Origin of the sequence: Pseudomonas brassicacearum subsp. brassicacearum (assembly GCF_008801605.1) — a bacterium.
GTDB classification, from domain to species: Bacteria; Pseudomonadota; Gammaproteobacteria; order Pseudomonadales; family Pseudomonadaceae; genus Aquipseudomonas; species Aquipseudomonas brassicacearum.
This window is the reverse complement of sequence record NZ_VZPJ01000009.1, coordinates 227,306-276,692: the sequence shown is the minus strand read 5'-3', so window position 1 is coordinate 276,692 and position 49,387 is coordinate 227,306. Positions and strand designations below refer to the sequence as shown.

The window sequence follows — 49,387 nt, the reverse complement described above, 5'->3', positions numbered from 1 at the left end:
CCGAAGCCCAACGCGCCCTGCGCGATGAACTCAAGGCGGCCCTGCGCGAACACCTGCCGGACTACATGATCCCGGCGCACCTGCTGTTCCTCGAACAACTGCCCCTGACCCCCAACGGCAAGCTCGACCGCAAGGCCTTGCCGGCGGTGGAGACCGGGTTGTCGCAAAGCGGTTACGAGGCGCCCGTCAGCGAACTGGAGCAACAGATCGCTGGTATCTGGCAAGAGGTGCTGGAAGTGGAGCAGGTCGGTCGCAACGACCATTTCTTCGAACGCGGCGGCCACTCCTTGCTGGCAACCCAGGCGGTCTCGCGTTTGCGCAAGCTGACGGGCTATCCGCTGAGCCTGCGTGACTTGTTCAATCATCCACAGCTCAAGGCGCTGGCGGTCCTGATGGCTGGCACTGCCGATGAACCGGTCCGGGCGGGCGATTCCCATGAAGTCCGGCTCAAGGCCCATGGGCCGCGACGTTCGGCACCGCTGTCGTTGGTGCAGCGACGTTTGTGGATCGCCGAACAATTGTCCGGCGGTACGTCGGCCTATGGCATGCCCATGGCGCTACGCCTGTGCGGCGAATTGTCGATGGCGCACCTGATGAGCAGCTTTGCAGATGTGGCTCGCCGTCATGACGTACTGCGCACCGCGTATGTCCAGGACGAAGAAGGCGATCCGCTGGCGCTGATTGCCGATGAGGTGCAACTGGACTTCCCGGTGATCGACCTCGCTGGCCTGTCGCCCAGTGCCCAGCAGGAACAGGTGGCCCGAGCGACGCTGGAAAACGCGCGCATCCCCATCGACCTGGAACAGGCACCGCTGTTGCGCGGGCGGATCCTGCGCCTGGGGCCGACGGAGCACGTGTTGCTGTACGCCATGCACCACATCATCTCCGATGGTTGGTCGATGGGGCTGTTGATCAACGAACTGGTGCAGGTCTACGAGGCATCCCTCAAGGGTGAACCGATGCCGCTGCCACCCCTGGAGGTTCAGTACCATGACTTCGCGCTGTGGCAACAGGCGCTGGAGGAGCAGGGCGTGCTGGCGCGCCAGGCCGAGTACTGGAAACACCGGCTCGGCGGCTACGAAGGGCGCCTGGACTTGCCGCTGAGCAGCCCCCGGGGCCAGACGGCGTCCTACGACGGCGATGCCCTGCAGTTCCAGCTTTCCACCGCGCTGAGCGGGGCCTTGCGCCGGTTAGCCAGCGAGGCCGGTGTCACGCTGTACAGCACGCTGCTGGCGTCCTTCCAGGTGTTGTTGCATCGGCTCTGCGACGCGCAAGACCTGATGGTCGGGGCCGACGTGGCAGGTCGTGAACAGCCTGAGCTGGAGCGGCTGATCGGTTTCTTCGTCAACGTACTGCCCCTGCGTTCGCGCTTCGACGCCGCGGCCACGTTCTCGCGCTTCCTGGGGCAGACCCAGGACAACCTGCTCGGCGCCCTGGAGCATCAGGACTTGCCGTTCGACCAGATTGTCGAAGCCTCGGGCGTACCGCGACACAAGGGCATGAACCCGTTGCTCCAGGTGTTGTTCGTGATGAACAACGTGCCGGTGCGCACCCGCTCCATGACCGGGTTGAGCGTGGAATTGCTGCCGGCGCTCGAGACCCATTCTAAATTCGATATGGCGTTGTTCGTTGACGAAGAAGAAGGGCAATTGCGCGGTAATTGGCAATTCGCCACAACCTTGTTCGGACATGAGCGCATCCAGCACCTGATTCAGGCCTGGACAGCCCTGTTGGAACAGATCGTCGCTGATCAGGACATTCAATTGGGAGCTATCAGCATGCCAGTCGACAACATGGCGGCGGCCGTCACGCCTGCCACCGTCCCGGGGCCCAAGGCCGACAAACTGGGCAAGTTTCTCAAGCGTTCCGTGACACCCCTCGCCAAGCCTCGTGTGGCGCGGGTGCGTGAATCACTGGTGGCTGCACCGCAGCGCTTTCCCTTGATGCTGGAGCCGGGCGAGCCCCATCTGGATGTCATCGAGTGGATCCAGCAGAACCGGCCACTGATCGAGCAAAAGCTGGCCGAGCATGCGGGCATTCTGTTCCGCGGTTTCGAGCTGGACGGTATCCAGGGTTTTGAAGCCTTCGCCGAAGCGGTACAGCCAGGGCTTTATGGTCAGTACGGCGACCTGCCGAAGAAAGAAGGCGGCAAGAACACCTACCGTTCCACGCCGTACCCCGAGCGCAAGATGATCCTGTTCCACAACGAAAGCTCCCATCAGGACCGCTGGCCGCGCAAGCAGATGTTCTATTGCGAGCAAGCCGCACCGGTAGGCGGCGCGACCCCGGTGGTGGATTGCCGGTTGATGTATGAACGATTACCGGCGGACCTTCGCGAGAAGTTCGAAGACAAAGGGTTGCTGTACGTACGCACCTTCACCGACAAACTCGACGTGTCGTGGCAGCACTTCTTCAAGACCGAAGACCACCTTGAAGTGGAGGCCCGCTGTCGGGCGGGCGGCATCCAATGGCGCTGGCTCGATAACGACGAGTTGCAGACCCGCACACCGGGGCCCGCGATCATCACGCACCCGATCACCGGAGAGAAGTCGTTCTTCAACCAGGTGCAATTGCATCACATCTATTGGTTGGACCCGGATGTGCGGGAGGACCTGTTGTCGATGTTCGGCCTGGAGCGCATGCCTCGGCATGTGTATTACGGCGACGGCACACCGATTGAGGACGAGGTGATGGCGCGTATCGGTGAGTTGTATGAAGCCTGCGCGGTGCGTTTCGACTGGCAAAAAGGTGATGTGATCCTGCTGGACAACATGCTGGTGGCCCACGCCCGCGACCCGTTCGAGGGCCCGCGCAAGATCGTGGTAGCCATGGGCGATATGTACGACCGTAACGCGCTGGACAACCCGGCCAGTGCCGGGCCCGCGATTCAGGGCAGGCGCAATCTGGAGGAAACCGGAGCATGAACGAAGTAACGATGGATCAACAGGACCCGAGTTTCCCGCTGACGCCCGAGCAACAAATGCTGCTCGAACAACTGTCGCCCACGGCGACCTGTGGCGAGGTGTTGCGCTGGCTGAACGTGGTGATCGACGGTGATCTCGATCCGCAGCGCTTGCAGGTCGCGTTCGATACGCTGCTGGCGCAGCAGCCGATGCTCTTGGCGCGGCTGGGCAAAGTCGCCGGTTTCCACGGTTGGCGTCAGGCCGCCGCCAGCGCCGTTCGCTTCCCGCTGACGGTACAGGCCGGCGAGCAACGGGCCGAGGACATCCAGGCGCAGATCAAGGATTCGATGGGTCGCGCTTTTGTGCTCGGCGAATCGGAAAGCCTCCAGGCCGGGCTTTATCGTCTGGCGCCACGGCAATGGCAACTGGTGCTGGGCATCGCCCGCTATAGTGCCGATGGGCAATCCCTGAATCTGCTGCTTGAGCAGGTGCAGCAAGCCTGCGCCGGGATCCAGGGAGCGGAAGACGACGCACCGGGCGAGTTCACCCAATACCTGGAATGGCGCAGTGAGGTGGTGCTGGATGAAGATGCCGCCACCGGACGCACCTACTGGCAGCAGCACCTGCACGGCGTGCAGACGGACATCGCCACGCCGTGGCTGGCCGCACGCAGCGCCGGCAATGAGACCGGTGCAGGCGACAGGTGCGTGTCGCTGACACTGGAACCTGCCCAGCGTGACGCGTTGTACCGTCTGGCCAAGCAGCTCGGCCAGCCGCTTGCCACGCTGCTGCAAGGCGCGTGGTGGGTGTTGCTGGGACGTTTGAGCGGGCTTGAGCAGGCGCTGGTCGGTGTGCGCCATGACAGCCGTGGCGACTATGAATACTTCGCCAATGCCGTGGGCGTGTTCGAGAAAACCCTGCCGCTTTGCGTTTCGTTGCCCGCCAGCGTGGCGTTCAGCGAGTGGTTGAGCGAACTGGCGGCGGGCCTCGAAGCCCATCGCGCCTGGCAGGAATACTGGACCCCGGACCTGGCGCCTGACGCACGCCCGGTCTACGGCTTTACCCTGGGGCAGGCGAGCGGTGCCAGGAGCAGTGGCGACCTGAACTGGGCGCCGGAGCCAATGCTTGTGCAGGCCGATGCGTTCGAGTTGCTGTTACAGGTTCAATTGGACGATGCCCAGCGGCTTGCCGCGGTCAATCTGTCTTACGCCAGTTCGCGTTATTCGCTCGCCTCGGCCAGCGTCGTGCTGGAACAGTACGGCGTGCTGTTGGCGTCGATCCTTGCCGCCCCGCAAACCGCACTGGCGCAGCTCAATTTGCTCAGTCGCAGCGAGGAACAGCGCTTGCGGGCGATCAATCCGCCGATGCAGGCATTGGCGGATGGCCGTTATCTGCCGCAGCGCATCGCCGAGCTGGCGATTCGTACGCCGGACGCCATCGCCCTGACCGACGCCCATCAGCACTTGAGCTATGGCCAGTTGCAAGCCCGGGTCGACCGTGTGGCGCAGTGCCTCAAGGACCAAGGTCTGGGCCAGGGGTCGATTGTCGCGCTGGCGTTGCCGCGTTCGGTGGAGCTGGTGATTGCAATGCTGGCGAGCTGGCGCATAGGGGCGGCGTATCTGCCCCTGGATGTGCAGTGGCCCCAGGCGCGTCAGGCGTTGATGCTGGAACAGGCCGACGCGGCGATGTTGCTCACCGATGCGACGCATCTGCCGACCTGGCAGGGGCAGCCGTACAAGGCGCTGACATTGGCTGAACTCAGTCAGTCGGCAGCGCCCTTGCCGGTGCTCGCCACCAAAGGCAACGACATTGCCTATGTGTTGTTTACATCTGGCTCCACCGGCGTGCCCAAAGGCGTGGTGATCGAGCATCGGCAATTGCTCAACTACACCGCCCAGGCCAGTCAGGCCCTGGGGCTTGCGCAGTGCAAAAACGTCGGTTTCAGTTCCACCGTGGCGGCAGATTTGGGCAACACGACGTTGTTTGGTGCATTGTTCAATGGCGCCACCCTGCATGTGGCCAGCGATGAGCAGATGCAGGACGGCGCGTTGTTTGCCCAGTACGTGCAGCAGCAACGGATCGACTGCCTGAAAATCGTGCCGTCGCACCTTGCGGCGCTGCTCGACAGTGAGCAGGCGACACTGCCGCTTACGCTGATTCTGGGCGGCGAGCCGATCCCCGCGACGTTGATCGAGCGCATCGCCCGGTTGCGCAGCGATTGCCGCGTGTTCAACCACTATGGGCCGACCGAAGCCACGGTGGGGGTGATGATTCATCCGTTGTCACTGCACGGCGCCGCCGGCGATTGTGCGGCGCTGACTCAGGTGCTGGGCAACAACCAGGTTTACCTGCTGGACGCCGATCTGCGCTTGGCGCCGGTGGGCGTGCTGGGTGAGGTGTACCTGGGCGGCGCGCAGTTGTGCCGGGGCTATCTGCATGCCGAGGCCGATGAGCAGACGTTCATTCAGAGTCCATTTGATCCGGCGCAGCGGTTATATCGCACCGGCGACCTGGCGCGGTATCACCCGAATGGGGCGATCCAGCTGTACGGTCGGCGTGATCAGCAGGTCAAGGTGCGCGGGTTCCGTATTGAACTGGCGGAGATCGAGGCGGTGCTTCTGCGCATGCCGCAGGTGGCCGAAGCCCTGGTGCTGCCGGCGGCGTCGGTCGAGCAGGGACTGTTGGCCTTTATCGTGGCGCCGGCGGGTAGCGCGACGGGCGTGTTGGACGCCGCCCGTGCCGGGTTGAGCGCCCGCCTGCCCAGCGTGATGGTGCCCCAGCACATGCAGCTGATCGAAGCTTTCCCGCGATTGGTCAACGGCAAGATCGATCGCAAGGCATTGCAGCAGTTGGCGGGTGCGGCAACGGATGACAAAGACGCCGCGCCGCGCGATGCGCTGGAGCAATTGCTCGCCGCACGCATGGCGCAGTTGCTGGGGCTGGAGCGATTGGGCATCGATCGCGACTTCTTCGCCGCCGGAGGTCATTCGTTGCTGGTGATCAAGTTGGTGGCCGGTATTCGCAAGTTGTTGCAGTGCGAAATTCATCCGGGCCTGGTCTTCGATCATCCGACCGTGGCGTCGCTGGCGCTGGCCTTGCGGGCGCTAGAGAGCAGTCCGGGGCAACTGGAGAAAATGGCCCAGGTCCGCCTGCGCATGGAAGCGATGAGCCCCGAGGAAAAGCTCCGCCTGACCGAACAGGCTCGGCAGCTGCAAGCCGCCAGGGCTGCGCAAAGCAACTGACATCACACGAAACAAAAGGTCGCCGCCCAACAGCGATTCCCAGAAATGGAACGCGGAGCGTCCCAGGCGGCATTCCCACGCGGAGCGTGGGAACGATCGGATCACACGAAACAAAAGGCCGTCGCCCAACAGCGACGGCCTTTTTTTTAATCTTTTTCGCGAATGATAAATAAACTCATTCCGGTTTTTGCCAAGTGCTGCGTCTTACTTAGGTATGTGGGCAAATCGGGTCGGGCAGGACGTCCAGGCACCGGGTTTGTCCAGCAAAGATTTCGCCGTCGTCCAGCCAGATGACCGTGCCCGGGGAGGGGCCGGTCGGCCATGCACTGACATTGCCTTGGGGCAATCGACCGTGCGGGTTCACGTGTGCTGGCGAGCGGCGGGCCCTTCGGCCCCATGGACTTTTACTTCTACCAATAATAGAGAGCACGATGTCATCCATTCATGAGTTGAAACCTCTGTTCAAGGCACTCGTCATGTCCCGCGGCCTGCGTTCGCGGCGTGTGTTGGCCGGTCTGGGGTTGGTCTGCGTACTGCCCCTCAGCGCTCAGGTGATGGCTGAAGACGTCAGCATCAACATTCCTGCGCAACCGCTGCCGCAGGCACTGCAAGCGTTCGGTCAGCAGACCAACCAGCAAGTGATCTACAACGCTGCTGATATGGCCGGCCTGAGGAGCACCCGCGTCAGCGGCAAGATGAGCCCGCAGACGGCCATTGCCGAATTGCTCAAGGGCACTGGCGTGCGTTACAGCGTCGAGGGCAATACCTTGATGCTGGTGCGCGGTTCTGCCGGTGAAGGCCTCGAGCTGGGCGCGACCACCATCAGTGCAGAATCGGTGGGCGCTACCACCGAAGGCAGCAACTCATACACCAGTAACGCCGTGACCATCGGCAAGGGCACCCACACCCTCAAGGAAATTCCCCAGTCGATCACCGTGATGACGCGCAAGCAGATGGATGACCAGAACCTGGTCAGCCTCAAGGACGCCGTCAACCAGACCACCGGCATCGTCGGCCTGCAGGGCGTCGGCCAGGGCATGATCCTGTCGTCCCGCGGTTTCCAGATCGACGACTGGCAGTACGACGGTGTGCCGATCCCGCGTAACACCTATTCGCTGGGCAACTGGGCGACCCAGGACCTGATCTTCTTCGACCGCCTGGAAATCATGCGCGGCGCCTCCGGCCTGCTGCAAGGCACTGGCAGCCCCGGTGGTGCCGTCAACCTGGTGCGCAAGCGTGGCCAGAACGCACCCACCGTGACCTTGACCGGCAAGGCCGGCTCCTGGGATCACTACGGCCTGCAATTGGACGCCGGCGGCCCGCTGAACCAGGCCGGCAACATTCGCGGCCGCATCGTCGTCGACGAAGACCAGAGCAACTCGTTCGTCGACCATGCGTGGAGCAAGACCCATTCGCTGTACGGCGCGCTGGACGTCGACCTGAACGAAGACACCACCCTGGGCTTCGCGGTCAGCCAATCCAACGGCGAATCGCGCGGCAATATCCGTGGCTTGCCACGCTACGCTGACGGTTCGATGCCGGACGTGTCGCGTTCGACCTATACGGGCGCGCGCTGGAACCGGTCAGAGATCGATGTCACCACCTATTACACCGATCTGGAGCATCGCTTCAACGATGGCTGGGCCTTCAAGGTCGGTGCCGTGTACATGACCGAAGACAACCAGGCGAAAAACCAGCGAGTCCAAAGGGGTGGTGGTCTCTTGGCGGATGGCAGTGGCGTGCAATATGCCGACTTCGTGACCGATTTCCAGTCCACGAAGGCTGGTCTGGACATGAACCTGACTGGCAAGTTCGAAGCCTTGTCGATGGAGCAGGAAGTCATGCTGGGCGGCAACTTCTCTCAGTTGGAGACGGATGATCGCTATGCCCGTACCTTCAACAACACCAGCGACTCCATCTTCGATCTGAACAATGATCGTCCGGACATCAGCTATGAAAGTTTGATCAATAGCCCGGGCGGCCAGGGTACCCTCAGCAAATACGATATCCGCCAGAAAGGTGTGTACGGCACCTGGCGCGTCAAGCCGGTCGACGACTTGACGCTGGTGCTGGGTTCCCGGGTCAGTTGGTATGACTTCAGCTACAAGTCGAAAACCGAAACCGCGGCCAACGGCATTGTCACCAACACGCCAAGCACCGGAACTGAAACCGGAGTGGTCACGCCCTACGGCGGTATCATCTATGACCTGAGCCGTGAATGGGCCGTGTATGCCAGTTATACCGACGTGTTCCAGCCGCAGACCAATCGGGACGCCGGCGGTTCGGTGCTCAAGCCGATAGTCGGCAGCAACTATGAAGTCGGCCTCAAGGGCGAATTGATGGATGGTCGGGTCAATACCTCCCTGGCTGTCTTCCGCTACGACCATGAGAACCGTGCGATCAACGACGGCGGTTCGGGGTGTGGTGGCTCGGGTTGCTCGGTAGCCTCAGGCAAAGTGCGTAGCCAGGGGATCGACGCCGAAATCAGTGGTGAAGTGATGGACAATCTGCAGTTGTTTGCGGGTTACACCTACAACACCACCAAGTACCTGGAGGATCCGAGCAATGAAGGCAGCATCTACAGCACCTGGACGCCGAAACACATGCTGCGGGTGTGGGGCAACTACCAGCTCACTGGCGACTGGAGCCGTGTCAGCACCGGCTTGGGCTTCACCACCCAAAGCCACACGATGGTTTACGACTATGATCGTGAAATCCCGGGTTACACCGTATGGAACGCCCGTGTCGGCTATCAGCTGACGCCGGAAATCGCTTTGGCGGTCAATGCCAACAACCTGTTTGACAAGACGTACATAACGTCCGCTTACAACCAGCTCAATGGCAACAACAACTTTGGTGATCCGCGCAATCTGATGTTCAGCGTGACTTACAAACCGCAGTTCTGATTTGCGCGAGAACTAGAAAAACGTCTTGTGCGTAATGTTGTTCACTTGGAAAAACGGCGCTTCTTTCAGGAATTGGGAGGCGCCGTTTTTTTTGGGCGTGGGGAGGGGGCATATCCGTTTCTTCGGTAGTGGCTACTGGCGGTTCCGCTCTTACAGCGGGTCACTTTCGAAAAGCCGGAATGCCGGCCCAGGCGAAAGTAACCAAAGCGCTTTTGCCCCACCACTCGGCACCTCGCTTAGGCTCGGTGTGCCCTCACTCCGGCATTGCTCCGTGGGCCCGCCGCGAAGGGCCATCCATTGCCCAGCGCGGCTACCTCGGCATCCATGCCGAGGTGCCCACTACGCAATACCTGCGTTCGGCCAGCGTGGTTAACGGGGCGCCTGAGATCAACGTCCACCGCGAGGCGGCCTAACAGCCGGCCTGGTTCTTGGTGAGACCGCGTTTCTCCTGTGGGAGCGGGCTTGCTCGCGAAAGCGGTGGTTCAGTTTGCAGTGATGTTGGCTGTGCTGGCGTCATCGCGAGCAGGCTCGCTCCCACAGGTTTTTTGTGTCGTGTGCAGATGCTGTGAACACCCGCCAACCCCATGTGGGAGCGGGCTTGCTCGCGAAAGCGGAGGGTCAGTTTTCGGTGATGTTGGCTGTGCCGACGCCTTCGCGAGCAAGCCCGCTCCCACAGGTTTTTTGTGTCGTGTGCAGATGCTGTGAACACCCGCCAGCCCCATGTGGGAGCGAGCCTGCTCGCGAAAGCGGTGGATCAGTTTGCTGTGATGTTGGCTGAGCCGACGCCTTCGCGAGCAAGCCCGCTCCCACAGGTTTTTTGTGTCGTGTGCAGATGCTGTGAACACCCGCCAACCCCATGTGGGAGCGGGCTTGCTCGCGAAAGCGGAGGGTCAGTTTGCAGTGATGTTGGCTGTGCCGACGCCTTCGCGAGCAAGCCCGCTCCCACAGGTTTTTTGTGTCGTGTGCAGATGCTGTGAACACCCGCCAGCCCCATGTGGGAGCGAGCTTGCTCGCGAAAGCGGTGGATCAGTTTGCTGTGATGTTGGCTGTGCCGACGCCTTCGCGAGCAAGCTCGCTCCCACAATGGGATCGGAGTACGAGCGGGAGAGCCAGGCCGGCTGTAAGGCCGCCTCGCGCGCAAGCTTTGCTCCCACAGATTCTGCTCAAGCAGATTTGATGGGCGTACGACCGGGAGAGCCGCGCTGGGCCATGGATGGCCCTTCGCGGCGGCCCACGGAGCAATGCCGGAGTGAGGGCATGCCGAGCCTAGGCGAGGCACCAAGTGGTAGGGCATGTAGCGTTTTGCTTACTTTTGACTGGGCCGGCTTCCGGGCTTTTCAAAAGTGAGCCGCCGTAAGGGCGGAACCCTAAGCCGCCGTTACCGAAGAAACGGATATACACACCTACCCTAAGCGCTTTTCCCCTTCAATCGTACTGGCCAAAAAAACCTCGACCAGCGAATCAAGCAACGCATCATCAAAAATCATACTGCGATGACGCAACGGAGAATGCACCGAGCATTGCAGCTCCCCGGCCAGGCTGTAACCCTTTATCAAGGCTTCGCAAAACGCCAATTCTTCCGGAGTTTTTTCCGCCTGTGTCCACCAGCAACTGGGTCGTACCCGCACCGGTTTGAACGTGAACCCAGCAAAGGCCTCCAGCAACCGATCATGCACGGAGAACGCCTGAGCGTTCATGACTTCATCCTTGACGCTCTGCACGATTGACAGCAAATCGCCTCGCCCCGGCTCGATCTGGCGGGTGGCCCATTCATGGAATGCCTGGACCGTGCTGGCGGGGTGCTCTTGCCGGTAAGCCGCCGTGCGTTCGGTGAGGGTCGGAAACAGCAGGTCGAAATATTCGATGGCCTCCAGCAGATCCTGAGAGGCCGGGTCGGCCTGTTCAGCGCCTGGTAAATGCCGATGACGCGACAACGTCGCCGGGTACAGGTGTTCAGGAATCGTGCTGTCCACCAAACCGAGAAAACTCACGGTGTGGCCCTGGCTTTCCAGCGTCGCGGCGATGTCCAGCGCGATGGCGCCGCCCAACGACCAGCCCATCAGGTAATAGGGACCTTGCGGCTGGGCCGTGACGATTTCCTGGCCGTAATCGGCAATCATCTCGCGCCAGGCTTCAGGCCCTGCGTGGGGTTCGCTGAAGCCGCGGTGCATGACGCCAACGGTGCGCGCCCGAGGTTGGAGTTTGCGCGCCAGCGGCTGGTAACAGAACACGATGCCACCGCTGGGATGCAGGCAAAACAACTGCGGCGCGTCGGTGGGGGTGGTGTTCAAGGGGACAAGGCATGGGGTCTGTTCGCGGTGCTTTTGCGAAATGAACAGCGCCAGCTCGGCGACGCTCGGGTTGGCCAGCAACTCCTGCAGCCGCACGATGATATTCAGGCGGGCCTTGAGTTGGGCAATCAGCTCGATCGCCAGGATCGAATGCCCGCCCAGTTCAAAGAAACTGTGATTGATCCCCACGCGCTCAACCTTGAGGGACTGTTGCCAGAGCTGCGCCAGGGCTTCTTCCAACTGTGTGCGGGGCGCCAGGTAATTCGAATGCCACAGACAGGCGTCCGGTTCCGGCAAGGCCTTGCGGTCAAGCTTGCCGTTGGCATTGAGCGGCAAGTGCTCGATGAACAGCAGATGGCTGGGCACCATGTAGTCCGGCAACTGCGCTTTGAGCGCGGTCAACAGACCTTCGCGTAACTCGGCCGTGGCCGGTTGCGTGGCGATCACGTAGGCGACCAGTTGCAGGCCGCCGGGGCCTTCATGGGTCAGCACGACACCATCGCGCACCGCCGGCAGGGTTTGCAGGCGAGCCTGGATTTCGCCCAGTTCAATGCGGAATCCACGGATCTTGACCTGATGATCCAGGCGTCCGATGTACTCGATGCTGCCGTCGGTGCGGTAGCGTGCCAGGTCGCCGGTGCGATACAGGCGTCCACCCGGAATAGGGTCGAACGGATCGGGGATAAACCGTGTGGCGGTCAGGTCGGCGCGCCGGTGGTAGCCGCGGGCCAGGCCGGCCCGGCCAACGTGCAGCTCACCGATGCAGCCCTTGGGCACCGGGTTCAGGTGCGCGTCGAGCAGATACCAGGACAGGTCGACGATAGGCTCGCCGATAGGGCTCGCGGCCTCGCAGTGCAAGTCATTCATCGACAGTGGTCGCCAGGTGACGTGCACCGTCGTCTCGGTGATGCCATACATGTTGATCAACTGCGGCGCCTGGTCACCGAACCGTTCGAACCAGGGGCGCAGACTCTGCACATCAATTGCTTCGCCGCCAAAAATCACCTGACGCAACCGGTGGACGAGAGGCTGGCGAGGCGCGCAGGCGACCTGCAACAACGACTTGAATGCCGAGGGCGTCTGGTTGAGCACCGTGACGTTTTCCTGGCAAAGCAGGGCGTAGAAATCCTCCGGCGAACGGCTCACGGCGTGGGGCACGATGACCAGTCGACCGCCGTGCAGCAGGGCACCGAAAATCTCCCACACGGAAAAGTCGAAGGCATAGGAATGAAACAGGCACCAGACGTCCTGCTGATCGAAGCTGAACCAGTGGTCCGTGGCCTGGAACAATCGGTTGACGTTGTGGTGGGCGAGCAACGCGCCTTTGGGCTGGCCGGTCGAGCCTGAGGTGTAGATCACGTACGCCAGGTTATCCGGGTGCATCGGCACGTCAGGATTGTGCTCGGGATAGTCGCCATCGACAGCGACGGGGTCGAGCAACAAACAGTTGATGCCAGCGGGCAGCGCCAGCGATTCACGCAGATGGGCCTGGGTCAGGATCTGCGTGACGCCGCTGTCCTGGATCATGTAGGCCAGGCGGTCAGCCGGGTAGGCCGGGTCCAGTGGCACGTAGGCACCGCCGGCCTTGAGGATCGCCAGTAGGCCGATGATCATCTGCGGCGTGCGCTCGACGGCAATGCCGACCAATACGTCGGGCCCGACGCCTTGGGCGATCAGCCGATGGGCCAATTGGTTGGCTTGTCGGTTGAGCTTGGCATAACTCATGTGCTGCCCTTCAAAGGTCAGGGCGATGGCGTCGCCCGTGGCGGCGGCATGGGTTTCGATCAATTGGTGCAGGCACTGTCCGCGATGCAGTCGAGTCGGCTGGCGGTTCCAGTGGTCCAGGGTTTGCTGCTGTTCATCGGTGTTGAGCAATGGCAGTTCGCCGAGGGCGCGTTCGGGCGTCTCGATCAGGCCCCGCAACAGGTTCTGCCAGTGCTCGGCCATGCGCTCGATGGTGTCTGCGCGGTAGAGATCACGGCGGTATTCGAATGTCGCCACGATCTGCTGCTGTGAATAGTCGACATCCAGCGACAAGTCGAACTTGGCCTGGCTGTCACCGGTATCGAGAAATTCCAGCGTCAGTTGACCTCGGGTCGGCGCCGGCAGTGCGGGCGTGCCGGTGCGCCAGTTGAACAAGACCTGGAACAGCGGGTTGGCGCCCTGTACGCCGGGACGTTGCAACTGATCAAGGATCAGCTCCAACGGGTAGTCGGCATGTTCAAGCGCGGCGAGGGACTGCGCGCGTAGATCCCGGAGAAACTCCAACGTGCTGCGGGCCGAGTCGATCCGCGCCCGATACACCTGGCTGCTGACGAAAAAACCCACCAGGTCCTGGCTTTCATGGCTGTTGCGATTGGCGTTGGGGACGCCGACGGTAAAGTCGTTCTGGTTGCCGTAGCGGCCCAGCAACAATTGCCAGGCACCCAGCGCCACCACGAAAGGCGTCAGCCCCTGGCGTTGGCAGAATGCTTCCAGGGCCTGGGCCATTGCCGGGGCAAGCGCCACATGCACGCGTCCGGCCATCGGTTGCTGGCGAGTGGCGCGGGGGAAATCCTGGGGCAGTTCCAGCGTGGGCAGGTCGTGGCCCAGGTAATTGCTCCAGTATTCGCCGCTGCGCTGGCAGGCTGCGCTCTGCAAGTACTCGCCTCGCTGATGGATGGCGTAGTCGGCGTATTGCATGGGCAGCGGCGGCAGCGTTGACGGATCGCCGAGCAAGGCCTGGGCATAGGCCTGGGTCATGTCCTGCATGAGGATCGTGTTGGACCAGGCATCGGAGACGATGTGATGCATGTTGAGCAACAGCACATGTTCGTCGCTGCGCAGCCGCAGCAGCGTTGCCCGCATCAGCGGCGCCTGGGTGAGATCGAACGGTTGCCGGGCATGCTGCTCGATGCGCTGTGAGAGCGCCAAGGTGCGTGCCGGCTGGTCGAGCGTGCCAAGGTCATCCCGGTGCAGGGTCAGGCAAACGTTGCGCTCGACCACCTGGCTCGCGGCGCCGTCGATTTCAATGAACGCGGTGCGCAGGATGTCGTGGCGGTCGATGACGCGATTGAGTGCCTGCTCCAGGGCGTCGGCATTGAGTTCGCCCGTCAGGCGCAGGGCGCGTGGCAGGTTGTAGGCCGAACGGGTCGGGTCGCGCTGTTGCTCCAACCACAAGCGTTGCTGGGCAAAAGACAAGGGCGCGCGGTCCAGCCGGCGGGAGCTTTCGTGCCTGTCGCCAGCGACATCCTCCAGCAGCAGCGTCAGCAGATCATCATCTAGCAGTTCGTTCATGGTGTTCTCGCGGTAAACAGCATTGCGTCGGGCAGGCTCAGGCAAAGGCTGCCGGGACCTTTTCACTGACGACCCGACCGGCCTGCATCCGGATCAGTTGGTCGGCGATATCGAAGTAACGATCGTCGTGGGAAATGACGATGATGGTTTTGCCCAGCGCCTTCAGTTCCGGCAGCAGTTCGGTATAGAAAATGCGGCGGAACACCGGATCCTGGTCAGCGGCCCATTCATCGAACACCAGCACCGGGCGTTCTTCCAGCCAGGCGTTGAGCAGCGCCAGGCGTTTGCGTTGGCCGGTGGACAGGTCGGTGGTGCTGAAGGCACCGTCGCGGATGCTGACCTTATGGGCGATTTCCAGGCGTTCCAGGTAGCGGTTGGCATTTTCAGGCACTTGTTGATCGCCCTGGACCAGTTCATCGAACAGGTAGTAATCGGCAAAAATCGTCGTGAACAGTTGGCGATAATCGTCACGTTGAGCCGCCAGCACCGGCTCGCCATCGAGGAGGATGTCGCCGCCCTGGGGGGCATAGAGCCCCAGCAGCAGCTTGATCAGCGTGGTCTTGCCGCCACCGTTCTCGCCGACGATGAACACAATGTCGCCCTGGGCAATGGACAGGTTGACCGGTCCAAGGGCAAAGGCTTGGCTGCCGTCGACCGCCGGGAAGGCGTAATGCACGTCACGCAATTCCAGCTGCTGGATTGTCGGCTTGGCGACGCGCTTGTCATTGAGCAGCAGGTGCGGTTCGGGTGAGGAAAACTGTTCGGCCAGTTCGGCGATGCGCTTGAACGCAATGTTCGCCCGGCTGATCACCGGCAAGGTCATCACCAGGTATTCCAGCGGGCCCTTCATGTACAACAGCACCAGCACGAAACCGCTGAGCACGGCCTTATCGGTGCCCAGCCACAGCGATTGCAGGGCCAGCACCAGGCCGATAACCACAAAAAACAGCATCGAGCCGAAGGTCTTGGCCACCACGAAGGTGTTGACCGAGCGGATATTGGTGTCGCAGATGTAGTCGGCGGTGGCTTCGATGCGCTGGCTGAACATGCGCTGGCGGCGTGGGCGATGGATGCGCAGTTCCTTGGCTCCGGCGGCGATTGCGCTGTAGTGTTTCTGCAGCGCGTCTTCGGCCTCGCGGGCGTCTTCGAAGCCCCGGATGCCGCGGGCCCGGGCCACGTATTGCACGACCGTGCCGATCACCAGAGCCACCAGTAGCAACAAGAACATCGGCAGCGACAGGTAGGCCAGATAACCCAGGCAACCGAGGGTCACGGTGAAGGCGATGGCCAGTGGCGCGAACGAAAACGCGAAACTGCTGACCGTGTTGACGTCGTGGGTCAGCACCGGGATGAGCCGATGGCTGCGAAAGCGCTCGATCTGTTCGATGGGCGCCAGCAGCACTTTCTTGCCGAGGGATTTACGCAGCTCGGCGATGATGTTCTGGCCGACGTGGTTGGTGCCGATGTCGGAAAGAATCGAGGTCAGCAGGGCCGCCGCGCAGAGACCGGCAAACTTCATCAGCATCTGGAACGTGGGCGTGACGGCGGCGTTCAGGGCGTCGTTGATGGTGGCCAGCAGCGCGGTGATGCTCAGGCCGCCCAACATGCCCAAGAGGATGGAGCCTACGACAATCAGCCTGAAGGGTTTGAGCAGGGTGAACAGTTCATTGATCACTCCGCGTGTTGGTTGGCTCATGGAGGTTTCCCTGCTTGATGAAAGGGCGAAGGCCATCGCGGGTGTTCGCCGGGAGGGCTTTAGGGCGAAGGCACGCTGGATTGGGTTGTGCCCCTCTTTAGAACGATTTGAGAGGAGGGGAATTTATTCTGTGGGAGCAAGGCTTGCCCGCGATGAAGGCGACGCGGTTCCCTGTGAAATCGAGGTGTCTGCATCGCGAGCAAGCTTTGCTCCCACATGGGGCGCCTACATATCCCGCGCCACCCGAAATCCCAGCCAATCGCCCCGTGCATCGGGGTACACCGCGTTGCGATTGCCCGAACGGGAGAACACCGGTGCTTCGCCCCAGTCGTTGCCGCGGATGCGGCGTGCCTTGCAATCACCGCTGAGCCAGGCGCTGCCATCGCTCGGGGCGCCTACATAGTTTTCGTTGTAGCAATCGGCGGTCCACTCGTAGACGTTGCCGTGCATGTCGTACACGCCGAAGGCGTTGGGTGCGAAGCTGCCGGCCGGAGCGGTGAAGTTGTAGCCGTCGGCCGCGCCGTAGGTGTTGGCGTGCTGGGCGATGCTGTAGTCCTTGCCGTCATCGAACGGGAAGGGGAACGGGTCGGCGCTGCCGCCGCGTGCTGCGTATTCGCGCAGGGACTCGCTGACCAGTCGGTACTGTTTACCGGTCTTTTTCGACAACCACGCCACGTAGGCATTGGCCTCGGCGAAATCCATGCACACCGCCGGATGTCGGTCTGTGTACTGCTTGCGCGGGTCACTGCCCTGGTAGTCCGGGATGCCGGCCTTGCAGGCGCGACCGGGACGTTTGTCGCCGTCGGGCATCGTGTAGCCGGTGTCGCGCAGGTAGGCGAACCATTCACCCTTGAGCACCTGGAAACGACTGATCGCCAGCGGCTTGGCGAACGTCACCGGGTGCATCGGGCCTTCGTCGGGCTCGCGTCCCACTTCGTTTTCCAGGGTGCCCATCTGGAAGGTGCCGGTGGGCAGCACGACCATTTCCGGGCAGTCCTTGCAGTCGCGAAAGACCTGGCCCGGTTGCGAGGCCTGGGCGCCGGAGGGCAGCAGGGCGGCGAGGGCCAGTGCCGGGAATAGCTTCAGCGAAAAACTGTTCATCCATCTCTCTCGATAAGTCATGTTCAGAGTGTCTTGCCCAGCAACCCCATGAAGCGATCGATCTCGGCCTCCGTGTTGAGCAGCCCCGGCGCAGTACGGACCACCGGCCCCGCATCGCGATGCACGGCATCGGCGATCACGCGGTTCTTCATCAGGTAGGCGGCCACCTCGTCGCTCTCGCGGCCCTTGACCCGGAAGAAGGTGAAGCCGGCGGACAGGTCTGGGCTCAGCGGCGTGACCAGCTCGATCTGCGGTTGTGCCACCAACTGTTTTTTCAGATAGCTGTTGAGGGCATGGATCCGCGCCTGCACCTCGGCCTTGCCCAGTTGCAGGTGCAACTTGAACGCCTCGTCCGCCGCCCAGCGATGCTCGAAGGCGTGGTAGCCCCCCGGGGTCATGACCGTGGAAAACGCCGTGGCTTCGGAAAAGGTCGGGATGATCGGCGTGACGTACTTGAGCTCTTCGCTGCGGCTGCACACCAGGCCCGTGCCGCGCGGGCCGAACATCCACTTATGGGTGCCGGCGATGAAAAAGTCGCAATTCATCTCGGGGAAACTGAGGTCTTCGACGCCGAAACCGTGCACGCCGTCCACCACATAAATGATTCGCTGCTCATCGCTGCGGCCCTGGTTGTGCTTGTCCACCAGGGCGCCGATCTTGTCGATCGGCAGTTTCACGCCGCTGCCCGAATGCACCCAGGTCATGCCCAGCACCCGGGTTTCGGGGCGGATGTTGCGGTCGATGGCCGTGAGGATTTGTTCGTGGCTGGCGTCGTGGGCGTTCTCGAACAGCTTGATCTTGCGTACCCGTGTTCCGGTCCTTTGGCTGCGCAGGTCGAGAATGGTGTGGGTGGCGTAGTGTTCGTGGGCGGTGCTGAGGATTTCCTGGTCGGCTGCCACATGGACGCCGCCGTAGATCATCGACAGGCCTTCGGTGGTGCTGCCGGTGAGGGCGATCTGCTTGGGCGTCGCTTGCAGGTAGCGGCCGGCCCAGGTGCGGACGTTTTCCTCGCGTTCTTCGGTGACGCCCAGGTCCCAGTCCATCAGCAGCCCCGGGTTTTTATCCAGGGCGGCGCGGTGTGCTTCGATGGCCTCGCGCACCGGGCGCGGGTGGGTGGTGACCAGGAAATTGGAGAAGTGCAGGTAGTCCGGGTCCTGGTTGAACAGCGAGCGCAGTTGCGCCCATTTATTTTTCGGCAGCGGCGGCAGAGGAGCGGCGCTGGCCGTGGCGGGCAGGCTGGCGGCGAGGGGCAGGCCGGCGGCGAGGATCCCGGCCTGCTTCAGGAAAGTGCGACGTTCATTCATGGCTGGACGGTCTTCTGGGTCGAGGCGATGGCGGGGCGGGAGGCTTTCTGGACCTGGTCCCAGACCCGCAGGAAATTGCCGCCCCACAGTTTGGCGATGTCGGCTTCGGAGTAGCCGCGGGTCAGCAGTTCGGCGGTGACGTTGCGGATGTCGCCGACGTTCTCCCAGCCTTTCACACCGCCGCCTTCGTTGAAGTCCGAACTGATGCCGACGTGGTCGATGCCGATCTTGCGCACGGTGTAGTCGATGGCGTCCCCCAGGTCCTTGAGGCTGGCCTTGGGTTCGTCTTCGAGGATGCCGTAGAGCTGGCCGGCGTATTCGCCGAATTTCTGTTCCGGCCAGGCGGCGATGATCGGGTCGCCGGGCATCAGCGCCATCGCCAGGTTGGGCAGTGGCGGCAGGTCGAAACGCTCACGCAGGGCGTTGAGTTTGTCCTGGGTCTTTTGCGTCAGCGGGCGCAGGTACTGGGAGAAGCCGACGATCTGCACCAAGCCGCCGCTGGCCTTGATCAGTTGCATTTCCTTGTCGCTGAGGTTGCGTGGAATGTCCACCATCGCCCGTGGCGCCGAATGGGAGGCCACCAGCGGCGTGCGGCTCAGTTGCGCGACTTGCTCCAGGGCCTGGGTCGACATCTGCGACACGTCAATGATCACGCCCAGGTCGTTCAGGCGCGTCACCGCTTGCTTGCCGATATCCGACAGGCCGCCGAGGGCGTCGGGCGAATCGTTGAAGAACGGTAGTGGACGCGAGGAGTCGGCCCAGTCGTTGTTGCCGATGTAGCTGAAGCCGAACATGCGCATGCCCCGCGCTGTCCACAGGTCCAGCAGGTTCAGGTCGTGGCCCAGGGGATAGGCGTTGAGCATGCTGATGAAGATCGCGAACTTGCCTTCGCCGTGCAGGCGGCGGAAATCATCCGGGGTGTAGGCGATGGCGACCTGGTTGGGGAAGTCGCGGACCATGCCGGTGATGATCTTGTAGCGCACTTCCTGCTGGTTGCGCGCTTCCTCGACGAAGCCGGCGGTGGGCTTGTGCGGGGCGTTGGGTCCGTTCCACAACTCCGGCCAGCCGAACACCGTCAGGGCCGCGCCGGACAGGTGGCCGCGGTTGGCTTTGACCAGGTCGAACTGACCCTTGCCGTCCTTGTCGGCTTCGTTGCCAGCGGTGCCGAAATCCAGCGGCACGGTGATGTGGCTGTCGAAGGACAGCAGGCGTTCGTGCAGTTCCCTGGCTTCTTTCATCACCTTGACCGGGTAGCCGGGGTTGTCCCGCCACCAATGGTCCCAAGCCGCGACGCCAGCACCGACGGCCAACGCCAGGGCCAGGGGCAGGCCGATGAAAAGAGCCTTTTTCGAACGAGGTGTTGTCATTGCCGATCTCAGTCAGGTTCGCCTTGGAAGGACAGGCGCGGGGGCCTTTGCTATCTGGGGAGAACGAGTGATCGGCGGGGAAATTTAGGCGTCCTCGGGGCCGCCATCGCGAGCAAGCTTTGCTCCCACAGTGCAATTGCAATGGGTTTCACCTGTGGGAGCAAAGCTTGCTCGCGAGGCGACCTTACAGCTGACCAGCCTCTGCCGAATGTACTCAGCTCCCCTGTGGGAGCGAGCCTGCTCGCGATGAGGCCGTAACAGCCCCTATAAATTTGTCAGCCCCCCCATCGTTCTAGCTTGGATAAAGCCCGCTCCAGGGCCGAACACAGGTAAGGCAATGACGATTTCTCGACGATGGTTCATGGCAGGCCTGGCGCTGACCGGTGCCGCCGTGCCTGCGGTGTATTACGGGCATCGCGAACTGACCCGACCGGACCCGAGCATCACCCCCGGCGAGGCATCGTTCGACGTGGCTGACGTAGCGGGCCAGCGCCGGGCCGATACGTTGCGGGGCATCTGGACGATCCGTTTCACCGGCCGCGACGCCGGCCTCGAAGGCTTGCCCCAGGACGATCTGCAGGTCTTCCTCGATATCGGCCAGAGGGGCCGTGGCCTGGTGGGCTACCTCGACAGCGCCGAACGCTTGCGCGCTACCGACGAGCCGCGTTATCGGGTGTTGGGCGACCTGGCCGGCACCGACCCGAAGCAACTGAGCTGGCGGCTGATGAGTGCTCGACAGGACGCGCCGGACTATGAATTCACCATGACCCTGGACGAAGTCTGGGCCAGCTTTGGCAATGCCGGCAGCGCCACCCTCAGTGGTCGTGTGTGGCGCCTGGACCGTCCCTTGGCGCTGCCTGAACAGGACAATCATTTCATCGCCCTCAAGCAGCGTTTCCCCGAGGCTCGGGAGCGCACGCCGCTGAGCCCGGCGCTGCTGGCCTGGCTGGTGTCGCCCGAGCATCGGCTGTTCCACCAGCTCTGGCATGCCACCCGGGACAAATGGCACACCCTGGACGAGGACAAGCGCAACGCCCTGCGCGGCATCGGTTGGCAGCCTGGGCCTCGGGATCAGGAGCGTGATGCTCGCGGCAAGCGCAAGGATCGCAACGGCTCGGGCGTGGACTTCTTTTTCATGCACCGGCACATGCTCGGCACGGCGCGTTCGTTCCAGCCGCTGCCGTCGTGGTCGCACTTCCCCTTGCCGCAACCGGAGCTTGAGCGCGATCGCCTTGGGTTCGCCCGCTACCTCGACAACCACGATGGCACGGCCTTGCCGCCGACCTGGCTGGCCAGGGGAGACGAGCAGTACGCCCAGTGGGTCAGCGACATCAAGACCGCCGAGACGTACCACAGCAATTTCCAGGTCTGGGAATCACGCTACCGCGACCCGCGCTACCTGTCGAAGCTGACCCTGGGTCAGTTTGGTTCGGAAGTGGAACTGGGCCTGCACGACTGGCTGCACATGCGCTGGGCTTCGGTGCCACGCGACCCGTCCAACGGCCACCCGGTACCGTTCGCCCGCGACCCGTCGGACTTCGCCCAGCGTTGGTTCGCCCCGGAAAACGACTTTCTCGGCGATCCGTTTTCCTCCCACGTGAACCCGGTGTTCTGGGCCTTCCACGGCTGGATCGACGACCGTATCGAAGACTGGTTCCGTGCCCACGAACGTTTCCACCCAGGGGAAGTGAGCCGGCTTGAAGTCAACGGCGTGCCCTGGTTTGCCCCGGGCCGCTGGGTGGAAATCGCCGACCCTTGGCTAGGCCCGGACACCCACGGTTGCAGCACCACGCCGGGGCTGCAGGTTGGGCGTTCGGTGGAAATGGACCCGGAAACCATGAAACTGGCGCTGCGCATCACCTTCGGCAGCGATGACAAAAAGCTCTCCGAACTGTTCCGCCGCGTGCCGCAGCGGCCGTGGTATGCGCGCAATCTCAAATCCAAACCGGTTTAACCCTTCCTAACTGGATGAACACCATTGACTGATCGTTCCCACGCTCTGCGTGGGAACGCCTCTACGGACGCTCTGCGTTCGGCTCTTTGGGACGCGGAGCGTCCCTGGCTGCATTCCCACGCGGAGCGTGAGGAACGATCTTCACAGCCCCCGCGACCCGATCGTTCCCACGCTCTGCGTGGGAACGCCTCTACGGACGCTCTGCGTTCGGCTCTTTGGGACGCGGAGCGTCCCTGGCTGCATTCCCACGCGGAGCGTGAGGAACGATCTTCACAGCCCCCGCGACCCGATCGTTCCCACGCTCTGCGTGGGAACGCCTCTACGGACGCTCTGCGTTCGGCTCTTTGGGACGCGGAGCGTCCCTGGCTGCATTCCCACGCGGAGCGTGAGGAACGATCTTCACAGCCCCCCGCGACCCGATCGTTCCCATGCTCTGCGTGGGAACGATCGAAATGTAAAGGCCTACATGACCTGCCAACCCCCACCCAACGCCTTGTACAACGCCACGCTCGCCTGCACCCGCGCCAATCGCAATTGCACGTTCATGTCCTGGGCGGCGAAGAGGGTGCGTTGGGTTTCCAGTACGGTAAGCAGGTCTTCGGCGCCGGCCTGGTAGCGGCGTTGGGCGATGTCGAAGGCGGTCTGGGCCTGGTGCAGTTCTTCGCTTTGCCACTGCCGTTGGCGGTCCAGGCCGTTGATGCCGTTCAGGGCTTTTTCGACGTCGGCGAAGCCGTTGATGATGGCGGCGCGGTAGAGGTCCAGCAGTTCCTCCTGGCGCGCGATGGTCCTGTCTCGTTCGGCCTTCAGGCGGCCATTGTTGAATATCGGCGCGGCCAGGCCGGCGCCGAGGTTGTAGACGTTGTTGCGCAGCAACTGGTCGGCGATGTCGGCGCCGGTGGCGAGGCTCAGGCCCAGGGTCACGCTGGGCAGCATGGCGGCGCGGGCGACGGTGATGTCGGCCTGGGCGGCGGCGAGGCGGGCTTCGGCGGCGGCGATGTCCGGGCGGCGGCTCAGCAATTGGCTGGGCACGCCAGCGTCGATGGCCGGCCAGTGCAGGCGGTCGAAACTGTCGTCGTCGAGTGTGACCGACTGCACCGGTTGCCCCAGCAGCGTCGCCAGGGTAATCAAGGCTTCGCGGGCCTGTTGCTGCACCTGGGGCAAGCGGCGTTGCTGGGCCGCCACCAGGCTTTTTTGCTGGGACAGTTCCAGGGCCGTGGCGCTGCCGGCGTCGTAGCGGGTCTGCACCAGATCGAGTACGCGTTGGGCGTTGCCCAGGTTCTGTTCGGCGATGCGCTGTTGCTCGCGCAGGGACAAGGCCTGGGTGTAGTTGTTGGCGACGCCGCTGAGCAGGGTCAACTCCACCGTCGCGCGGTCGAACTGGCTGGCCGACAACGTCTTCAACGCACTGTCCCGGGCCGCCCGTTTGCCGCCCCAGAAATCCAGCTCATAAGTGGCACTGAGGTTGGCGTCGTAGTAATCGATGGTGCGGTTGTTCCGATCCACATCCAGCTGGCTGTAGCCCTTGCCGCGCAACAATTGCTGGCGATTGCCGTTGAGCCCGGCCGTGACCGCTGGCAGCAACGGCGCGCCGGCGATCACCGCGCTGGCCTCGGCCTGGCGCACCCGAGCCATGGCAGCGGCGAGGTCGTGGCTGTCCAGGCGCGCTTGCTCGATCAAGCGGTTCAATTGCGGGCTACCGAAGTGCGTCCACCATTGCTGGTTATCCGCTCGTGCGCCGGGCGTATCGAGGTTCTGCCAGGCCGGTGGCGGTTGGAGGCCGCTGTCTGGTGCCGACAAAGGGGTGCCGCAGGCCACCAGTAAAAGACTGGCGGCCAGGAGGGTCAGGTGGACTTTCATAGCGTGGGGTTCATTCACTGGTGAGGGCCGCGACCGGGTCGAGGCGGGCGGCCTTGCGGGCCGGCATGAAACCGAAGACAACGCCGGTGACCAGGGCGCAGCCGAAGGCGCCGAACACCGCCAGCCATTCGAAGGCCACGGCGATATTGCCCAGCAGCAACGCGCCGCCCACCAGCAGGGCCAGGCCGATACCGGCGAGCCCGCCGACCACCGAGAGCATCACCGCTTCGGTGAGAAATTGGCGCAGGATGTCGCGCTGCCGGGCGCCGGTAGCCATGCGGATGCCGATCTCGCGGGTGCGTTCGCGCACGGTCATGAGCATGATGTTCATTACGCCGATGCCACCCACCAACAGTGAAATCGCGGCGATGGCGCCGAGCATCAGCGACAGCGTGCCCTGGGTGCGCGCCTCGGCCTGGATCATCGCGGCGTTGTTGGTCAGTTCGAAATCCTGCTTGCCGTCGTGCAGGCGCAACAGCGTCCGCGAGACGGCTTGCTCGGCCTGCTGGACCTTACCCGCGTCCTTGGCGGCGATCACCACGTACTCGGGATGACGCGTGCCGAACAGCCGCACGCTGGCGGCGGAGTAGGGCACCGCCACACGGTTGTCGGCGTCGGAGTCCCCGGAGCTGGCGCCTTTTTCGGCCAGTACGCCGACCACTTGGAACGGCACGTTCTCGATCAGGATGTAGCGGCCGATGGGATCGGCGACATCCTTGAGCAGTTTCTGCCGGACCCTGTGGCCGATCACCGCCACTGCCGCGGCGCTGCGTTCGTCGGCTTCGCTGAAGTAGCTGCCCTCGGCCACCGGCCAATTGAAGATGGTCGGGAAATTGGTGTCGTTGCCGCCGACATAGCTGGTGTGGTCGAGGTTGCCGAAACGCACGCTGGCGTTGGCACCGTTGACCGGCATGATCCGTTGCACCTCGGGCAGGGCGGCGAGGGCGGCCAGGTCGTATTCGCTGATGATGCCCTTGGCGGCGCGCGGGTTTGGCGCGGTGCCGTTGAGGTAGATGATGTTCGAGCCGAAGGCGCCCATCTGGGCCATGACCTGGCGCTTGCTGCCTTCGCCCACGGCCAGCATGACCACCACCGAGGCCACGCCGATGACGATGCCCAGTAGCGTCAGGGCGGTGCGAAAGCGATTGATCCACATGACCCGCCACGCCGCTTGTACCGCGTCCACCAGCTCACCTTTCCAGGCGCCGTTGTGTTCGCTGCCGGCACTCAGGCGCTGGCGCAGGTCCACGGCTTGCAGTGCCTTTGGGTTGGCTGGCACCTCGCTCGGCAAGGAGCTGGCGCTGTCGCTGATGATCAGTCCGTCGCGGATCTCGATGATGCGCTTGGCCCGGGCCGCCACTTCGCGGTCGTGGGTGATCAGGATCACCACATGGCCCTGGCTCGCCAGTTCGTCGAGCAAGGCCATGACTTCGATGCCGCTCTGGCTGTCGAGGGCGCCGGTGGGTTCGTCGGCGAGGATGATGTGGCCGCCATTCATCAAGGCGCGGGCTATCGACACTCGTTGCTGCTGGCCGCCGGACAATTGATGGGGGCGGTTGCCGGTGCGGCTGGCCAGGCCCAGGCGATCGAGCAGGGCGCTGGCCCGGGCGTGGCGCTCGGCGGCCGAGGTGCCGGCGTAGATGGCCGGCATCTCGACGTTTTCCTGGGCGGTGCCAGAGGGGATCAGGTGATAGCCCTGGAACACGAAACCGAACGCTTCGCGCCGCAACCAGGCCAGTTCATCGTTGCCCAGATTGGCGACGTCTTCGCCGGCGAAACGGTACTCGCCACTGGTGGGGCGGTCGAGGCAGCCGAGGATGTTCATCAAGGTGGATTTGCCGGAGCCGGACGCCCCGACAATCGCCAGGAATTCCCCTGCGTGAATGGCCAAGTCGATGCCGCGCAGCACCTCCACCCGAGGGCTGTCGCCACCGCCGTAGGCCTTGCGAATGTTCCGCAGTTCGATCAGGGGCGTGTTCATTCAGCCTCCGCTGCCGGTAGCCGGGCCGATCAGCACCCGGTCGCCTTCGCTCAGGCCGTCGACAATTTCGGTGCGCAGCCGATCGCTGACGCCAGTGCGAACGGTGCGTGGCTGGACATCGCCATTGTCGGCCAGCACCCGCACCTGGCCGGTGTCCTGCAAGGCGGTGATGGGCACGGTCAGCACGTCGTTGGCTTGGGCGGCGACAAAAAACACCTGGGCGGTCATGTCGGTCATCAGCGCGCGGTCGGCATTGTCGACGTCGAGCAACACGGTGTAGAGCACCACCCGTTCGCTGCCGCTGCGCCCACCGCTGGGGCTGCCGCCCTGGCTGGCTTCCAGCGGACGTGGCGGCACCGGGAGGATCTGGCGAACGGTGCTGCTCCAGCGCCGACTGCCGCCGGCCAGGGTGGTGAAGTAAGCGGTCATGCCCGGTTTGACGTGGCCGATGTCGGCTTCCGAAACTTCGGCCCAGACGGTCATCGGCGACAGGCGCGCGATGCGCAGGATCAACGGGGTTTGCTGCTGGGCGTTGAGGGTCTGGCCTTCCCGGGCACCGACGGCGACCACGGTGCCGCTCATCGGCGCATAGATGCGCGTATAGCCCAATTCAGCCTCGTCGCTGCGCAGGCTGGCCTGGGCCTGGCGGATCTGCGCCTGGAACATGTCGATGCGTGCCTGGGTCGCTCGCACTTCGGCCTGGGCTGTCTGCACGTCTTCCTCGCGGGTGGCGCCGCCGGCCTTGAGTTGCTGCTGGCGGCGGGATTTCTGCTGCGCCAGGTCGTGCTGGGCGCGCTGTTCCTGGAGCTGGGCCTTGAGGTTCTCGATGGAAAAACGCCCGGCGTCGAGCCGGGCTTTTTGTGTGGATGGGTCGATTTCGACCAGCAACTGGCCTTCGCGCACCTCGTCGCCGGCTTCCACATGAATCTTCTGGATCTGCCCGGACGCCTGGGCGCCGACGTCGACATAACGCCGCGGTTGCAGGGTGCCCAGGGCGGTGACGCTGTTTTCTATATCGCCACGGGTGACGGGCGCGGTGACCAGGGGCGCCCGGCTTGGCGCGACCGCTTGCCACGCGGCGAAGGCCACGGCCGGAAGCAGAGCGAAGGTGAGAAGCCAGGCGCGTCGGGTAGGGCGGGGACGTTTCATGCGGGGTTCCGGCCGGTGATATCGGGCCCGTCCCAGGAAGGGCAGGGACGGGAGGCTGTTCTGGTAAACGAGCGTTCCGGGCGGGAATTTACTGGTGTGAAACACTTGTAGGAGCGGGAGCAAGCTCCCTCGCCACAACAGCGGTTCTCGGCGCCACTGCAAATGAATGAATCAGCCCGGATACAAACCAAAGCTTTAAATCTATATGAGAATTACTATAAATTACGCGATTGAATCTGCCACCATCGTGCCATTGCCTGTCCCGGGCATGCCGAGTGGGCACGGATAGCGGTCGCAGCCATTGCGCACGGGAGTCATGTTGGAAAACTACTATCGCGAGCTGGTGTGTTTCCTGAACGCCAGGCTAGGCAACCGCCAGGCGGCCGAGGATGTGGTGCATGACGCCTATGTACGGGTGCTGGAGCGCGCCAGCGACACCCCCATTGAACAGCCCCGGGCGTTCCTCTATCGCACGGCATTGAACCTGGTGATCGACGGGCATCGGCGCAATACCCTGCGCCAGGTCGAATCCCTGGAGGTGCTGGACAGCGAAGAGCGCTTCTTCACCCCGTCGCCCCATTCCAGTCTCGACCACGGCCAGCGCCTGGACATGCTCCAGCGTGCCCTGGCCGAGCTGCCGCCGCTGTGCCGCGAGAGCTTCCTGCTGCGCAAGCTCGAAGGCCTGTCCCACCCGCAAATCGCCGAGCGCCTGGGCATTTCCCGGGCACTGGTGGAAAAACACATCGTCAACGCCATGAAGCACTGCCGCGTTCGCGTGCGGCAGTGGGACGCGCATTAATCTGCCCACGCCGGTCGCCTCGCGGTAAATTTTTTTTCATTGTCCTCGTTCCTCTCAACACACGACTTGTTGGCCCCCTAAACGCTGGGCAGGTCACCCCAGGCTTTTCGCGCCCTGTTGAGGGCTTTTCCAGAGGACACTGGACATGACACAGGCAATTGCATCGCCCATCGTTCACGACTTGATCGGCATCGGTTTCGGCCCCTCGAACCTGGCGCTGGCCATCGCGCTGCAGGAGCGCGGGTCGGTCCAGGGCGAGCTGGACGTGCTGTTCCTCGACAAGCAGGCCGACTACCGCTGGCACGGCAACACCCTGGTGACCCAGAGCGAGTTGCAGATTTCCTTTCTCAAGGACCTGGTGACCCTGCGCAACCCGACCAGCCCGTATTCGTTCGTCAATTACCTCAAGCACCATGGCCGCCTGGTGGACTTCATCAACCTCGGCACCTTCTACCCGTGCCGCATGGAGTTCAATGACTACCTGCGCTGGGTGGCCGGGCATTTCACCGAGCAGAGTCGCTATGGCGAAGAAGTACTGCGCATCGAACCGCTGCTGCACAACCAGCAGGTCGAGGCGCTGCGGGTGATTTCCCGCAATGCCCAGGGCGAAGAATTGGTCCGCAGCAGCCGTGCGCTGGTGGTCAGTGCCGGCGGCACGGCGCGCATCCCCGAGGCATTCAAGGCGTTCAAGGACGACGCGCGGGTGTTCCACCATTCCCAGTACCTGGCGCGTATGGCGAGCCAGCCGTGCGTGAAGGGCCAGCCGATGAACATCGCGATCATCGGCGGTGGGCAGAGCGCGGCGGAGGCCTTCATCGACCTCAACGACAGCTTCCCTTCGGTGCAGGTCGACATGATCCTGCGCGGCTCGGCCCTCAAGCCGGCGGACGACAGCCCGTTCGTCAACGAAGTGTTCTCGCCGGAGTTCACCAACCTGGTGTTCCAGCAACCCCACAGCGAGCGCGAGCGCCTGGTCAACGAGTACCACAACACCAACTATTCGGTGGTGGACATCGACCTGATCGAACGCATCTACGGGATTTTCTATCGCCAGAAAGTCTCCGGCATCGCCCGTCATGCGTTCCGCACTCTCACGACGGTGGAGAAGGCCACGGCCACCGACGCCGGCGTGGAGCTGGCAGTGCGCAACAACGCCACCGGCGAACTGACCGTGCGCCGCTATGACGCCGTGGTGCTGGCCACCGGTTACGAGCGGCAGATGCACCGCACCCTGCTGGAGCCGCTGGCTCAGTACCTGGGGGATTTCGAGGTGGATCGCAACTACAAGCTGATCACCGACGAGCGCTGCAAGGCGGCGATCTACATGCAGGGCTTCTGCCAGGCCAGCCATGGCCTGAGCGACACCTTGCTGTCAATCCTGCCGGTGCGCGCCGATGAAATCGCCGGCTCGCTGTATGAGCACGGGAACAATCGCGGGCAGGCGCGTCCGGTGCGCGATCAGTTGCTCGCCGCCGTATAGGCCCTGTGGGAGCGAGCTTGCTCGCGAAGGCGTAGTGTCAGTCACTTCAATATTGGCTGAACTGACGCCATCGCGAGCAAGCTCGCTCCCACAGGTCATAGGCCTGGCCTTGGGTCACTCGCAGGAAATTCTTCAGAAACTTCCTACACTCACTTCACAGCCTCCTGCTGTTTGAAAGGCTCGGTTCGCTGTTCCCTCGTATTGGCAGTCTGAACCCCTCAGCCGGTCCACCCTGACTGAATGTGCAGTCGACGGTGCGCCGGGCCGACTACGCCAAGCGAAACACCCTGACCAGATGATGCTGCTTCTTCGCACAGGCCTGGTGGCGCTGTTGCTGGGCTCATTGAGTGTGGTGCCACCGGTGGGCGCGGCCCCCGAGGCGCTGCAGGTGCTCGGGCGCTCCAATGTGAGCGATTATTCGGTGTCCCTGGACGATGCCGACTGGACCTGGCTGCGCCAGAAGGGCCCGTTGCAACTGGGCGCCTCGGCGCCGGACTACGCGCCGTTCAGCATCACCGGCAATGGTCGCGACTATGAAGGCCTGACCGCCGACTATGCGCAATTGCTCGGGCAACTCCTGCACGTCAAGGTGCAGGTCCAGCGCTATCCATCCCGTGCCGAATCGCTCCAGGCCCTGCGCGGCGGTGAGATCGACATGCTCGGCACCGCCAACGGCTTCGAAGCCGCCGATCGGGACCTGGCGATGTCCCAGGCCTATGCCGATGACCTGCCCACCCTCGTGGCCCGCATCGACGACAGCCAGGACTTGCCCACCGACCTGGCGGGCAAGCGCGTGGCGATGCTGTATCACTACTTGCCGCCGGAGACGGTCGAGGCGTTTTATCCCGAGGCTTCCTTGCGGTTGTTCCCCTCGACCTTGAGCGCCATCGGTGCCGTGGCGTTTGGTCAGGCCGACGTTTATCTGGGGGATTCGATCAGTTCCAACTACCTGATCAGCAAGAATTACCTGAACAATATTCAACTGGCCGATTTCTCGCGCATGGAAGTGCAGCCGTTCGCCTTCGCGGTCAGTCGCGACAACGCGCGCCTGTTGCGCATCATCAATGCCGCGCTGCAAGCCATTCCCGCCAGCGAACACATGAGCATCCTGCGGCGCTGGAGTGCCGGCGGCGTGAGCCTGCCAGGGCAGCAGGCACTGCATTTCAGCGTCAAGGAGCAGCGCTGGCTGGATGCCCACCCACGGATCAAAGTCGCCGCCAACGAAAACTTCCTGCCGCTGACGTTCTTCGATGAACAGGGCCATTTGCGCGGTATCGGCGCCGATGTGCTGGCGAGGATCAGCTTGCGCACCGGTTTGAAATTCGATGTGCAGCGTGGCGGCTCGGTTGACGATTTGATCGGCCAGATCAAGAGCGGCAAGGCCGATGTCTTGGCGACCGCCATACCCAGCACCGAACTCGAAGACGAGTTGCGCTTTACCCGACCGTACCTGACGAATCCGTTCGTGCTTGTGGTGCCCGCTCGGGCCAAGGGCCCGCTAACCCTGGACCAGATGGCTGGCAAGCGCCTGGCGCTGGTGCGCGGCAGCGTGTTGCGCGAGTTCCTGCTGGAGCAGTTCCCCCGCGTGCAGTTGGTGACGGCACAAAACACCGCCGACGCCATGGCCATGGTCGCCGCCGGCACGGCGGACGCTGCGGTCAATCCGTTGATCAGCGCCCGCTACATGATCTCCCGCCAGTATCGCGACAAGCTGCAGGTCACCAGTACTGTCGGCACCTTGCCCGCGCGCGTTGCGTTGGCGACGAACCGGGGCGCATTGGAGCTTTACTCGATTCTCGACAAGGCGCTGTTGAGCATTTCTCCCGAAGAGATGGACGAGCTGACCAACCGCTGGCGCAGTGAGGTAGTGATCGACGACAGTTACTGGCTGCGCAACCGCACCACGATTCTCCAGGGGTTCACTGTCGCTGCGCTGCTGTTGCTGGTGACCTTGGGCTGGGTCATTTACTTGCGGCGCCTGCTGGAGCAATTGCGCGTCGCCAAGGAAAGCGCCGACGACGCCAATCGGGCCAAGACCACCTTCGTGGCGACCATGAGCCATGAGATCCGCACACCGATGAACGCGGTGATCGGCCTGCTGGAACTGGCCCTGAAAAAAGCCGACCAAGGCGTCGTGGACCGGTTCGCCATCGAGGTCGCGTCGGGGGCCGCCCATGGCATGCTGGACTTGATCGGCGACATCCTCGACATCGCTCGCATTGAGTCGGGCAAGCTGTCGCTGGCGCCGCAACGGGCCAATCTGCACGAATTGACCGAGTCGGTGGCGCGGATTTTCGAGGGCCTGGCCCGGCAGAAACACCTGCGCTTGCAACGGGTGCTGGACGCCGGGGTCAACCGTGACGTGTTGATCGACCCGTTGCGCTTCAAGCAGATCGTCTCGAACCTGTTGAGCAACGCCATCAAGTTCACCGACCAGGGCGAGGTGCGCCTGAGTGTGAGCGGCGAGCCGGACGTTGAACACGGGCGCCTGGGCATTTGCCTGCGAGTCGAGGACACCGGCTGCGGGATTTCGCCTGAGGACCAGCGTCGCCTGTTCAGCCCCTTTACCCAGGCCACCCACACGACCCAGTCGGCCCGCAGCGGTTCCGGGCTGGGGTTGGTCATCAGCCGCACGTTGTGCGAAATGATGGGCGGCACCCTGACGTTGCGCAGCGCGGCGGGGGCGGGCACGCAGGTTGAGATCCTGCTGGACCTGCCCCTGCTCGATGCCTTGCCGACCGCGCCGCCTGTCGAGGCCGAGGCGCTGGTGCCGGGCCGGGCGCTGAGTATCCTGGTGGTCGACGACTACCCGGCCAATCGCTTGTTGCTGTCCCAGCAACTGGGCTACCTGGGCCATCGTGTCCAGGAAGCGCAGAACGGTGTCGAAGGTCTGCACGCCTGGCGCAGCGAGCACTTCGATGTGGTCATCACTGATTGCAACATGCCCTTGATGAGCGGCTATGAACTGGCGCGGGCCATTCGCGACGAAGAGCATGCGCAAAACCTCTCGCCCGGGGTGATCCTGGGGTTCACGGCCAATGCCCAACCTGAGGAAAAGGACCGCTGCGCCGAGGCCGGGATGGACGATTGCCTGTTCAAACCCATCAGTCTTCGGGCGCTCAACGCGTGCCTGGCTTCGGTCACGCCGGACGTGGGGGCGCCTCAGCCCGACGACGGCATCGATTTGACCAGCCTGGAACAACTGACCGGCGGCGACACGACCGCCATCAGGGCACTGCTGGAAGAACTGGTCAGCAGCAATGCCGACGATCTAGCGCGACTGTTGCATCTGTCCAGCCGACAAGACTTGCCGGGCCTGGCGGACCTGGCGCACCGGATCAAGGGTGGAGCGCGGATCGTTCAGGCGCAACGCCTGATCGCCGCCTGCGAAGCGCTGGAAAACGCTTGTCGGGGCGACGACACGTTGTTGCTCGCCCAAGCCGTGGAAGATATTCGCCAAGCCATCGAGCACCTGGCGGAACAACTGAAGACCTAACAAGGGCTTCGTCTGGCTTCATTTTAGGAATAGTCCTACATCGTCTTTCAAAAGCTTCCTCTAGCCTGACGACCCTTAATGTTCTTGAGCCGGTTTCTACCTGGCGCGTTGCTATTGGAAAGCTTGCCATGCCGAACAAAGCACTCCGTATCTTGATTGCCGACCCACACCATGCTCATCGAATCGTGCTGGAGCGCCTGTTCAATCAACAGGGCTATTTCCGGATTGTCCCCGTGAGCCATGTGCAAGAGTTGCTGACGCTGGTGGAGTACGGCAGCGAGCCCTTCGACCTGATTGTCGTCAATGCCGGGCTGGCAAGCGGGGCGTTGGACTTGCACGATTTTGTTATCTATAGCCCACAGGTTCGTCACGGGATGATTTACAACGCGCAACCGGCCAGCCTGTCGCCGGTGCCTGTCGCGCGCCGATCGAGCATGCACCTGAGCCAGGCGCCACTGCCTGACCTTGTCTCCCTGCGGCGCCTGATGGAGCGGGTCGACCCTCAAGCCAGTGAGTCGTTGCAACCGTGGACGCGTGCCCTCAGGCAGGGCCGTGGACGCTGAGAAAGACCGCTGGTCTGCACTGTCGGATCTGACAGGTGGCAGGACCTGGCGCTTGTGCAAGAGTCCGGTGCAGTCATGGCGCCGGTGCCGTTTGTAATGACCTGGGGAATTGCCTTGAAAGACGTGTTGATCGTGGATGACCACCCTGTCATACGAGGGGCGCTGCGGCTTATTTGCCAGAATGAGGCGTTCACCCACATCCGGGACGCCGGCGGCACGGCTGATGCCAGGGCCCTCATCAAGGAGTGCGCGCCGGACCTGGTGATCCTCGACCTGGTGATGAACGGTTTCGATGGCCTGGACCTGCTGGTCTGGATCATGGCCCAGTTCCCTGAATGCAGCGTGCTGGTGTTCACTTCCCAGGATGCGCAGCACTTCTGCAACCGCTGCATCTCGGCCGGGGCCCGAGGTTTTGTGACCAAGAAAAGCGACCTCAAGGAACTGACCAAGGCCATCCAGGCCTTGAAATCCGGTTATGCCTATTTTCCACAAATGTCCGTCAGGCTGGATTTTCAGCAACGCAGCGAACAGCAGGCCCTGGAAAGCCTCTCCGCCCGCGAGTTGTCCATCCTGCGCATGCTGGCCATGGGCATGCGCGGCAAGGACATCGCCGAAAGCCTGTTCCTGAGCCCAAAAACCGTCAGCACCTACAAGACTCGGCTGTTGGAAAAGCTCGGCCTGAAATCCTTGGTGGGGCTGTCGGAGTTTGCCAAGCGCAATCACCTTTGAATGAGTTACACCAAATAATGTGGGAGCGAGCCTGCTCGCTCCCACAGTTTTTTGATCGCTGTTCTCTAAATAGAACGCTAAGGCCGGTTTTTGCAGTCTAGTGCTGCAAAGGTGTCGGTTCTAAGCTGTGTCCATTGAATCGCAGCGCCTGATTTTTGGAGACACAGCATGAAAAACATCATCGGCCTCTACACCAGTCCGCGGCCCCATTGGGTCGGCGATGGCTTCCAGGTTCGCACGCTGTTTTCCTATGACAACCTGGGCAAGCACGTCAGCCCGTTCCTGCTGCTGGACCACGCCGCCCCGACTGAATTCACGCCCACCACCGAGCGTCGTGGCGTCGGCCAGCACCCGCATCGCGGTTTCGAAACCGTGACCATCGTCTACCAGGGCGAACTGGAGCACCGTGATTCCACCGGCAGCGGCGGCAAGATCGGTCCCGGCGACGTGCAATGGATGACCGCCGCGTCCGGCATCATCCACGAAGAGTTCCACTCCGAAGCCTTCGCCCGGCAGGGCGGGTTCATGGAGATGGTCCAGTTGTGGGTCAACCTGCCTGCCAAGGACAAGATGGCCCCGGCCGGCTACCAGACGATCCTCAAGGGCGACATTCCGAACATCGCCCTGAAAGACAACGCCGGCAGTCTGCGCCTGATCGCCGGGCGCTTCGAAGGGCATCAAGGCCCCGCCAGGACCTTCACGCCTATCGATGTCTGGGACATCCGCTTGAATGCCGGGAAAAACCTCATTCTCGACCTGCACGAAGGCCACAACACCGCCTTGGTGGTCTTGCGAGGCTCGGTCCAGGCCAATGGTCGCGAACGGGTCGAGGCCGGGCAGATGGCCCTGTTCGACCGGGCTGGCGACCAATTGAGCCTGCAAGCCAATAACGACGCGGTGGTGCTGCTACTCAGTGGCGAGCCGATCGACGAACCCATCGTCGGCCATGGTCCGTTCGTGATGAACAGCGAGCAGGAAATCCACCAGGCCTTCAACGATTTCCACTCGGGGCGTTTTGGCCGGATGGAGGATTGAGGCGAAACAACAGCCACCCAGAACCCAGTGTGGGAGCGAGCTTGTGTGGGAGCGAGCTTGCTCGCGATAGCAGTCTGATAGTCGATGAGTCATTGGCTGATACACCGCAATCGCGAGCGAGCTCGCTCCCACAGGAGTTTTGTGAGGAGCTCTACAGCGTGGTCATTCTGTGCCAATCTTCGCCAATCGCCTTCCTGGAGCTGTCCCGATGCTGTCTCTGATCTCCGAGCACCCGCTGCTCTGTTCCCTGGCGCTGCTGGTGCTCGACCTGTTGATGTGGCGCCTGGTCAGTGCGGATCGGATCTATTGGAAAGTCGGCGCACGGCTGGTGATTTTTTCGCTGTTCAGCGTGCTGCTGTTCAACGAAGGCCTCAACCCCATGGTCCCGGCGCAGTGGGTCGAGGATGTGCCGCGGCACTTGGCCGCGACCGGCCTGCAGATCGCCTGGTGGCTGTTTGCCGCGCGAACCCTGACGGTGCTGATCGGCGCGGCGATGATGCAACGGGTCGGCCATACCGGGCGTTTGTTGCAGGACTTGCTCGGCGCGGTGATTTTCCTGATCGCCGTCATCGCCGCAATGGCCTACGTGCTGGATTTGCCGGTCAAAGGCGTGCTGGCGACGTCCGGCGCGATGGCGATCATCGTCGGCCTGGCCTTGCAGAGCACCCTCAGCGATGTGTTCTCCGGAATCGTGCTCAACACCACCAAGCCTTATCAGCTCGATGACTGGATTTCCATCGACGGCACCGAAGGCCGGGTCACTGACATCGACTGGCGAGCCACGCGCTTGCAGACCGCCCAGGGCAGCATGGCGGTGATTCCCAACTCGTTGGCGGCAAAGGCCAAGGTCATCAACTTCAGTCGACCCAGCGACGTCCATGGTTTGTCCATCAGTATCCAGGTCAGCCCTCACGCGCGGCCACAAACCGTGATCGACGCGTTGGAGCGGGCGATGATCGGCTGTCGTTCCTTGCTCGCCGTCCCGGCCCCCTGCGTGACGCTCAAAAGCAGCGGCAGTGGCGGGGCGGAGTACGAGATCAGCGGGTTCGTTGCCTCCATGGCCCAGAAGCGCACGGTGCGCAACCAACTGTTCGACCTGGCGTTCCGGCATTTGCAGGCGTCGGGCGTGAGCCTGTTGTCCACCAGTGAAAGCGCGGTGCCCCAGGAGGTGTCGCGACCCAGGGCCTTGCTGGAAAGCTCGAACATTTTCTCTACCTTGCGCCAGGACGAGAAAGATACCTTCAGCCAGAACATGACCCTGCAGACCTTCCGTGCGGGTGATGTGATCCTGGCGGCCGGGGAGGTCAGCGATCATCTGTTCATCATCGAGTCCGGGGTGGTCAGCGTGACCCTCATGCGCAACGGCCAGCCACTCGAGGGCGGGCGCATGGGGCCGGGGGAGGTGATCGGCGAAGCCGGGATCGTTGCCGAGCAGGCGGCGCTGGCGAATTTTTCCGCCAAGACTTTCTGCACCCTGTACCGCATCGAGAACAGCTACCTCAAGCCTTGCCTCGAAGCCCGTCGCGACATCAACGACGCGATGAAAAACCTGCTGGACGTACGCATGCACCTCGCCCAGAACCTGACCCGCGAAGCCCCCAAGCCGGTCGCCAAGAAACGCTTCCTGCAGTGGTTGCGCAATCGGGCTTGAACCGTATCTGAACGACAAGCACCGCTCCCTCGCTGTGTGGGAGCAGAGCTTGCTCGCGAAACCGGCGCCTCGATCTCTGAAGGACTGCATCGCACCCATCGCGGGCAAGCCTTGCTCCCACAATCCCCTCGCCACGATAGATTCGTGTTCTTCTCAAAGGATCAGCATCGGTCTCCCATTGGCCACCCGAACTTCCCAACAATTGGCTATTTGTACCGCGCCACTGCACGGCTAACGTAGCGCCACACCCAATTGTTCTGGAGTTCACCATGCAACCGCGCATCGATTTCTACACCGCGTCCCCTGACGCTTTCAAAGCCATGCTGGCCCTGGAAACCGCCGTCTCGAAGCTGGGCCTGGAGAAGTCCCTGCTGGAGCTGGTCAAGCTGCGCTCCTCGCAAATCAATGGCTGCGCCTTCTGCATCGACATGCACACCGCCGATGCCCGCAAGGACGGCGAGACCGAGCGTCGGCTGTACGCCGTGACTGCCTGGCGTGAAGCGCCGTTCTTCACCGGCCGTGAGCGCGCCGCTCTGGCCTGGACCGAAGCCCTGACCCGCCTGAGCGACACCCATGCCCCGGACGCGGACTATGCCCTGTTGAGCGAGCACTTCAGCCCCAAGGAAATGGTCGACCTGACCGTGGCGATCAACGCCATCAATGGCTGGAACCGCTTGGCAGTGGGCTTTCGCAAGATGCCTGAGGCGTAATCAGAAGAAAAATACCTGTGGGGGCAAGCCTGTGGGAGCAAAGCTTGCTCGCGATGAAGACACCTCGGTCTCAAAAGGACCGCGTCATCTTCATCGCGGGCAAGCCTTGCTCCCACAGGTCCGTGGAGGCCTCAGACCTTCAACACTTTGCCACTGGCCGCCACCGCCACCAGCGATATCGCAATCAACCCGAAGGCAATGCTCAGGCTGCTGCCATGGGCGACGAAGCCGATCAGCGCCGGGCCGGCAAGGATGCCGGCATAGCCGATGGTGGTGATGGCCGGAACAGCGATGGCCTCTGGCATCAAGGTCTGTTTGCCGACGGCGGTGTAGAGCACCGGCACGATGTTCGAACACCCGGCGCCCACCAACGCATAACCCAGCAGCGCGGCTTGCCACATCGGTGCGAGGGTCGCCAACAGGAATCCGGCTGCCGCGATCGATCCGCCATAGATGATCACGCGTTTGGCCCCCAGGCGATGCACCACTGAATCGCCGGTCAGCCGGCCGACGGTCATGGTCAGCGCGAAGGCGGCATAACCGAGTCCGGCATAAGCGGTATCCACCGCGCGTTCGGTGGTCAGGAACACGGCGCTCCAGTCCAGCACCGCGCCTTCGGCCAGGAACACGATGAAGCACAGGATGCCGATAAACAGCACCACGCCGTGGGGAATGGCGAACGCCGGTCCCGAGCTTTCGCTGCCGTAGGGCAGCAGGTGCGGCGCAGCCTTGAACAACGCCACCAGCAGCACCCCATTGACCACCAGCGTCGCCCCCAGCGGCGAAAGCCCCAGGCCAAGCAGGGCACTCACACCCGCCGCGCCAATGATCCCGCCGAGGCTGAACATGCCGTGGAAACCCGACATCATGGTCTTGCCACTGGCCCGCTCGACAATCACCGCTTGCAGGTTCACGGTCGAGTCCACGGTGCCGAGCCCGGCGCCAAACAGGAACAATGCGGCCACCAGCCAGGGCAGGGAGGTCATCGTCGCCAGCAACGGCAACGCCAGGCAGATCAGAATCGTGCCGCCGCTAAGCACCCGCCGGCAGCCGAACCGCGCCGCCAGCGCGCCGGATATCGGCATCGCCAGGATCGACCCGACCCCCAGGCATAACAGCAGCAACCCGAGGGTGCCTTCATCCAGGTTCGCCCGCACCTTGGCGTAAGGCACCAGCGGCGCCCAGGCGGCGATGCCGATGCCGGCGATGAGATAGGCGATGCGGGTGGACATCTGTTCCAGGCGTCCGGGAATAAAGGTGGGCGGGGGCGTAATGGCAGTCATGAAACGTCCTTGGCTTTCGGGCGGTGTGGTGCGGTGCGGCGGGTAGGGGCCTATGCTTGCATATCCACTGACCGCACTGCGACCCCAAGGTGCCGGCCAACGTGCAGGCTTTGCTCTCACAGCCTTTGCCAGCATAAAGTACCGGCCCCTGCTGGCTGATACCGGGTTTGGTCCATGACGAAGTTTTACGACGCGCGCGGCAATAACTATGGAGTCGTTTCACCGCAGCAGGTCCGTGACCACGGCATTGGTCTGCCCCAGTCAGCCGTCCAGGCTGCCCAGGCGCGTGAGTCCTGGTCAACGGCTGCCGTGCACGCGTTCTGCGCCTGGGCACCGGATGAGGCGCCGCCGGACGCCAAGGCCCATCGCAGTGACGGCCTGTTGATCGGCCCGTTCCAGAGCGAACCGCCTTTTGATCTGTTGATCGTCAACACCGACGGCACCCTGGCCGAGCGCAGCGGCAATGGCCTGACGATTTTCTCCCAGGCGTTGCAAGCGCAAGGTTTGATGCCAGGCGCGGGTGAGTGTGTGCTGCAGGTTCATCACGATAAACCCGACGGTTTGTCACCGTTGCAAACCTCGGTTCGTGCCGCTGAGTTCGACGGCGTTCAAGGCTTCTGGCTGGACCTGGGCAAACCGCTGTTCGGGGCCCAGGCTGTTGGCGCCCAGGAGGTTGAAAGCGTGATGTTCAACCAGTGCGATGTCAGCCGTGTGGCGGCGCTTCACCAGTTGAACCCAGCGTGGGGCCACAGCCAGTTCGTGAGTATCGGCAATCCTCATTGCGTGACGCTGGTGGCGGGTGTCGAGGCGTTGCCGGGCAATTCGCAGATGCGTGCTGCGGCGCTGTCGCAAAGCCTGACTCGGATTGCTTATGCGGCGCCCGGTGGGGCCGGCGTCCCGTGCCCGAGGGGGGTGAATCTGCAATGGGCCTGGCACGAAGCCGAAGGGCGAATCGCGGCCCGGGTGTTCGAGCGAGGTGAGGGACCCACGGCTTCCTCGGGCACCAGCGCCAGTGCCGTGGCCAGTGCGGCGTGGCGGGTGGGCTGGGTGCAGGCGGGGGCGGTGAGTGTGGTGATGCCGGGGGGCACTGCGCCGATTTTGCTGGAAGAAGAGGCGGGTGAGTTGGTGCGGGTCAGGCTGTTTGGGACGGCGCGGCTTGTGTCGTAGCGTTTTCTGGATGTTTTGCGGTGTGGCCGATGCCGTCTTCGCGAGCAAGCCCGCTCCCACAGTGGATCGGTGTTGGACACAACATTCATGTCCACTGAGGATCCCCTTGTGGGAGCGGGCTTGCTCGCGAAGGCGGCAGTACATCCAACCTGGATGCAACTGACCCACCGCTATTCAGTTCAACTGCTGCGCAAACTCCACCACCGGCATCTGCCGCTTCATCAGCACTTGGCCGTTGCGTATCGAGTAGAGCGGCAAGCCCTGGCTGCGGATCACTTCGTAGTCACTGTCCGCCGACAGGATCAGCAGGTTCGCCGGGCGCCCGGGTTCCAGGCCGTAGCGCTCGCCCAGGGCCATGGCCTTGGCGCTGTTGTCGGTGACCAGGTCCAGGGCGCTTTGCAGGTTGCGGTAGCCGAGCATGTGGCAGATGTGCAGCCCGGCTTCCAGCACCCGCAGGATGTTGCCGTTGCCCAGCGGGTACCACGGGTCGACGATGGAATCCTGGCCGAAGCACACGTTCATCCCGGCTTCGAGCAGTTCATTGACCCGGGTGACACCGCGGCGTTTGGGGAAGTTATCGAAGCGCCCTTGCAGGTGAATGCTTTCGGTCGGGCAAGAGACAAAGCTGATACCCGAGTGCCCGAGCAGGCGGAACAGTTTGGCGCAGTAGGCGTTGTCGTAGGAGCCCATGGCCGTGGTGTGGCTGGCGGTGACGCGCGCGCCCATGTCGCGGCTGCGGGCCTCTTCGGCGAGCACTTCGAGGAAACGTGAGTGCGGGTCGTCGGTTTCGTCGCAATGCACATCCACCAGGCAGCCGGTGCGCTCGGCCAGGTCCATGAGGAATTTCACCGAGCTGACGCCCTGGTCGCGGGTGTACTCGAAGTGGGGGATGCCGCCCACCACGTCGGCGCCCATGCGGATGGCTTCTTCCATCAGCTCGCGGCCGTTGCGATAGGACTCGATGCCTTCCTGGGGAAACGCGACGATTTGCATGTCGATCAGGTGACGGCTTTCCTCGCGCACCTCCAGCAGCGCCTTGAGCGCCGTAAGCTCGGGGTCGGTCACGTCGACGTGGGTGCGCACATGCTGGATGCCATGGGCGGCGAGGGCCTGGATGGTTTTCTTGGCGCGGGTCTTGGTGTCTTCCTCGGTGATGGTGGCCTTGCGTTCGCCCCAGCACTCGATGCCTTCGAACAGCGTGCCGCTCATGTTCCAGCGCGGTTCGCCGGCAGTGATGGTCGCGTCCAGGTGAATGTGCGGTTCAACGAAGGGCGGGACCACCAGGTTGCCGCCGGCATCGAGGTCTTCCGGGCCGAGGCTGGGTGCCTCGGTCTGGCGGGCGATGTTGGCGATCAGGCCGTTTTCCAGGTGCAGTTCATGCAAGCCTTCACGGTTACGCAGACGGGCGTTGATGATGTGCATCAGGCGAATCCTTTAGAGGTCTTGTAGGGGCGCATCAGCGGTGCGAGTACCCATTACGCTGATCAATAGCACATACGTTAGCGCGCCGGCAGCGATTCCTACCAGTGGCGCGACCCATGGCGAATTGAACGCCGCGACGGTGCCAACCCCATAGGCCAACAGCCCGGGCCAGTTGAACGCCGGCAGTTGCGCCTCGGCCAGGCGCGGATAACGACCACGCCAGCGGAAGAAGAAATCGGCCATGATTACCCCGCCGATGGGTGGGATCACCGTGCCCAGCAGGATCAGGTATGGCACCAGCAGATCGTACATGCCCAGCAGCGCCAGCAGCGTGCCGATCACCGCACCGCCCAGGGTTACGGTTTTGCGCCGGCGGGTGCGCAGCAGGTTGCAACCGGCCACGGCGAAATTGTAGATGGTGTTGTCCTGGGTGCTCCAGATGTTGAGCAGCAACATGGCCATCGCTGCCATGGCGAAGCCCTGCAACAGTAGCACCTCGACCACGTCCGGCTGTTGATAGACGATGGCCCCGTAGGCGCCGATCAGCACCATCAGGCCGTTACCCAGGAAGAAGCCGATCAGGCTCGCCAGCACCGCGACCTTCGCCGAACGGGAGAACCGCGTCCAGTTGGTCGCCTGGGTCGCGCCGCTGACGAAGGTGCCGAACACCAGCGTGATGGCGGTGGACCAGTCGAGGCTGCCCGTCGGCACTATCGCCAGCAAGCCGTCGAGGCCGCCGACCTTCACCGTCGCGACCCACATCGACAGCATCAGCAGCAACATCATGGCCGGCACGGCGATGTAGGAGAGGATTTCCAGCCCGCGATAGCCGATGTAGGCCGTGGCACAGAAGCCCAGGCCGAACAGCACCATCAACCCGAGCACGGTGCCCTCGCTCAATTCGAAATACTTGCCCAGCACCACCGCGGCGGTCGCCGTGCCCCAGGCGTACCAGCCAATCTGCGTGAGCCCCAGAATCAAGTCACTGAGCTTGCTGCCCACCTCGCCGAAACAGAAGCGGCCCATCAGCACCGAATTGAGCCCGCTCTTGAAGGCGATGTAGCCCAGGCCGGCGGCATAGAGGCCCAGCAGCAGATTGCCGATGACGATGACCGTGAGCATTTCGGCAAAACCGAACGCCACCCCCAGCTTGCCGCCGGCAAACATGGTGGCGGTGAAAAAGGTGAAACCCAGCAGCACCATGGCCGTGGAGGCCAGGCCCTTGCGAGCGTGCATCGGGACTTCGCTCAAGGGATAGTCATTGCCCGGATCGTTCTGAGTCATGTGGCGGTCCTTGCGGATGAGGGATGTCGCAAGCGTGCAGCGGCCGTGCCAAGCGAGTGATCGCGAGGTTATTTATAGACAATCTTTGGGATTGGGTGGGCGAAGGGATCGAAAGCGGTGCGGCGGTGATTCAAGTTGGAACACAGCTCTCATTGCCGATGATCCAGCCTCCCACAGGGGGAATGCGGTGTGCTTCAGGTTGAGGGGGGCAACGCCAGGAATCGCAACACCGCCGCGACGATAGCCTCCGGCGCGTCTTCCTGGACCAGGTGCCCGGCGTTCGGAACAGGGTGGAACTGTGCACCTGGAATCAGCTTGTGCAGGGCCCGCCCGCGCTCGATGGGGATCCATTGGTCATCCTCGCCCCACAGTATCTGGGTCGGACAGCGTACGGTCGGGTACAGACCCTCGGCTTCGCGGGTATAACGCTCGTCCATCTGCGCAATCTGCCGGTAGAACGCCGCCTGGCCCGACTCGCCAAGCCACGGCTGCACGTAGGGCGCCAGCTCTGCGTCCGGGATGTCCCGTTTGATCGCGCCGCGGATATAGGTTGGCACGATCGCCCGCTGGATATAGTCGGGCAGGCCGCTGAACGCCGCTTCATGCTGGCGTACATGCTGGACAAAGGGTGAACCCCAGGGCGACAGGGCCACCGGGTCGATCAGGGTCAGGCTGCGGTAGTCCTTGCCATTGAGCAGGTGCGTGCGCAGGGCTGTGGCGCCGCCAAAGTCATGGGCCACCACGTCCGGGCAATCCAGGCGCCAATGCTCCAGCAGTTGGGCGAGCAGCTGGTTCTGCACGCCGAGGGACACGTCGGCATCGGGCTGCGCGGACTGGCCATACCCCAGCAGGTCGAAGTAATGCACCGTGTGAGTGGCGAAGAACAGCGGGGCGATGCGGTGCCACACGTAGGAAGAGAAGGGCGTGCCGTGGACAAACACCAGCGGCGGGCCATCGCCGTGGATGGCGTAGCGGATGGGGTGTCCGGTGAAGTCGTAAACCTGATCCAGCGGCCAGTGGGTCATGCTCGATACTCCCTGAAAATGGCTCAGGGGACCAAGCATAGGCCAATGCTGACGGGGTAGGGTAACCCCAATGGTGGCGCTAGATTTTGTGGGAGCAAGGCTTGCCCGCGATGCAGGCGCCTCGGTTCCAGAGAGACTGTGTCATCTTCATCGCGAGCAAGCTTTGCTCCCACAGGCGGACTCCCACAGGTTTATTCGCCGTGGTAGATGCAACCGCTGGTGCAGGTCTCATGGATGCGGATGGCGCTGAGTTCCGGCAGCAATGGCTTCAGTTCATTCCAGATCCACTTGGCCAGGACCTCGCTGGTGGGGTTTTCCAGGCCAGGAATGTCGTTGAGGTAGTTGTGGTCCAGGCGCTCGTAGAGCGGCTTGAAGATCGCCTTGATTTCCGAGAAGTCGCGAATCCAGCCCGTGTGCGGGTCGATGTCGCCGCTCAGGTGGATCGCCACCTTGAACGAGTGGCCGTGAAGGCGGCCGCACTTGTGGCCGTCCGGCACGTGGGGCAGGCGGTGGGCGGATTCGAAGGTAAACTCTTTGAAAATTTCCACAGGTTCGGGCTCTTTAGATATCGGTCGCGAGGCAGGCGGCGGAGTTTATCAGTTTGATAACGGCGTTGCGCGACCGTGCTGACTAAAGGGTCAGCAAACGCTCGCCCAACCCGCCGTTGGCCGTCAGCTCCAGGAACTCATCACCGAGCCGGCGGCTCTCGTCCATCGCCGTGCGCCAGTACTGGCGGCGGCTCGGGTCATCGCCCATGAAGCGCTTGAAGTCGTTGCGGTCTGGCAGTTTGCCGTAGGGCAGGCGCGCCAGGTATTCACGGGACGGCGCCAGCAACAGCACGTCTTGCAGGCGGTCGACGTTGCCCCGGCGCCACGGCAGGCCCTTGTCGAACCAGCCGGGAATGACCCGATCAGTGAAGTGTGGGTACAGCACGATGTCCTCGCCGCTGTACGGCAGGTCGAGGTGGTAGTCCAGCAAACCGCCGTCGCGGTAGGTGCCGGCACCGGCACCCGGCAGGTCGCGCACGCCTTCCATGACCATCGGGATCGAGCCTGAGGCCAGCAGGGCCTGGCGCAGGTTGCCGGCGGCCAACGGAACGAAGCGCGACGGAAAGTCATTCAACGGATGCAGGGGCGGGGCCAGGCGCGGGTCATGGATGATCAGCCGTTCGAAATGCCGCGACAGCCGTGCCCGGCCTCGCAGGTTGTCGGCGATCACCGACGACAAGCCCAGGCCCAGTCGGCCGCGATGATCCTGGGCCAGCAGGCCGTGGCTCTTGACCACCATGATGTTGAGCCGGTATTGCGGGTTATCGAGGATTGAAGCGTCGCGGCCGTCGAGCAAATCATCGAGCATGCGTTGCGAGCTCTGGCTGACCCCGGCCATGGTCACGCCTTTGGCGAAGCTTTGTTCGTTGTACAAGGTGCCCAGACGCCGGATTCCCTCGGCGGCGTCCGGCAGGCAGGCGCTGGCGAAGCGCCAGGCACCCACCGAGGCCCCGATCAGCGAGCGCTCCCGGGGCGCGGCGGGCAGCCATTCGCCGAACAGCGCCAGGTCCAGCCCCTGGATGCCCAGGGCCTTCGGACCGCCGGCAGCGCCCGGCAGGATGCCGACGTCGGCGGCGTTCAAGCCGGCCTGGCGAATCCGCCCGAATGCACGCGGGCCGGCCTTGAGGGTGAGCGCGGGAAACTTGATGTGGATGGCGGTCATACCGGTCTCGAATACGGGTAAGCGGCTGATTATAACGATACAAAACCCTGTGGGAGCGAGCTCGCTCGCGATGGCGGTGGAACTGTCACTTCAATGTCTACTGACTGCTATAGCGAGCAAGCTCGCTCCCACATTGATGTGGGTTCCATGATGGCGATTCAGTTTCAGTTAAGTTCATCCCGATACAGTCCCCCCCGCTGAAGATTATAAAAAGGAGACAACCCATGAACCGCCTGACTGCCTTTTTCATCGCGACCCTCATGGCCCTCGGCACGAGCCTGGCTCACGCACGAGACCTTGATGACGACGAAGCCCGCAAACTGCAAGACGCTGGTACCATTCTGTCCTTCGAAAAACTCAATGCCGCTGCCCTGGCCGAACACCCTGGCGCCACCTTGACCGATACCGAGCTGGACGAAGAGTACGGCAAGTACATTTACCAGGTGGATCTGCGCGACACGAAGGGCATTGAGTGGGATCTGGAATTGGACGCCACCAACGGCAAGGTGCTCAAGAATCATCAGGATACGTAATGAAGCTTAATCTGCGCGCCCATAGTCGATGGGCGCTGGCGCTGCTGGCGTTCTGTTCGCTGGCCGTGGCCCGGGACCTGGATCAGGACGAGGCCCTGCAACTGCGCCAGCAGGGTGTGATCTTGCCGCTGGAGCAACTGCTGCAACAGGCGCTGGACCTGCATCCCGGGGCCAAACTGCTGGAAGCCGAGTTGGAGGAAAAACACGGCGTCTATATTTATGAGGTCGAGCTGCTGGACACCGAGGGCGTCGTGCGCGAATTGGACCTGGAGGCCGCGACCGGCCGCTTACTCAAAGATAAGGAAGACTGATGCGCCTGCTTCTGGTGGAAGATCACGTGCCCCTGGCGGACGAACTGATGGCCGGGCTTGCACGTCAGGGCTACGCCGTCGACTGGCTCGCCGATGGTCGCGACGCGGTGTATCAGGGCAGCAGCGAACCCTACGACCTGATCATCCTCGATCTCGGCCTGCCGGGCGTGCCGGGGCTCGACGTGCTGGCCCAATGGCGTGCCGGCGGCCTGGCCACGCCGGTGCTGATCCTCACCGCACGCGGGTCCTGGGCCGAGCGCATCGAAGGGCTCAAGGCCGGGGCCGACGATTACCTGACCAAACCTTTTCATCCTGAAGAGCTGCAGTTGCGGATCCAGGCGTTGCTGCGCCGCTCCCACGGCCAGGTCAACCAGCCGACGCTGAAATCGGCCGGGTTGCACCTGGATGAGAGCCGCCAGTGCGTGGTCCGCGACGGCACCGACATCCAGCTCACGGCGGCCGAGTTCCGCCTGTTGCGCTATTTCATGCTGCATCCCGAGCAGATCCTTTCCAAAAGCCATCTCGCCGAACACCTGTATGACGGTGAGACCGAGCGCGATTCCAACGTGCTGGAAGTCCACGTCAATCACCTGCGGCGCAAGCTGGGACGCAGCGTGATCGAAACCCGTCGCGGCCAGGGTTACCTGTTCGGCGGGCAGGCGCAGTGAGATCCATCCAGCGGCGCCTGAGCCTGGGGCTGATCGGTGTGATGGTGGTGGTCGGCCTGGTCCTGGCACAGACCAGTCTGTGGCTGTTCGAGCTGGGCTTGCAGCGTTACCTGGAAGCCGGGCTGCGCAACGACAGCGAAAACCTGCTGGTGGCCCTGGTGCGCGGCCCGCAGGGTTTGCAGTTGGATGAGCGACGCCTGTCGCCGGCCTATCTGCGGCCGTTTTCCGGGCACTATTTCCGCATCGATTTTGCCGATGTGCACTGGCGCTCCCGTTCCCTGTGGGACCAGGAATTGCCCCGGCTCGACCACCCGGGCCTGCACAGCAACCTGCAACTGGGGCCTGAGGGCCAGAAGCTCTTGGTGCTGCGCACCGACTATCGACGGCTGGGCCAGGCGATTTCCATCAGCGTGGCCCAGGACTACACACCGGTGCGTGACAGCTTCCGTCGAATGCAGCAGATCGGCCTCGGGCTGGGGTTGGCGGGGTTGCTGTTGATTCTGTTGCTGCAACGCATCACCGTGCGCCGCGCCTTGCGTCCGCTGGACCGGGCGCGGGAGCAGATTGCCCAGTTGCAGCGCGGGCAGCGTTCGCAACTCGACGAACAGGTGCCACGTGAGCTGGAACCGCTGGTGGCGCAAATCAATCATCTGCTGGCCCACACCGAGGACAGCCTCAAGCGTTCGCGCAACGCCCTGGGCAACCTCGGCCATGCCTTGAAGACCCCGCTGGCGGTGCTGCAAAGCCTAGCGTCGAACGAGAAGCTCGATCCGTATCCCGAGTTGCGCAAACTGTTGCTCGAGCAACTGGAGCAGGTCCGCCAGCGCCTGAACCGGGAACTCAACCGCGCCCGCCTGTCCGGCGATGCCTTGCCCGGCGCGCACCTGGACTGCGACGCCGAGCTGCCGGGGTTGCTGGCCACACTGAACATGATCCACGGCGAACACCTGCACCTGAGCTACGTCGCCCCGCCAGGCCTGCACCTGCCGTGGGATCGTGAAGACCTGCTGGAACTATTGGGCAACCTGCTGGACAACGCCTGCAAATGGGCCGATGCCGAAGTGCGCCTGACCATGACCGAGACAGCCGACGGGTTCAGCCTGGCCGTGGAAGACGACGGCCCGGGCATCCCCAAGGATCGCCGCGACCAGGTGTTCAGCCGCGGCACGCGGCTGGATGAACAGACCGATGGACACGGCCTGGGCCTGGGCATCGTGCGGGACATCGTCGACACCTGGGGCGGCCTGCTGGCGTTGGACGACAGCGAGTGGGGTGGGTTGAAGGTGGTGATCGAGTTGCCCAAGCGCTGACAGCTATTCATGGCACCGCCTGTATGTGGGGCGAACCTGTGGGAGCAAGCTTGCTCGCGATAGCATTTTTAAAGCCAGCACAGGTGTTGTAGGTGACAACGTCATCGCGAGCAAGCTTTGCTCCCACAAATCCCCCTCATACAGGGGGGCGAGACTTGAAAACCCGCCCCACGGCCCTTGCAGCTTGCCGCCGCTTGCTGCAAAGTCGCGACCTTTTTGTCCGGTGGCTTTCCATCGCTGTGCTTTGAGGTAATGATGATAAATGCAGTAATTGCCGCGGTTGGCGTCATGCTGGTGCTCAGCCTGGCCCGCGTGCATGTGGTGATCGCGCTGATTATCGGTGCGTTGGTGGGTGGCCTGACGGGTGGCCTGGGAATCGAGGCAACGCTCAAGGCGTTCAACGCCGGCCTGGGTGGCGGTGCGACAGTGGCGTTGTCCTACGCCTTGCTCGGTGCCTTCGCCGTGGCGATTGCCAAGTCCGGCATGGCCCATGCCCTGGCGGACAAAGCCCTGGCCCTGGTGGATCGCCAGGATGCCGCGGGTGGCACGGGCGTCAAATGGGTGTTGATCGGTCTGCTGGGAACGGTCGCGATCGCCTCCCAGAACATTTTGCCAATCCACATCGCCTTCATCCCGCTGCTGGTGCCACCGCTGCTCTATGTGCTGACCAAGTTGCAGTTGGACCGCCGGTTGATCGCCTGCGTCATGACCTTCGGCCTGATCACGCCCTACATGTTCCTGCCGGTGGGCTTCGGCAATATCTTCCTCAACGAAATCCTCCTGGCCAACATCGCCCGCAGCGGTGTGGACGTCAGCGGCATCAACGTCACCCATGCCATGGGCATTCCGGCGTTGGGCATGGTGTTTGGCTTGCTGCTGTCGTTGTTCTCCTACCGCAAGAAGCGCGTCTACGACCTGAAGAAGATTGCCCGGGTCGAGCAAGTGGCTGTGCGCTATAACCCGCTGAGCCTGATGGTGGCCGGGCTGGCGGTGGCGGCGGCGTTCGCGGTGCAGTTGCTGGTGGACTCGATGATCATCGGTGCCCTGGTCGGGTTCCTGATTTTCTCGCTGTCGGGGGTGGTGCGCTGGCGCGAGACTGACGACCTGTTCACCGAAGGTATGAAGATGATGGCGATGATCGGCTTCATCATGATCGCGGCCTCAGGCTTCGCCGAAGTGATGAA

General features: G+C 63.0%; 33 protein-coding genes (1 of these 33 only partly in view). 19 read left to right on the top strand and 14 right to left on the bottom strand.

Annotated elements, in window-relative coordinates; all coding sequences use genetic code 11:
• From F7R20_RS21250 to F7R20_RS31700, 4 genes are all read left to right on the top strand, one after another.
• Window positions 1-2,924 (top strand): condensation domain-containing protein (locus F7R20_RS21250; RefSeq protein WP_209311822.1); only part of this gene is annotated, 2,924 nt, incomplete at its 5' end.
• Window positions 2,921-6,145: a non-ribosomal peptide synthetase gene (locus F7R20_RS21245; RefSeq protein ID WP_042956466.1), complete on the top strand. Its 3,225-nt coding sequence runs from the start codon at window positions 2,921-2,923 to the stop codon at window positions 6,143-6,145. The genes F7R20_RS21250 and F7R20_RS21245, both read left to right, overlap by 4 nt.
• Before the next feature lie 431 nt (window positions 6,146-6,576).
• Window positions 6,577-9,051 carry a TonB-dependent siderophore receptor gene (locus F7R20_RS21240; RefSeq protein ID WP_033028134.1) on the top strand — a complete coding sequence of 825 codons (2,475 nt, stop codon included), beginning with the start codon at window positions 6,577-6,579 and terminating at the stop codon, window positions 9,049-9,051.
• 245 nt (window positions 9,052-9,296) lie between these two features.
• Window positions 9,297-9,464 (top strand): nucleoid-structuring protein H-NS, encoded by a 168-nt coding sequence (locus F7R20_RS31700; RefSeq protein WP_155499102.1) that lies wholly within the window; start codon window positions 9,297-9,299, stop codon window positions 9,462-9,464.
• Between the two features lie 990 nt (window positions 9,465-10,454).
• Here the strand turns inward: F7R20_RS31700 and F7R20_RS21220 are convergent.
• The 5 genes from F7R20_RS21220 to pvdM all read right to left on the bottom strand — a co-directional run bounded on the left by F7R20_RS21220 (window position 10,455) and on the right by pvdM (window position 20,086).
• Window positions 10,455-14,618: a non-ribosomal peptide synthetase gene (locus F7R20_RS21220; protein ID WP_003203967.1), complete on the bottom strand. Its 4,164-nt coding sequence runs from the start codon at window positions 14,616-14,618 to the stop codon at window positions 10,455-10,457.
• A gap of 37 nt (window positions 14,619-14,655) precedes the next feature.
• A complete protein-coding gene (locus F7R20_RS21215; protein ID WP_003203965.1) occupies window positions 14,656-16,314 on the bottom strand; it encodes a cyclic peptide export ABC transporter in 1,659 nt (552 codons plus the stop codon).
• A gap of 225 nt (window positions 16,315-16,539) precedes the next feature.
• Window positions 16,540-17,415: a dihydropyoverdine dehydrogenase gene (gene pvdO / locus F7R20_RS21210; protein ID WP_003203963.1), complete on the bottom strand. Its 876-nt coding sequence runs from the start codon at window positions 17,413-17,415 to the stop codon at window positions 16,540-16,542.
• Between the two features lie 23 nt (window positions 17,416-17,438).
• Window positions 17,439-18,719, bottom strand: coding sequence for a pyoverdine-tailoring periplasmic protein PvdN (pvdN, locus tag F7R20_RS21205; protein WP_003203961.1), 1,281 nt, complete (start codon window positions 18,717-18,719; stop codon window positions 17,439-17,441).
• A complete protein-coding gene (gene pvdM / locus F7R20_RS21200) occupies window positions 18,716-20,086 on the bottom strand; it encodes a pyoverdine-tailoring dipeptidase-like protein PvdM (protein ID WP_003203957.1) in 1,371 nt (456 codons plus the stop codon). Before pvdM ends, pvdN begins: the two co-directional genes overlap by 4 nt.
• 337 nt (window positions 20,087-20,423) lie before the next feature.
• Between pvdM and pvdP the strand changes: the two genes are divergently transcribed.
• Window positions 20,424-22,040 (top strand): pyoverdine maturation tyrosinase PvdP, encoded by a 1,617-nt coding sequence (pvdP, locus tag F7R20_RS21195; protein WP_003203948.1) that lies wholly within the window; start codon window positions 20,424-20,426, stop codon window positions 22,038-22,040.
• A 462-nt stretch (window positions 22,041-22,502) separates the two neighbouring features.
• Here the strand turns inward: pvdP and F7R20_RS21190 are convergent, their stop codons facing one another.
• Genes F7R20_RS21190 through F7R20_RS21180 form a run of 3 tightly spaced genes read right to left on the bottom strand, consistent with a single transcriptional unit; the run spans window position 22,503 to window position 27,027 of the window.
• A complete protein-coding gene (locus F7R20_RS21190; RefSeq protein ID WP_003203946.1) occupies window positions 22,503-23,897 on the bottom strand; it encodes an efflux transporter outer membrane subunit in 1,395 nt (464 codons plus the stop codon).
• Window positions 23,898-23,907: 10 nt separating this feature from the next.
• On the bottom strand, window positions 23,908-25,878 hold the full coding sequence (locus F7R20_RS21185; protein WP_003203943.1) for a MacB family efflux pump subunit: 1,971 nt from the start codon (window positions 25,876-25,878) through the stop codon (window positions 23,908-23,910).
• Window positions 25,879-27,027: an efflux RND transporter periplasmic adaptor subunit gene (locus tag F7R20_RS21180; RefSeq protein WP_003203941.1), complete on the bottom strand. Its 1,149-nt coding sequence runs from the start codon at window positions 27,025-27,027 to the stop codon at window positions 25,879-25,881.
• 316 nt (window positions 27,028-27,343) lie between these two features.
• Between F7R20_RS21180 and F7R20_RS21175 the strand changes: the two genes are divergently transcribed.
• From F7R20_RS21175 to F7R20_RS21130, 8 genes are all read left to right on the top strand, one after another.
• The gene (locus F7R20_RS21175; RefSeq protein ID WP_003203940.1) at window positions 27,344-27,826 is read left to right on the top strand and encodes a sigma-70 family RNA polymerase sigma factor; all 483 of its coding nucleotides are present in this window, start codon (window positions 27,344-27,346) and stop codon (window positions 27,824-27,826) included.
• Between the two features lie 145 nt (window positions 27,827-27,971).
• On the top strand, window positions 27,972-29,306 hold the full coding sequence (locus F7R20_RS21170; RefSeq protein ID WP_003203939.1) for a lysine N(6)-hydroxylase/L-ornithine N(5)-oxygenase family protein: 1,335 nt from the start codon (window positions 27,972-27,974) through the stop codon (window positions 29,304-29,306).
• 295 nt (window positions 29,307-29,601) lie between these two features.
• Window positions 29,602-32,802 carry a transporter substrate-binding domain-containing protein gene (locus tag F7R20_RS21160; protein WP_003203938.1) on the top strand — a complete coding sequence of 1,067 codons (3,201 nt, stop codon included), beginning with the start codon at window positions 29,602-29,604 and terminating at the stop codon, window positions 32,800-32,802.
• Between the two features lie 128 nt (window positions 32,803-32,930).
• Window positions 32,931-33,365: a response regulator gene (locus F7R20_RS21155; protein ID WP_003203937.1), complete on the top strand. Its 435-nt coding sequence runs from the start codon at window positions 32,931-32,933 to the stop codon at window positions 33,363-33,365.
• A 114-nt stretch (window positions 33,366-33,479) separates the two neighbouring features.
• Window positions 33,480-34,094: a response regulator transcription factor gene (locus F7R20_RS21150; protein WP_003203935.1), complete on the top strand. Its 615-nt coding sequence runs from the start codon at window positions 33,480-33,482 to the stop codon at window positions 34,092-34,094.
• A gap of 168 nt (window positions 34,095-34,262) precedes the next feature.
• On the top strand, window positions 34,263-35,129 hold the full coding sequence (locus tag F7R20_RS21145) for a pirin family protein (RefSeq protein ID WP_003203934.1): 867 nt from the start codon (window positions 34,263-34,265) through the stop codon (window positions 35,127-35,129).
• 208 nt (window positions 35,130-35,337) lie between these two features.
• Window positions 35,338-36,780: a mechanosensitive ion channel family protein gene (locus tag F7R20_RS21140; protein ID WP_003203932.1), complete on the top strand. Its 1,443-nt coding sequence runs from the start codon at window positions 35,338-35,340 to the stop codon at window positions 36,778-36,780.
• A 269-nt stretch (window positions 36,781-37,049) separates the two neighbouring features.
• Window positions 37,050-37,490: a carboxymuconolactone decarboxylase family protein gene (locus F7R20_RS21130; RefSeq protein WP_003203930.1), complete on the top strand. Its 441-nt coding sequence runs from the start codon at window positions 37,050-37,052 to the stop codon at window positions 37,488-37,490.
• A gap of 131 nt (window positions 37,491-37,621) precedes the next feature.
• On the opposite strand, the gene F7R20_RS21120 is transcribed toward F7R20_RS21130, so the two are convergent.
• Entirely contained in the window at window positions 37,622-38,773 is a 1,152-nt protein-coding gene (locus F7R20_RS21120) for an MFS transporter (RefSeq protein WP_003203927.1), read from the bottom strand.
• 174 nt (window positions 38,774-38,947) lie between these two features.
• Here F7R20_RS21120 and F7R20_RS21115 point away from each other — a divergent pair, with 174 nt between their 5' ends.
• Window positions 38,948-39,940, top strand: a complete 993-nt coding sequence (locus F7R20_RS21115; RefSeq protein ID WP_003203925.1) for a hypothetical protein — start codon at window positions 38,948-38,950, stop codon at window positions 39,938-39,940.
• Between the two features lie 174 nt (window positions 39,941-40,114).
• On the opposite strand, the gene codA is transcribed toward F7R20_RS21115, so the two are convergent.
• From codA to F7R20_RS21090, 5 genes are all read right to left on the bottom strand, one after another.
• Window positions 40,115-41,362: a cytosine deaminase gene (gene codA / locus F7R20_RS21110; RefSeq protein ID WP_003203923.1), complete on the bottom strand. Its 1,248-nt coding sequence runs from the start codon at window positions 41,360-41,362 to the stop codon at window positions 40,115-40,117.
• Between the two features lie 12 nt (window positions 41,363-41,374).
• Window positions 41,375-42,646 (bottom strand): cytosine permease, encoded by a 1,272-nt coding sequence (gene codB, locus F7R20_RS21105; protein ID WP_003203921.1) that lies wholly within the window; start codon window positions 42,644-42,646, stop codon window positions 41,375-41,377.
• 194 nt (window positions 42,647-42,840) lie between these two features.
• Window positions 42,841-43,671: an alpha/beta fold hydrolase gene (locus F7R20_RS21100; protein ID WP_003203919.1), complete on the bottom strand. Its 831-nt coding sequence runs from the start codon at window positions 43,669-43,671 to the stop codon at window positions 42,841-42,843.
• Between the two features lie 191 nt (window positions 43,672-43,862).
• A complete protein-coding gene (gene queD / locus F7R20_RS21095; RefSeq protein WP_003203918.1) occupies window positions 43,863-44,219 on the bottom strand; it encodes a 6-carboxytetrahydropterin synthase QueD in 357 nt (118 codons plus the stop codon).
• Between the two features lie 82 nt (window positions 44,220-44,301).
• Entirely contained in the window at window positions 44,302-45,381 is a 1,080-nt protein-coding gene (locus tag F7R20_RS21090; protein WP_003203916.1) for a hypothetical protein, read from the bottom strand.
• A gap of 224 nt (window positions 45,382-45,605) precedes the next feature.
• Here F7R20_RS21090 and F7R20_RS21085 point away from each other — a divergent pair, with 224 nt between their 5' ends.
• The 5 genes from F7R20_RS21085 to F7R20_RS21065 form a co-directional block, all read left to right on the top strand.
• Window positions 45,606-45,914, top strand: a complete 309-nt coding sequence (locus F7R20_RS21085; RefSeq protein ID WP_003203913.1) for a PepSY domain-containing protein — start codon at window positions 45,606-45,608, stop codon at window positions 45,912-45,914.
• Window positions 45,914-46,225 carry a PepSY domain-containing protein gene (locus tag F7R20_RS21080; protein ID WP_003203911.1) on the top strand — a complete coding sequence of 104 codons (312 nt, stop codon included), beginning with the start codon at window positions 45,914-45,916 and terminating at the stop codon, window positions 46,223-46,225. Before F7R20_RS21085 ends, F7R20_RS21080 begins: the two co-directional genes overlap by 1 nt.
• A complete protein-coding gene (locus tag F7R20_RS21075) occupies window positions 46,225-46,893 on the top strand; it encodes a response regulator transcription factor (RefSeq protein ID WP_003203909.1) in 669 nt (222 codons plus the stop codon). The genes F7R20_RS21080 and F7R20_RS21075 overlap by 1 nt, the downstream gene beginning before the upstream one ends.
• A complete protein-coding gene (locus F7R20_RS21070) occupies window positions 46,890-48,203 on the top strand; it encodes a sensor histidine kinase (protein WP_003203907.1) in 1,314 nt (437 codons plus the stop codon). Before F7R20_RS21075 ends, F7R20_RS21070 begins: the two co-directional genes overlap by 4 nt.
• Before the next feature lie 258 nt (window positions 48,204-48,461).
• Window positions 48,462-49,387: the 5' portion of a Na+/H+ antiporter family protein gene (locus F7R20_RS21065; RefSeq protein ID WP_161796651.1), read on the top strand. 391 nt of this gene lie beyond the right edge of the window; 926 of the gene's 1,317 nt are visible here — the first part of the coding sequence; it begins with the start codon at window positions 48,462-48,464; its stop codon lies beyond the right edge, outside the window.

Bases quoted from the DNA above. Each gene is read 5' to 3' on its own strand.
- F7R20_RS21245 (WP_042956466.1), top strand. From the start codon at position 2,921: ATGAACGAAGTAACGATGGATCAACAGGACCCGAGTTTCCCGCTGACG.
- F7R20_RS21240 (WP_033028134.1), top strand. From the start codon at position 6,577: ATGTCATCCATTCATGAGTTGAAACCTCTGTTCAAGGCACTCGTCATG.
- F7R20_RS21220 (WP_003203967.1), bottom strand. From the start codon at position 14,618: ATGAACGAACTGCTAGATGATGATCTGCTGACGCTGCTGCTGGAGGAT.
- F7R20_RS21215 (WP_003203965.1), bottom strand. From the start codon at position 16,314: ATGAGCCAACCAACACGCGGAGTGATCAATGAACTGTTCACCCTGCTC.
- pvdO (WP_003203963.1), bottom strand. From the start codon at position 17,415: ATGAACAGTTTTTCGCTGAAGCTATTCCCGGCACTGGCCCTCGCCGCC.
- pvdN (WP_003203961.1), bottom strand. From the start codon at position 18,719: ATGAATGAACGTCGCACTTTCCTGAAGCAGGCCGGGATCCTCGCCGCC.
- pvdM (WP_003203957.1), bottom strand. From the start codon at position 20,086: ATGACAACACCTCGTTCGAAAAAGGCTCTTTTCATCGGCCTGCCCCTG.
- pvdP (WP_003203948.1), top strand. From the start codon at position 20,424: ATGACGATTTCTCGACGATGGTTCATGGCAGGCCTGGCGCTGACCGGT.
- F7R20_RS21190 (WP_003203946.1), bottom strand. From the start codon at position 23,897: ATGAAAGTCCACCTGACCCTCCTGGCCGCCAGTCTTTTACTGGTGGCC.
- F7R20_RS21185 (WP_003203943.1), bottom strand. From the start codon at position 25,878: ATGAACACGCCCCTGATCGAACTGCGGAACATTCGCAAGGCCTACGGC.
- F7R20_RS21180 (WP_003203941.1), bottom strand. From the start codon at position 27,027: ATGAAACGTCCCCGCCCTACCCGACGCGCCTGGCTTCTCACCTTCGCT.
- F7R20_RS21175 (WP_003203940.1), top strand. From the start codon at position 27,344: ATGTTGGAAAACTACTATCGCGAGCTGGTGTGTTTCCTGAACGCCAGG.
- F7R20_RS21170 (WP_003203939.1), top strand. From the start codon at position 27,972: ATGACACAGGCAATTGCATCGCCCATCGTTCACGACTTGATCGGCATC.
- F7R20_RS21160 (WP_003203938.1), top strand. From the start codon at position 29,602: ATGATGCTGCTTCTTCGCACAGGCCTGGTGGCGCTGTTGCTGGGCTCA.
- F7R20_RS21155 (WP_003203937.1), top strand. From the start codon at position 32,931: ATGCCGAACAAAGCACTCCGTATCTTGATTGCCGACCCACACCATGCT.
- F7R20_RS21145 (WP_003203934.1), top strand. From the start codon at position 34,263: ATGAAAAACATCATCGGCCTCTACACCAGTCCGCGGCCCCATTGGGTC.
- F7R20_RS21140 (WP_003203932.1), top strand. From the start codon at position 35,338: ATGCTGTCTCTGATCTCCGAGCACCCGCTGCTCTGTTCCCTGGCGCTG.
- F7R20_RS21130 (WP_003203930.1), top strand. From the start codon at position 37,050: ATGCAACCGCGCATCGATTTCTACACCGCGTCCCCTGACGCTTTCAAA.
- F7R20_RS21120 (WP_003203927.1), bottom strand. From the start codon at position 38,773: ATGACTGCCATTACGCCCCCGCCCACCTTTATTCCCGGACGCCTGGAA.
- F7R20_RS21115 (WP_003203925.1), top strand. From the start codon at position 38,948: ATGACGAAGTTTTACGACGCGCGCGGCAATAACTATGGAGTCGTTTCA.
- codA (WP_003203923.1), bottom strand. From the start codon at position 41,362: ATGCACATCATCAACGCCCGTCTGCGTAACCGTGAAGGCTTGCATGAA.
- codB (WP_003203921.1), bottom strand. From the start codon at position 42,646: ATGACTCAGAACGATCCGGGCAATGACTATCCCTTGAGCGAAGTCCCG.
- F7R20_RS21100 (WP_003203919.1), bottom strand. From the start codon at position 43,671: ATGACCCACTGGCCGCTGGATCAGGTTTACGACTTCACCGGACACCCC.
- F7R20_RS21090 (WP_003203916.1), bottom strand. From the start codon at position 45,381: ATGACCGCCATCCACATCAAGTTTCCCGCGCTCACCCTCAAGGCCGGC.
- F7R20_RS21085 (WP_003203913.1), top strand. From the start codon at position 45,606: ATGAACCGCCTGACTGCCTTTTTCATCGCGACCCTCATGGCCCTCGGC.
- F7R20_RS21080 (WP_003203911.1), top strand. From the start codon at position 45,914: ATGAAGCTTAATCTGCGCGCCCATAGTCGATGGGCGCTGGCGCTGCTG.
- F7R20_RS21075 (WP_003203909.1), top strand. From the start codon at position 46,225: ATGCGCCTGCTTCTGGTGGAAGATCACGTGCCCCTGGCGGACGAACTG.